We start from the raw sequence: 57671 nt of genomic DNA on the forward strand, positions 1-57671 counted from the left end.
TACCTAGCCTTCTATGAGATTCGTGTTCCTCGGACCGGTGTTTTGCCTCCAGCTTCCTTCAGATTCCGCGTCGCCACGGACACCCTTGCTCTTGGTTAACCTCTACTTCTGTCTTCGGGGTTCGGGACTTACACCCTATAGTTCATACGCATGCCGGGCGCACACACAAAAAAGAGAAATTGCGCTGTGCAATTTCTCTTTTTGCTTGAACTTAAATTAATTATAACTCATCCACGGTGACTTCAAATTATTTTTATTACCATTGCCATTTCCATTACCGTTTCCGTTGCCATTTCCATTTCCATTACCGTTTCCGTTGCCGTTACCATTGCCATTTCCATTGCCGTTGCCGTTGCCATTTCCATTGCCATTGCCATTGCCATTTCCATTACCGTTTCCGTTGCCATTTCCATTGCCATTTCCGTTTCCGTTGCCATTTCCGTTGCCATTTCCATTTCCATTGCCATTTCCGTTGCCATTGCCATTTCCATTGCCATTTCCATTTCCATTGCCATTTCCATTTCCATTGCCATTACCGTTTCCGTTTCCGTTGCCATTTCCATTGCCATTTCCGTTTCCGTTGCCATTTCCGTTTCCGTTGCCATTGCCGTTTCCGTTTCCATTTCCATTACCGTTGTCATTTCCTGGCTTTACAACCAACACATCAAACGTTAGTGTGTTCTCACCATACGTTACCGTAATCGTTGTATTACCTAGACCTTTTCCTTTTACAGCCCCATCTTTTACAGTAGCTATTTGATCATTCGCTACTTCGTAGGTTGCAAGCTTTGTAACATCTTTTTCTGTTGTTTTACCATCAAAAGTAGTTACTTCAGTAATCTTAACTGGAACTTCTTTACCTATTCTAGTTTCAACCTGAGCTTGATCAATTTCTAGTGTTACTATTGGTGTTTCTATAACAGGTTCTTTAACTGTAACATTTAAAGTAACTTCATTATCACCGTATGAAATAGTAATTGTAGTCGTGCCCTCACCTACTGCAGTTACTAATCCATTTACTATTGTTGCAACATTTTTATCTGCAACAACATAAGTAGCTTTTGAAGTTACGTCTTCCTCTGTTGCGTCACCTTCTGCAGGCGTTGACGTTTCTGTTACCGTAAGTTGTGCAGTTTCTCCAGCTGTTAGGTCTAGCTTAGTTGGATTTACAGAAAGTGTTACTACTGGTTCTACTACTTCTTTTTCATATATCTTCGCTTCACCAACATTCCCGGCAGCGTCTTTAATTATTACTGATACAGCATTAGTTTCTGCTGTTACTGGGAATGTGAAGCTACCTTCTTGATTTAATTCAAAAGCAACTGGAGCTTGTACTTCGCCATTTACCGTCGAAACATAGGAAGCTTTTAATTTATCATTTAAATTGTAATCTAAACCGTATAAATATAACTCTTCATTGTAGTCGATATACTTATCTGTTACTTGTCCTGTAGCGACACCTTTAGCTACTGAACCAGTAATTTCTGGTTTAGTCGTTTTCACGATAATTGGTCCAACATAATTGGAAACTGCTCCTGATGCTGCAAGACCGGTGAAGTCAATTGTATACAGACCATCTGGAATCTTTGTGGCAGGTGCTGTTCCCCATGGTTTGTATTGCCCACCAATATTCAGCGTATAAGAGCCTTTTCCTAGCGCAGTACCTGCATGTAGATAACCAATGTAGCCGTCTCCGTATTCTCCACCTTCAGGATTCATAATATCCCAAAGCTCGATATAGTTAGTTGTTACATCTCCAGTTAATGTGAATGAAAGAACAGCTGAGTCTTTCACTCCATCTCCGTTAAAGGATAGGTCTGTTTCTGTAATCTTAAAATCTTTAATTGCAGTTGCTTCCGCACCGCCAAGGTCAGCTGCGAATGGCAATGAAATTTCTGTATCTCCACCGCTGATGTAAATATACCCTAGTATTTCAGAGCCGTTTGGCGCCGTAGCTTGTGAAGCAGTTAATGTAATATTTAAAACTTGCTCACCATCTAGATTAAATGTCGGCTGATCTACTGTAACAGTTGCATCACCAAATGTTTTTGTTACATCAATTGATACGTTATAATTGCCGCCGTTCCCTTTAATATCTTTTACTAAAACTTGTTTCGTTACAGAAATATCTCGGTCTTTAAGTGATTGTGGACCGAAAGTAACTGTACCTTTCAAGTTTTCTGTAACTACACCAGTTCCATCTAAAATTGCGCTATCAAGTGCATAGGCAAGAATTTCCGGATGAGTTGCTGCATAAGGATCTACACGCCCTGCACCTTGTGAAAACACATCGTATTTTGTTTTATCTATAACCTTTGCTGTATTAGAAAGCGCCACTTTTACATCGAACGCGTTCCAATCCGGATTTGCTTGTTTAACTAATGCAGCAATACCTGCAATATGCGGTGTTGCCATAGAAGTCCCTGTTTTACGACCATATGCTTCCCCATAATCTGCATCAGGGAAATCTTTTTTATACATTGGAATCGTTGACATAATGTTTGTTCCAGGTGCACTTACATCTGGTTTAATGTCAAAGTTTGGTGTAGATGGTCCACGTGAACTTGAATCGTTTACATCATCTCCCAGTGTCTTTGTGGAAGCAAATTTACTAAAGCTTACTTTTCCGGCTCCGCCTGCTAATGCAGCGCGAATTGCAGCGCCATCCGTTTGGGACATATCAAATGTTGGCAGGAACTCAAATGAATCACCCAGGAATGTGCCTGAAATATTCGGTGCATTCGTTCCACCAGCAAAGTTATGAATAATTGTTGCGACTGCTCCTTTTGCCTTTGCATTCGCAATTTTATCAACGAATGCGATACTGCCACGAGAAATCAATGCCACTTTACCTTTTACATCAATTCCTTCAAAGTCTTTTACTTCCCCGTTTCCAGGAACTGCAACTAGGTCAAATTCTCCTTGAAGCTGCGTTGCTAAATTTTTCCCGAAAGTCGTTCCCATTAATGGAAGCTGTTTTGTTAAGTTGTAGTTGCCAACTTTAACATTCACTTCCCCGTTGTACATTGTTTCAGGATTTGTTGTGTTACCAACAGCAATTCCTAAACGAGCAGTTGCAGGCGTGCCCATTGTTCCGCGATTTGGACCTTCGTTTCCTGTTGCAACTACTCCGATTGTTCCAGCCATCATTGCATTATTAATAGCAAATGAACCAGCATCCGTTTCAGAGTTAGCTCCCCCGCCAAGTGAAAGGTTGATAACGTCCATTTTTTCTTTTACAGCAGTTTCAATTGCTTTAACAATACCAGATGTAGCTCCACTTCCGTATGCCCCTAGAACTCGGTAAGCATAAAGGTCTACTTTTGGAGCAATTCCTTTAATACCGAATTTGTTAGCTCCGATTGCTGCAATTGTTCCAGCAACATGTGTACCGTGAGAAGTATAGAACGCGCTTCCCTTTTCATTAAATTCAGGTGTCCCGGCTGGACGCTCCGAAGGCGATGTTTCCGATGCATCGTCATCTGCCCTAGGCTTCGTGTATGTTGCTGAATTCGGAATGAAGTTTTTTCCACCTTTATAAACTCCAGCAAACTCAGGGTGATCTACATCAATACCAGTATCTAATACTGCTACTTTTATCCCTTGTCCTTCAAGTCCTTCCTTCCAAAGCTGTTCGATGCCAAGGAAAGAATTACTTGTATTCATTTGAGCTTCTAATTGATCTTCCTTAATAAGTTCCGATGATTTCGTATTATCTTCTGATGCGGAAACAATTGCATCAGGTTCGATTAATGTAATTCCTTCTACTGTAAGCAATTTCGGGAGATCATTTGCTTTCACAGTTGCCGCAAAACCGTTTAAAACAGTATCAAATGTGTACCCTTGAGTCATCTGAACATTTTTAGCAGCTAACTCTTCTTTAACTTCTGCTTGTTGTTCTTTTACATTTGAACGAACTTCATTTGCTTGGGCTTTAGAGAATTCTTCACCTTTGACTTCGCTCATTCCTTGCTCTAGTGCCACAGGCTTTTCAGATAAATGAACGATGACTGCAACTTTTTGATTACCTGATACATTTTGTAAGCTTTCGTGAAGAGTTGGACCATCTTTAGACAAGCTTAGCTGTTCAGCAATAGCCGCCTTTTGTTGAATTATACTTTCACTTTGACCATCCTGCTTGAATGGCTTCGATTCTTCAGCACTAGCACTCGACAATGGAACCAATAGATAAAGCACCATAACGAAAGCTAGAATACTACTTAAGTACTTCGTAAACTTAAACTCTTTCAAATCTCATTTCCCCCTTTTGTTTTAATTGTCACACTTTTCAGTTTAGTGTGATATTTCCAATTTATCACAAAAGTTCCAATGCGAATATCTGAATATTTAAGCATTTTAAAATATCGGTAATTAGTACTAGTTTACCAAAGATAGATTAAGTCTATCTTCTTGGTAATTTAATAAAAAAAGCAGAACTTTGAAACGAGAAACGTTCAGTAATTCATTAATTTTTTCAATTAATCCTATCAAGGCAGCAGTTGTAGGTATAGTCGGTGGTGTAGTTGCTTATAGAAAATTAGGAGAGCAGTAAGAGGAGTGATTGGAGGGGAATCGGAATATGCAGCTCTTTTTTTCTTATGTATAATAGACGGTTACTGGGAGCTTCCGTTATTTAATTTTGAAGCTGAAAAACGCATAACACCGTCCACATTTGCGGACGGTGTAAAATAAAGTCGTTTAATTTTTTGTACAATTGCCGAATAAGTACTCGTAGATGTGACAATAAAGTCATATAAACCAACAAATGCGCCCTTTATTGAATAAGAATTTTCTTCAAATATTTCAGTGAAGGCTTTTTATAAAACGCCATTTACTTATTTGTTTCCGAGTTGCTCCGCCAAACCGATTAGAAGTCCTTCGATTCCACGAATGTAGCAGAGCCGATACGAGTCCTCGTACTGAACCACTTCGCCAACGAGCTGAGCACCATACTTTGTGAGTCTGGATACCATCTCGTCAATGTCTTCAACGGCGAACATGACACGTAAATAGCCGAGGGCGTTTACAGGCGCAGTCCGGTGATCTGATATAGTAGGTGGGCTGAGAAATTGCGAAAGTTCAAGTCGACTGTGGCCATCCGGAGTAACCATCATAGCAATCTCTACACACTGGGAACCCAATCCAGTTACGCGACCAGCCCATTCCCCTTCGACAGTGGCTCGCCCTTCAAGGTTCAAGCCAATCTCCTCGAAAAAAGCGATTGCATTATCAAGAGATTCTACAACGATGCCGACATTGTCCATTCTTAGTAATTTGTTTTCTGCCATAGTCTTATCTCCTTATGTGTAAAAATTTATTATCTGATCTTCTATTAAAAAGTTACAAATTCCTTCCAAACAAAAAACACCTTGTCACAGTATATTTGATCAATCTTTTTTCGAAATGGAGTGTTTTTGCGTTTGCTGATAAATAAAGGTTGAAGGAAAAAGTCTTTATTCTAAAGCTACACGTATATGATTAGCTAACAACTTTTCCACCTGGGATTTAAGAGCTTGATTCGCATAACGAAGTACTACATCATTACCTGCAGTGGCAATTTGCACGTCACTAAAGTATTCATCTACTGGTTGCCAACCTACTACTCGTATACGTTGCTGTGCAAGTTCTCGTTTTAGGCTAAAATATTCTTGTCTTAGATCCTTTAGCAATGAATCCATCATTGGAAGAAATACCGTTTTCATTTTAAACTGCTCTAATTTACAATAGTCAACCTGCAATGATTTAACGGCTAGCTCTAACAAAAGATACTTATGAAGTAACTGTCTTTCGTCGGCTTTAATCATAATAATCAGCATCCAGTTGGGCTGATTGAATACTTTGGATTGGAATACTTTTCGTTTTAAATAGTGTTTCAAGTATGAGTTCATTAGTATTCATCGATTTAATTTTTCCCGTCCATTGTGTGATTTTGTAGTCCTTCCACACTTCTAATTTTATGTCCAATTGCTGATTAAAAGCTTGATCAATTGTTTTCTGTAGCTCTTCCAGCTTCCATTCAGTCAATTCTCTTGGCTGTTCTGTGCACTCTTGTTTGTACTCTCTAAGAAGCTCCAAATGCTCCGGCAACATCATCGATGCCCATTTAATATTACCTCTGTCTTGTATCATTAATAAATCACTCCTATGCCAAATGACCACCAACTAGGCGATCTCGATTAATAGCTGTACCAGCTTTTGTGAAAGAAACTGCTCTTAATATGGATGTTGCTCCAAACCGATTGCGTATGGCATCCATAGTAGGTCCTATAATTTGACGCTGTGGTTTGCGTTCGTCAAATAAATCTAATTGGATACTATGCTCTCTTTCGAGGTTCGTTATTCGGACAGATAATTGACGAGCTGGCTCCCCTGCAAAGTATTCATCCAGTAATTCAAGACAAGTTTTATACATCACAAGAGTTTCACTTGTTGGCACTGCAATTGTTTTAGACCGATGGAATCCTTTGGTCATGGCGTTTCGACTATAAGAAAGACCAATACTAATTGTACGACCCACATACCCTGCATCCCGCGTTCGCTTCATTACGTCCTCACACATTTCAAGGAGCACTACAGAGATTTCTTTTCGTGTATGGTAATCCCTCATCAGCATTTGTCCCTTCCCAAAACTTAAAGCTCCGTTTGTTATTAACGGCTCCCCTAATTTGGATAAATCTATTCCCCATGCATGGTGATAGAGTTGATTGCCCATTACACCAAATCGCTTTTCTAATTCTTTTAGATCTGTATTAGCCAAACCACCAACTGTTTGTATTCCCATAGCATTTAGATTTGCTTCCATTCGTTTTCCTATGCCCCACATTTCCGATAGAGGTCGTACAGGCCATAATTTCTTTGGAATATCCTCATAAGTCCATCTAACAAAGCCTGTTTTCTTTGCTTCAAGGTCTAAAGCTAATTTGGCTATTAACATATTTGGTCCCATACCTACTGCACTAGGTATATTAAATTGGTCAAGAATAGCCTTTTGTATTTCCTTAGCCGTTTCTTCTGGTGAACCCCAAAGCTTTTCAGTGCCGGTTAAATCAACAAAACTTTCGTCTACACTATACACATGTATAGCATCAACCGGGACGTAATTAGAGATTAGCTTTGTAATCGTCATCGACATTTGAATAAAGAAACTCATTTTAGGCTCAAACAATCTAATGTCAGGATGTTTAGGTATTTCATAACGACGACTACCAGTTTTGATACTAAATTTTTCTTTCATTAAGGGGGATGCAGCAAGCACTACGCTACCTGGCTGGTCAAAATTTGCTACTACTGCAACTGGAGTTTTTAAAATATCTAGCCCATGTAACATCGCTACGATACTGGCGTAAAAGCATTTCATATCGATACACATAATAGGTCTATTGGGCATACTCTCATAATTCATACAACTTCACGTCCCCTACTAACAAAAGGAATAACGGCTAGAACGTTACTAATCAAAAAAGTACGTTTTGCATGTCTTGTAAAACAAAATGCTTGAAATGAATCACCAACAATTTTAATGACTTTTACACGCCTTTTTGTTATGGAACCATCTTTTGCTACATACATCATGTTCACTAATTGTTTGCGCTGCATAGCTTTAATCAGTTGTTCTCTCAACGTAGTTTCCTCCCATTACCTCTCGCAATTTTTTAATTGGCTAATCACTATATCTTGACTTTCAATTTCTACCGATATGCCTACTAGTAAAGGATTAACTTCCATAAATTGAATCGCACCTGGACTTTTAAACCTTTTATATCCAATTTGAACTAAAATATCTCCTACTACAGTTATTTATTATTGGCCAATGATTTTCCCCTTTACTTATCATACGTAAGAACACTTGTTTGTATACATATTAGAACAAACGTTTGCTTTTTGGCAAGGTTAAATTTTTGGAAATAAAAAATCACAATGTAACTTTTGATAAAAGAGGTGAGTGGATTGAAAGTAAAAAGGTTATTCAATGGTTTGATAGTGATGCCGAAGAAGTTTTAACATTAAATACTAATGCTGATATTTTTCAGTATGATGGAATTATCTACAAAACGGCTACCTTCAGACGCGAAATCCCATTTTATTCACTGCACAAATCTTTCATATGTATAGGAAATATAGATAGGCTGAGAGAAAAAAGAAATAGTCAATCTTCCTGTTTGCCAAGGTTATTGTCCTAGCACCCTTCTTTAAATATCTGAATTTTCAAAACACCAATCAATTGATTTAAAATATAATTTAGGCGTAGGATAAATATAAAGAAAGTCTGAAAAGTAGATGCTATTCCATCCCCCTCACAGACTTTCTATTATCAATTGTAAAAATTCAATTTTTCATTGCCTGAAACAGTTTTTGCGCATAGCTATCCGTGAATGTAAAGCCATCTTTCCCTTTACAACACTCATCAACAATCTCGCCAGATTTCATCACATAAACGCGTTGACATAAATATGAAACAGCCTTTAAATCATGTGAGATAAATAAAATAGCCATGCTGTGCTCTTTATTCAATGAAATTAATAAATCAATAATCTCACGTTGAATCAAACGGTCTAAGCTTGAAACGATTTCATCACATATTAACAATTTGGGCTGAATTAGAATGGCTCTTAATAAATTTACCCTTTGCCTTTCACCACCACTTAGCTCATGTGGAAAGGAATTTAATATATTTGTTGATAGCTTGACCTTTTCGAGCATTGTTTGCCAATAACAATCTGACTTTTGTTGCTGTAATGGCTCCGTTAAAATTTCTCTGACCGTCCAAACTGGATTGAAAGCGGCAGTCGCGTTTTGAAAGATGATTTGGCAGTTTTCATATAAAGATAGACGATTTTTCTTTGTAATATAGGTTTCATTAAAGCGAATTTGGGCTTGCTCTGCCTGCTCTAGCTGCATGATGATTTTAGCCAACGTACTTTTTCCACTGCCACTTTCACCAACAAGCCCAACGATTTCTCCATGTCCAACGTTTATATTTATATGATGTAGTACTTGCTGCCCTGTGTAGCTTTTACTAATATTTTCAACGTGAAGCAACAAAACCACTCCTTCTAAAAATGATTCGCGACAAGTCGCTTTGTATACGAATGTTTTGGCGCCTCAAAAATTTCCGACGCTTGTCCAGTTTCAACAACCTCGCCGCTTTTCATTACCACAATGGAATGAGCAGTCGAAACGGCCATTTCTAAATCGTGCGTAACCAATAATATCGTCGTTCCAAGTCGGTTATTGAGGTTTTTCAATAGTTTAATAAACTCTTGTTGATGAAGCATATCTAGCGCCGAGGTTGGTTCATCAGCTATTAGTAATGCAGGCTCATTGTAAAATGCACAAGCTAGCATACACCTTTGAAGCATGCCTCCTGAAAGCTCAAAGGGATAGCGTTGTAAAATATCTTCGCTTAAATCTAGGTCCTTAAAGATCAAAGACATTTTTGAAAGAAACAGCTCTTCCTTATGACCTAAGCGTTGTCCGCTAAACATATATAATTGCTTCCTCATTTTTGTCGTTGGTGAAAAGCTGTTTGCTGCGTCCTGAAAAATTGTGAAGAAATTCGTTTTCCCTACCGTCGACCTTTCCTTTGACGACATTGCTAGGACATTGCTGTCATGCCAGAATATCTCTCCTTGAATGTCCGCCTGAGCAGGTAATATACCTAGAATTGCGGATATTGTAGTACTTTTACCGCTACCACTTTCACCAATAACAGCTGTAATTTTATGTTCTGGGACAGTGAAGGAAATATGTTGGATTAAATTCTTATTATTAATGCTAACAGAAACGTTTTTTAGTTTAAGCATGTGAACGCTCTCCTCCTTGCTTGAAAGCCCCACCAATCATTTGTACGCATAAAATCGTCACAAATATTAAAATGCCTGGGAAAAGCCCTATCCACCATGCACCAATCAGTAAATCATTTTGAGCAGAATTCAACATGGTTCCCCAAGAAGGTGTTGTGGGTGGTACGCCAATTCCTAAAAAGCTCAATGAAACTTCTGTAAAAATAGCCCCAGCAAAATTAAACAATGTCACGATAAAAATTGCTGGGTAGATAGTACGCAATAAATGCCCAACAAAAATCTTCCATATAGGTGTGCGGAACATGATTGCCATCTGTACAAACTCTGCTTCCTTCAGACGGATAAATTCAGAGCGCACAATACGTGCCGTAACAAACCACCCTGTTGCCCCCATTATGAGCGCCATACTCCAGACATTGCCTTGCAATATCGCTTGGAAGGCAAGAACGATAACTAACGAAGGAATTGTTAACAAGGCTTCAAGAATTCGCATCATGACTGCATCTATAGCGCCGCCAAAATAACCGCTTATACCACCATATAGTATGCCAATTAAGCTGGAAATCACTACTGAAACAACCGCAATTAAAAGTGTTACCTGTCCACCAACAAGTAAACGTGAAAGTACATCCCTGCCCAGCTGATCTGTTCCAAGTATATGTGTCGGAGTAGGAGCTTCATAAGTATGATTCATATCCATTGCATTTGGCTCATAGGGTGCAAGGAATGAAGAAAAAATAGTGACAGTGAAAATAATGCACAGTATCACAAGCCAAAAAATTGATATTTTCCGTTGTTTTCTCATTGCCAAGCTCCTCTTTTCAGCTTAGGATTTAAAACAATCATGATGATATCGATTACAAATAGGCACAAAATAACGACCACCCCAATAATAAGGATGCCTCCCATTAAAAGTGGAAAGTCTTTAACCATGACCGATTTCACTAGAAGCTGCCCTAAGCCTGACCAACCAAATAATGATTCTACAACAATGGAGCCACCAAAGAATGATGGAATCGTAACCCCTACGTAATTGAGATATGGGATAATGGAATTCCGTAAAATAGCACTACGTATTTCTCGATGTGCCACACCATTTGCACGAGCAACCTGTACATAGTAACTTGAGTTTTCAACCTTCACACAATCCTGTAAAAAGCGTGCGAATATCCCTACATGTGAAACAACAAGTACAATAACTGGCAGGACGAGATGGCGCATTCTATCTATTAATCCTCCATCACCACGTATATCGTTCATTCCTGATGACGGGAGCCAGCCAAGCTGTACGGAAAATACAATGATTAATACAATACCTATCCAAAATGGTGGCACAGCTGAGCTAGCCACACTAAAAACGGATAATCCACGATCTAGTAGCGTACCCTCATTTAAGCCTGCATGAAGTCCTAACCAAATAGAGGTAAGCGCTACAATAAACAAGGTGATACCCATTAGCTGTAAGGTGTTAGGTAATCGCTCTAGTAAAATCGTCAAAACCGGTCTTCCTTCTTTTGCGGAATATCCTAAATTGCCTTGAGCAGCTTCATGAAGCCATGTTCCGTATTGATAGAAGATGGGTTTATCTAAGCCAAAAGCTTTTTCAATGCGCTCTTGCTCGGCTGCAGTTAATGTTTGTGCATTGCCTCCATAATAAGCTACTGCTGGATTGCCAGGAGCGGCTTGTAGTATAAAAAAAGAGAGGAAGCTCACGATAATGAGGACAAGTGTCCCCATTATCAATCGCTTCCCAAGCCACTTAGCGATCATTCCATTTCCACTCCTCAACATTCCATAAGAAGCCCGCTCCGTGGTGACCCAAAATACGTTCTTTTACACCACTAATATTTTTATTAATGCCATAAACCGCATCTACATAGGCAAAATAAGCAAACGGTGGATCCTCTGCTAGCACTTTTTGTAATGCCATATAAACTTCCTTACGTTTGTTAGGATTAACCGTTGAACGCCCTTCCCCTAACAACTTATCGACATTTGCGTTAGCATAGCTTCCGTAATTGTAGCCAGCACTCGTTAAGCTAGACTCACCTGAATGGAATAGGCTATAGGTATGGTGGTCTGCATCATAAGGACTTCCCCAGCCAACCATAAACGCTTCTGTATCTTCAATGACAATATTACTCCAATCTAAGGCGGCCACTTCCACATCTGCGCCAATCACTTTATAACCCTCGGCTACATAGTTTGCCATATTTACACGTACTGTATCTGTAGCAGGGGCAGTAATGGTAAAACTAAGTTTTTTGCCATCTTTATAGCGGAAGCCGTCATCCTTTAGCATCCAGTCGGATTGCTCAAGTAACTGCTTAGCTTTATCTAAATCGTATTCATAGTGCTCAATGCTGTCGTTGACATAAGCGTGTTTCTGTAGTGGCGAATATGCTTCTGTACCAAAGCCATGTAAGATACCTTTTACAATTCCTTCACGATCTACCGCAAAGCTCATTGCTTTACGTACATTCACATCCTGCCAAAGATTAAATTTCATATTAAATAAAATGCCACGGTAATCCGCTGATTCAACCTCGTACATTTTTAAATGCTCTACTTTAGAAAGTTCATCCACTTGATTAGGGTCAAGTAACGCAATATCAACCTCCCCAGACTTTAACTGTAATGCACGAACATTGCTGTCTGGAATAAACTTAAAGATGACCTTTTCAATAGAAGCTTTTGTACCAAAAAATGTTGGGAATGCTTTCAGTGTTAAACTCGTGCCACGATCCCATTTAGCAAACATATATGGACCAGCACCAATAGGCTCTTGGTTAAACGTAGTTGTTCGCATGTCCTGCCCCTCAAACGCATGCTTCGGCAAAATCGGTACTGTCAGCTTATCGAGCATTGGCGTAAAAGGTTCATCTAAAATGAGTTTCATAGTCGAGTTATTCACTTTTTTCATTGCTTTTACATGAATAAAATCAGACTTTAAAAACGAGGCATTTTGATCGTCTAAAATACTATCGATTGTAAAAATGACATCATCAACTGTTAAAACCTGCCCATCGTGGAATTTGACATCATTTTTTATAGTAATCGTATATGTCAACAGGTCATCCGATATTTGAACATTTTCTGCAATGTCATTCACCGGATTATTGTGCTCATCAAAACGCATTAATCCACGAAATAATAAAGCATCTAAATTTGTTTCCTCTAAAATAGGGTTTAAGTTTGCAAATTCAGATTCTGAAGCATATATAAGTTCATTCGCATGTGATGTCGCTTCAGCAGATTGTTGCTGTTTTGCACCTTCACTAGACAATTTGCTACAACCCATAAGACCTAGTAACAGTGCCGTTCCTAGCAAACTTACTAAAAACTTTTTCAATTCAATTCACTTTCTCCTTTAAACAAACAAGCGCTTTAAATTAGCGAGGCAACATGTATAAACATTCGATTGATTTCTTTATGTAGAATGCGTTGCTCTTTAGAAAGCCATCTACAATGAATCGCATGATCCGTAAGCCGCGTTACGCTTGCTTCTAGTGAGCTCTCCTGTAGTATCATATCCTGTAAGTCTCTTATGTTAAGGTTTTTAACCTGTGGTGAAACAATCCATAATGATCCGATGTATAGCGCTTTTTCAAGCAAGCCCATGGATGATAAATCCATTTCTTGTGGCTTGAATAGTAATGTATCAAATGCTATTAATGCATCCTCCACATATAGCTGATAGATTGAGCGAAACGCCTGATAATCAAAGATTTCTCCGCGCATTTCCCTTCCTGGTGCAATGATTTCTCCCCAAATTAGTGTCGCGCTTTCCTTCATGCGAATCGTTGTATCCACCTGAAATTTCGCCCTCTCAAATGGAATGGTTACCTCAGGCATCCATTCTAAGCGAGCCTGCTCCTCCAATTCAACCGAAATTGACTGTGTGCATCGTTCGCCTGTATGAGACGGATATATCTTTAATGCTGATTGTTGCTTCAAGCGCACTTGACTATCAGCAGCAAGTTTAACGTTGATTTCATTTCGGTCACCTGCCACCATACCACCTGAGGATTCCATAATAAAAACAGTAGCTGTTGGATTATTTCCTTCATATAATTCTCGACTTGCCTTCAATGGGGGCTGCTGGTACACATGAACAAGTCTTGTGTATCCTCTTCTAAACTCAAATGCCATCTCTAGCTTGCCAAAGTGATTTACTTTTCCCTGACTAGACATTGCCGTCAACTGCTTCTGCCCCTTCTAGTAACATATGATGCTGAATCCATGCGACAACCTGATCCACATTCGTTTGAGAGCGAACATCAGCAAAAATATATGGACGCCCACCTCTCATTTTTTTCACATCTTGATCCATCAGCTCTAAATCAACATCAACATGTGGAGCAAGCGATGTTTTATTTATTAACAACAAATCTGAACGTGTTAAAGCTGGGCCACCTTTTCGTGGAATATCCTGGCCTTCTGCTACGTCAATAACATAAATATAGCCATGAACAAGCTCAGGACTAAATGTAGCCGATAAGTTATCTCCACCACTTTCAATGAAAATAATATCTAAATCTGGAAAGCGTCTATTCAAGTCATCAATGGCCGCAAAGTTCATCGACGCATCTTCACGAATAGCTGTATGTGGGCATCCACCCGTTTCTACACCAACGATACGCTCCTCAGTTAAAACACCATTCGTAATCAGGTATTGGGCATCTTCTCGTGTATAAATATCATTAGTAATAACCGCCACATTGTATTGCTCATGCATAGCGCGTGTTAATTGGTCTACCAGCGATGTTTTTCCTGAACCAACTGGCCCACCGACTCCAATTTTTATTGGTTTCATTAATCTTCACTCTCTTTCTACGAAATAAATAATCTTGAAAATAAAAATTCATGCTTCATGGATGCAAGCTCAATTCCTAATGCGTTATTGGCCAAATCATCAATGGTTAAATCTATCACCTTTTTGGCTGCTTGCTCTACATAAGCAAGTAGTTCGTGTAATGCTTGTACCCCTGTGTTTTGTCCAAATGGAACAGAACGTACCGCATTTTGCACTAAGCCACTTATGGATGCATACATAAAAGTCATGATAGCATGATAGACATTGATACCAAATTCTTCACAATAAATACCATAAAGAACTGCATAATGTCCCTTCACTTCTTCACGCTCTATTTTTTCCTTCCATTGCTCTATAAAAGGGTTTTCTACAAGAGGTGCTACTGTTCGAACAAATTGCTTTCCGACATTGACACTAGCATCTCTCGATTCCTTCGCAAGTTTCATAGCCCCGCAAAGCTCATCAAGCTTCTTTAAACGAGCTTCGTCTTTGCTTACCGCTGCATGAAACGACTCCTGAATGATAATGGCATCACCATATACTAAGTTTTGCATTAAGTACGCTTTGCAAAACTGAATTAACTGTTCCTTTGTGCGAATTAAATCTCTTTGAATATAGGTTTCCATTCCGTATGAATGCGTATAGGACCCTATCGGAAATGCGGAATCATGAATTTGTAATAAATGCAATATGGATAAATCAGTGAGAGTGTCCACGGTATTTGAACGGTTGTTTAAAACGTCGCTCTGTCGTTTCATAGTTTACTCCTATTTCATCTAATAATGGATTGATCGTATGATCTGCACGTACGATGATTTCATTATTTTCAATCAAGCAAGGTGTATGACGATTCCCTAATTCAAATGCAGATTTCCCCATTTCAACCATATCTTTCGGCGTAATAACAATCACAGGCTCTAATTTTGTGCGAATAGCGATACGACGGTTGTCATCTTCAAATAATAAATCTCCATATAGTAAAGGTTCTTCTCCATCAATACGTAAAGCAATGTCTGTTCCCTTATCCGTTTCTGTGCGAAGAATACGTTTGCTTAATTCTTCCCATTCAAGCTCAATCCATTCCGTGGATTTGTGAGTAAGTTCTTCCTCGTTGGCAATATTACCGATAATTTTTTCTATTAACATAGTATAGGCACCTCATATTTTAATGGATTTAAATGGCTGCTCCTCTGTAAATCTCATATAGAAACTTCATTTTCCTTGCAATTCAATCTTTTCATTATAATTAGAATAAGAAATACCGTTGGGCCATTGGTAGTACATCTACTGGCTCACAAGTTGCTAGCTCACCATCAATTTTCACTTCGTACGTTTCTGGATTAACATCAATTTTTGGGGTAGCGTTGTTAAGCTTCATATCAGCTTTACCAATATTCCGACAATTTTTCACCGTACCAATCATTCGATTTAACCCTAATACTTCTGGTAATCCTTCTTCCACAGCAATCTTTGGTAAAAACGTCATTCCGCAATTTTGTGGCCCTTGTCCATAGTAGCCAAACATACGTCGCCCTTGCATAGGCTGTGGTGTAGGGATCGATGCATTGGGATCACCTGTAATACCATAAACGGCAATACCTGCTTTAATGACCAACTCTGCCTTTACGCCAAAGAAGGCTGGGTCCCAGAGGACAATATCTGCTAACTTTCCTTCTTCCAGTGATCCTACCTCATGACTAATTCCATGAGCAATCGCTGGATTAATATTAAGCTTCGCCATATAGCGCTTCACGCGATAATTATCATGATCCTTACCTTCATCCTGTGGCAGGGAACCACGTTGTTTTTTCATTTTGTCTGCCGTTTGGAACGTTCTTATTGTCACTTCACCGACACGCCCCATTGCTTGGGAATCGGATGACATAATACTTAAAATCCCTAAATCCTGCATAATATCCTCTGCAGCAATTGTTTCTGGACGAATACGTGAATCAGCAAATGCCACATCCTCTGGGACATCGTGTTTAAGATGATGACACACCATTAGCATATCTAAATGCTCATCAATCGTATTGGTTGTAAATGGTTTCGTGGGATTCGTAGATGCTGGTAAAATATTAGGTAAGGACGCCATGACTAATTGGTCAGGAGCATGTCCTCCACCCGCACCTTCCGTATGGAAAATATGAATAACACGTCCATCAATAGCATTGATCGTATCTTCCACAAACCCAGCCTCATTCAATGTATCAGAGTGAAGTGCCACTTGAATATCATACTCGTCTGCAACGGATAAGCTTTGATTTAGCGCTGTAGGGGTTGCGCCCCAGTCCTCATGAATTTTCATGCCGATTGCACCAGCTCGAACCTGCTCAATAATCGGTTCTGGATCAGATGCACTACCCTTTCCTAGTAATCCAACATTGATTGGGAATCCTTCAACTGCTTGAAGCATTCTATGTAAATGCCATTCACCGGGAGTTAAACTTGTCGCTTTTGAGCCAGCAGCTGGACCTGTACCACCCCCGATAAAGGTAGTCGTACCTGCTAGTAATGCTGTTTCTACCTGATCTGGGCTGATAAAGTGAATATGTGTGTCGATCGCCCCAGCCGTTGCAATTAAACCTTCCCCAGCATATACCTCTGTTCCAACACCGATGATCATATCCTGACCGACACCGTCCATACTGTTCGGATTTCCGGCTTTTCCAATACCAATAATTCGGCCATCTTTAATACCAATATCAGCCTTTACAATACCTGTATAATCAATAATGACTACATTGGTAATAACCGTGTCGAGCACACCCTCATTTCGTGTATTCTTACCATTTTGTCCCATAGAGACACGTAGCGATTTTCCGCCACCAAATACACCCTCATCCCCATAGCTTGTATAATCCTTCTCTATTTCAACCCATAGATCGGTATCCGCTAATCGAACTTTATCTCCAACTGTCGGTCCAAACATTTTTGCATACGCATCATGTGTCACCCTCATTTTTCCTCAGCTCCTTTAAAACCACCTTCAATTGCCTTGTCTAAAATTTCGTCCTTATGATGTGTAGAGCCTTCTGTTAGTTTGTCCAAACCAAACACATAACTTTTACCACCAAACTCGACAAGCTCAACTTCTTTCTCTTCACCTGGTTCAAAGCGAACTGCTGTACCTGAAGGAATATTTAGATGCATTCCGATTGCCTCTTGCCGATTAAACTCTAAAAATCTATTCACTTCAATAAAATGAAAATGCGAACCAACTTGTATCGGACGATCACCAGTATTAGCAACGACTATCGTCTTAGTAGCTCGTCCTACATTCATTTCGATTTCGCCTTTAGCTGGGCGAATTTCTCCAGGAATCATAGACAAATCCTCCTTTATTGAATTGGGCGGTGTACAGTTACAAGCTTCGTTCCATCTGGGAATGTACATTCAACTTGTACATCTGAAATCATGTCACCGACGCCCTCCATAACATCATCTACTTTGAGCACTTGCTTCGCTTCACTCATTAATTGTGCAACTGTTTTACCATCTCTGGCACCTTCCATAATAAAACTACTAATGAGTGCTACAGCTTCTGGATAATTCAGCTTTAGTCCACGAGCTTTTCTTTTCTGCGCAAGTTCTCCTGCCACATGAAGGAATAATTTTTCTTGTTCAACAGATGATAGCTTCATTCCAATCTCTCCTTTCCCTACATTCGGAATTACCTTTAAAAACTTAACTATTTTAGAAAGAAATGGGTTACGAAAGTTAAATGAGATCATTGAGGTAACAGCTAATCTATTATAAGAAAATAGTTTTAAAAAAACAAATATTTTCATTTATCTGTCACTTGCTAATTTAGCGAACAAGAGACAAAGAATGAGTTAATTCGCAATAAAACACTATCACCATCTATAGTTGCCCTTAATTGTTTAATAAAGTTCTGCTAATGCCAGTTTAATGAAATTTAATCCTAAAACTGATCCACTAAATACTAACGTTGTTACTACAACTAACGTTTTTCCACTACTCATATTATAAAGATAAATTAATTTCACCTTGGCGTAATTGAGTTCGAAGGCTTTTGGCCAACAGTGTTTTTTTGTTTGAAAGCAGATAGTGGGCGTTCGCGTAAGCCTAAAATAGCTTTGTACATATTCTGTGCTTAAGACATGTATTGAAAATTAACTAGAGAAAGGATGTAAGTATTAGCTCAAATATTGACTATACTTCACCGTCAACACAGTTCACCTCTGATGTCAATGACAACACACTTTTTAAAAGAGATGATCGTAATTTTATAAACATTCTAGGTATAGAACAATTAAATACGTTAGAAAATATATCTTTGCTTGATATTTTTCTAAGTAAGAATAAAATGATAGAGCCTCACTATCATCAAAATGCAGCAGAACTTGTTTATTGTATTTCCGGTGCTGCCATTGTTTCTATATTTAATCCCTTTACAAAAGAGATTAAAAACTATCCGATCGAGCCTGGCCAAGTCGCCAATGTACCGCAAGGATGGTGGCATTATGAAATAGCAACTGAGAATGACACGCATTTACTGGCCATTTTTGATGCTCCAACTCCTGATGTGATTTTAGGTTCAGATATATTGAAATTTACACCTTCCAATGTAATGGCTCATGCGTATTGTTTAGATGAAACTCAGTGGAAGAAAACAATTGCGCCTGTTGTACCATCAACATATATCGGTCCACCTAAAGATTGTAACCGCGTAAAATCAACTGCTGAAAATCAAAAAGATCAAAAGCAGCAAAAAGATCCTCATCATAAACATAAAAATAAATATATGCCTTTGAACCCATATCCGCCATATCGCTATCCAAATATGAATCCGTATATGAATCCTTATGGCTCAAATCCTTATGGTTCATATTATTAATTAATAGTAAAAAAACGAAAAATCATAAATCGTTCATACGAATGTATGACTCGACATCATAAGCTCTACACCTTTCATTGCATAAAAATAAATAAAAAGGAAAATCTATATTTTAAGTCATAGCTTCGTTATTATCTAAAAGAGGTGTAGAAAATGGAATTATTTCCAGTGATCCATACAAATTTTTGGGATGCTGTAATAGCCGTTCCAGCAGTGTTACTTATTACACAGCTAATTAAGGTATTTATGCGTGTTCAGCCTAAATATGTTCCTGCGATTGCCCTTGTTATTGGCTTGATTATTTCTGTCTTCATTAGCCATAGACATAATCTTATTGCTGGAATATTTATGGGCTTTTTTTATGGTTACGCAGCTATCGGAAACTTTGCAGCATTAAAAACAACTATAAATAGCTATAAAAGCAAGAAATTAAAGGAATAAAACCTTAGCTCATAACGGGAAGCAACTGATCCACAGACAAACGTTTTTACAAAATGACTTCTAACTTTTTAGTTTTATCGGAACACTTTCAGAAATCATCGCCCAACTTTCACATTTTATCACCCAACTTTTAATTTTTATCGACACCCCACCTTCCAAAGAGCAAAAAAAGGATTCATACACAAAACTGTCTATGAATCCTTTTAATTTGTCATCTTTAGCAATAAGCCCTTTTATTGTAAAAGATGATTAGAATTTCATTTAATAACACATCCTAATCTCAAATAAATGAACGAGAACATGAGTTAGGATGTGTAATAATGGAATTGGCAAATGGAAATCTAACATCATTACGCTATAAGGAGATTTTTAAGATTTGGACGCAGATTGGCGCTAATAATGGCTATATAGCTTCAAATCATGCATTTTTCAAGCACGCTGTTGATAAAAAATTGAAGGCTATTATTGTGGATTTTGTGCAATGTTTAAAAGAGGAAAATAAACAACTAACAGCGTTATTAAAGGAAAATGGGGTACTTGCCCCTACTACATCGATCGACTATGGAAAATTGAAAATGAAAAATATACGAGGAAAAAAAGCTATTAACGATCCAGAAATCAGCACCATTTTATCGATGAATATAGCTTCTTCAGTTATTTCAGTCAGTCAGGCTTTAGAAATGTCTGTGAAGAAGAAGCATACAGCAAAATACGGAGAGCTTCATATGAGGTATGCGATACTTGGCGCAAAGCTAATACGGCTCAGTAACGACAAAGGCTGGCTACTAGCTCCTACAACAATTTAATGTTTCTTAAACGAGGGAGATTCCAGTTAAAAGCGTCCTGGAACGTAAATCAACCCCTCATTTTGCCCAAGACTATACCTTATTAAAGTAAGATATCTTCATTTCATTACACAATAGCTTTTTAAGCGCCTCATTCAAAAAAAATTCTGGTTTTCAACACTAAAAAGCTCTCGTTTCAAAAAACGAGAGCTTCAATATTTATTACTCATTATCGACTTCTCACGAACAACAGCTTGTACCATTGATTCACGATGAACGGTAATACAGACAAGCTATAAATAAAGCCTAATTGTGCGGTGCTTAATGTGGCAACTTCAAACACACCTGTAAGCATTGGAATAAACAATACTGCATGTAAACTTAAAAAACCGATTAAGAATGCTAGCCAAGTATATTTATTCGAAAATAGTCCAATGGCGAAGATAGATTCTTTAGCTCTGGAATTGAAGCCATGCACTAATCGTGACAAGCATAATGTTGTAAATGCCATCGTACTCGCCGTTAAAGTATCTCCCGTTGACAAACCGATTTCAAAGGCAACCGTTGTCGAAATGGCAATTAATATTCCTTCGAGCACCACTTGAGTAGTAAATGCTTTATTTAATAATGGTGCATGAATATTTCGAGGTTTGTCCTTCATTGTTTTTTTATTATTCGGCTCTAAACCAATTGCAATCGCCGGTAAACTATCCGTTAGTAAGTTAATAAATAATAGATGCACAGGTGCAAAAGGAACTGGCAAACCTAATATTGTTGCATATAAAACAACAAAAATGGCACCCGCATTCCCAGATAATAAGAACAAAATAGCGTTTTTGATATTCGTATAAATACTTCTACCGTTTGCAATAGCCTTTACAATCGTTGAAAAATTATCATCCGTTAGTATCATAGAGGAGGCATCCTTCGCGACCTCTGTACCGGTAACTCCCATTGCCACACCAATGTCGGATTGTTTTAGCGCAGGACCATCATTAACACCATCTCCTGTCATGGCGACGACATGCCCTTTTTCTTGCCATGCTTTCACGATACGAATTTTTTGAGCAGGTGTTACTCGGGCATAAACAGAAAAATCGTTAACCTTTTCTTGAAGCTGCTGATCTGATAAGCCTTCTATTTCATGCCCTTCGATCGCTTCAGAGGGATCATTTAAAATCCCGATTTGATTGGCAATAGCCGTTGCCGTAATTTTATGATCACCTGTAATCATCACCGGCTTGATACCAGCTTTTATACATTTTTCAACCGCACCTTCTGATTCTTTTCTTGGAGGATCCATCATCGCGATTAAACCAACAAAGATTAAATCTTTTTCGGCTCTTACATCGATTGCTCGATGTCCCTTTACCTCTTTGTAGGCAACTGCTAGTACCCTTAACCCCTTCATAGAAAAATCACGATTTACTGCTTCGATTTTTTGGCGTTGTTGTTTTGTAATATTCAATATGCCTTTTGAAGTTTCAATCTTTACAATTTTAGGAAGAAGGACATCTAATGCTCCTTTTGTAATCATAATAGATTGCTGATTGATAGTATTCACAGTACTCATGAGCTTTCTATCTGAATCAAAAGGGATTTCGGCCACTCTTGGATAATAATCTCTTACTAATAATTCGTCAAAATCATATTGTTTCCCTAATTTTACGAGTGCAACCTCAGTAGGATCACCGATTTCCTTACCGTCCCTTTCCACTGCATCACTACATAATATTGCCTTTAACATAAGATCTTTCTCAACTGCATTTTCAGTGTATAGCTGATCATGTGGAATCACTTTTTCATTCACATAAACCTCTTGAACAACCATTTTATTTTCAGTTAAAGTTCCCGTTTTATCTGAACAAATGACAGATACACTTCCAAGACTTTCAACAGCATAAAGCTTTCGAATAATGGCATTTTCCTTGGCCATTTTCTGTGTCCCAAAAGCTAGCACAATAGTAACAATCGAGCTTAACGCTTCTGGAATTGCTGCCACGGCAAGTGAAACAGCAAACATAAACGATTCTACAAGCGCACGTCCTCTAACAAGGTCAATCACGAAAATAGCTAGACAGATTAACGTAATCCCTAAAGCTAATTTTTCTCCGAAATGATCTAAACTTACTTGTAAAGGTGTTTTCTTCTCTTTGGCAGTATCTAGTAAATTTGCAATTTTGCCGATTTCAGTTTGCATACCGATAGCTGTAACCATGACAATACCACGACCAGTTGTCACATAACTCCCAGAATATACCATGTTCTTTTTATCAGCAACTGTTACATTGCTTTCCTTAATGGCATCAACACTTTTCCCTACAGCGATTGATTCACCTGTCAGCGAACTTTCATTGATATGCAAATTATGACTTTCTAATAATCTCCCATCTGCATTGATATAATCGCCAGCCTCCAAATAAAGAAGATCTCCAACGACTAGATCTTCTGAAGCAATCTCTATTAGCTGATTATTTCGCATTACTTTGGCAATTGGGGAGGTTAAGGCTTTTAAATTATCCAAAGACTGTTCTGCCTTGACATGCTGAACAGTACCTAGGATAGCGTTTAATATAACGACAACCATAATGACAACGGTGCTTCCTACTTCTCCTAATAGAAATGAAACGAAAGCAGCAATGATTAAAATAATGACTAATAAATCTTTAAACTGTCCAAAGAAAACGGCGAATGCACTTGTTTTTTTTCCTTCCGCTAATACATTATAGCCGTATACTTCCTGCCTCTTTTGAACGTCATAATCACTCAATCCTTGATCTGTCACGTTCAAAGTTTTCATCACTTCAGCTGATGATTGTTGATGATATTCTGACATTCGATTCCCCCTCCATGTGAAATTATTAGACAATCATGCCAATTAAGTAACTCACAGCATCCTCCCTTTCCTGAGAAAATGCTGTTATTAGTTAACAAGTTAGATTCCCATTAGTAGACCCCTTTGAATTATCTATCTTAGGCAGAGAGCACATAATATATCCTAAAAATAGTATTGAATCATCAGACTCCCGATCTATTGAGCCCCTAAAATACTTTAACTACAACAATCTATTCCTTGTCCTATTCCAGTATGATAATAATCGATATAGAAATTAAATATTTGTTTAATATTGAACATATAAAATAAAGTGAAACTTGAATCAGTAGGATTTTACGGGTAGTTCATGCGAGATAAATCGCGATGAAAATGAAGCGATATCGAACATAATAACCTCCGCTTACTAGCTATGTGAGCAAAAAAAGACATTTGGAATATAACTATTCCAAATGTCCTTCACCACATGCATAGACTCCCGATAGGCCAGTCTTGCAAATAGTATATTATTTTAGTTATCTTTCTTTATTTGCGGATAATAAATAATCGAGTGCATTACGAGTTGTTATGTGCCGATTTCATCCCTAACTCAGCCCCATCTGAAACTGGCGCTCTTTTTATAGAAAAAATTGCACAGCCTAGAGCACATAAAACTAAAATGGCACCGAAGCCAGCTAAATGCTTAGCAGATCCTGTAACAGCAAACATAGCCCCACCAACAGCTGAACCGATAGATATACCGATTTGTAATGCAGCAGTATTTAAGCTTTGTTGAATATCAGACGTTTTTGGATCAGTTTCTATTAAATAATTTTGTAATGGAGGGGTAAGTGCCCAGCTAAGTGCACCCCATAAAACTGTCACGACTAAAAAGAGTGGAAAAGCAACAATTGTGTAAGGAATGCTAAACAATACAACGGCAAATGTAGAGACAACAATTAGAATGGCTTTACCAGTACCAATTTTGTCACTCAGCCAACCACCAAGAGCATTCCCACTGACGGACGCTATTCCGAAGATTAGATAACAGATACTAATCCAAGAGGCACTCATATCAAATGCTTCTACTAAAAATGGTGTTAAATATGCATAAAGCATATAATGACCGGCAAGCATAAACAATGTTGTTAATTGTGCACTTAAGATTTTTAAATTCGCTAATGATTTAATTTGAGCCTTTAATGGGACAATTTCTACAACTGGCATTTTTTCAAGCAATAACGCAATAAGCATTATAGATATAGTTGAAAGAAGCGCTATCCCTAAAAATATAGCTCTCCATCCAAATGCTTCCGAAACAAATATCCCAATTGGTACACCGATGACAAGTGCCGAACTGACACCTATGAAAACAAGCCCTAACGCTTTGGCACGATGTCTTGGTTCAACAATTTTTGTCGCAATCGTTAAGGATAAGACGATGACCAATGCAGTACTCATCGCCGTGAAAATTCTAGCAATCATGACGATCAAGAATGTCGTACTAAAATACGTCATAAGATTACCTAAAGTAAAAATAAATAAAGAAATAAGATAAAGGCGCTTCCGTTCCACTTTTGCGGTTAATGATAAAAGGACAGGCGCAGATATCGCATAGACGAGAGCAAATATTGTAATTAATTGTCCCGCTGTTGATAAGGACACATTTAAATCTTTTGCAATTGTTGGTAATATACCACCTACAATTAATTCCACCAATCCTACTGCAAAGGTAGTAACGGCCAGAATGTAAACTCTCCAATTCATAATTATCACCCTTCTGTTCCACTTTCATTTTTGTAGGGAGATAAAAGAAAAAAATCCTGACTACAAAAATGAAGCACGATTTTTGTAGTCAGGATTTTATGGTTCCTGGTAGAGACCCTCAATCCATATTATTGAGGTTATACATATCAAATATTTACGTTAGCTATATTAGCATATTGAATTTTGCATGACAACATTTTTTTATTATTTCTTTCTTGTCATCCATAAACTTAGTTCACTATAGCACTCTCATTCATTGAAGTACAACCGCTTACCTACTAAAAAATCATATTAAAAGAAAGAAATTTCAGATTTTACTTATATTTTTTCAAGTTTGACCATACATACTAATATAACAGAACATTGTGAGGTGATTGTTTGCGTATAGTAGGTTTAGTATGCTATTTTTTATTGTTGTTTTATGGTGTAGAACCAGTAACAGAAGAGCTCTCAATCAATCAACAAGCAATCAATTCTCCTAGTCTGAGCGAACAGCAAATCCCGATAAAAGAAACGGTTGAAAATTCAACAGTTTGTACCTATTATTCCACTTATAAAGTATGCAAAGATTTATCAGCGAAATAAAAAAAAGAGGCTACTCAACGGAGGGCACTGAAAAACTTATGTTTTCATAAAAGCGAACCTTTTTCAGATAAAAATAAGGCACTTCTTGTTCAATTTTGAACAGGAAGTGCCTTATTTCTGTCTCTATTCCTTATTCACTTTCGTTTAATTCACTATTCTTCGCTTCTACTTTGTAGCGATTTGCGGCTAATTGCTTAAATGCTTCCGTATTTTGAAATGCCTCTTGTTCGGCATGTGTATCCGACTTAATTGTGACAGAATATGTTTTACTTTTTGCGCCTTCTTTATAACAGCCCTCTCTCATTGGACATACTTTGCATTTTACTCGTTCCTTTTTTACCCGTACGTGCTTTTCTTGTCGCGAGATGACCAGCCTTACAATCAAACATTCCAACGTCTTTATTAAACTCAAACTTGTCTTCTTCTTTTCGTGGTCCTTGTGTAAGAATTGGATTCAACTTTGCCACGAGCGCGATTTTCTCTTCTGTTGTATATTCGATATTTGCCTTTTCAGAGTAAGCTGCGTCTCCAATAACTGTATTAATTTTCATACCTGCTTGTGTGCTTTTTTCAATTAACTCTTGAAGATATTTTCCATCGCTTTCTTCACCTGTTGTAATGACAGCCGCTGTAATAATACGGTCATCACTCAACGCGATATGTGTCTTATACCCGAAGAAAGAAGACTCCGACATCTTATGCCCTTTTCGTGCATCCGCATCAGAAGACTAAAATGAATGAAAAATCAACAAGTTCATTGATTTGGCGAAGTATATTATCTTTTGGCACAAAAATATCGTAGATCGCCATATATGGACTTAAATTAAGGGTTTCTTGATTTGAAATCATCGAGGGCACCACCTACACATTAATTCTTTTATTATAAAGGAAAGCGTGACTAAAATAATAGTGTGATACATTGCGTTGTTTGGAGAAGCATCGCTCGACTCCTGCGGGAAAGCGAGACAGACGAGACCCCGCACGAAGCGAAGCCTTGAAGGAGGATCGGCGCTCGCCCGCGGAAAGCGAGCGGAATGCTTCGGGGAAAACAACAGTAGAGTCACAGTGCCAAATGAAAAAAGCGAGGAATTCAACGATTTAATCGTTGAATACTTCGCAATGTGAGAAGATATAGACTTTTTCAGTGCCCTCTACTCAACGTAGCCTCTTTTTCACGCAAGTCCAGATTTAATTTACTTTGAACCAATATGGAAACGGTTAAACGGATATATTGTTAATTTAGCTTCTCCATAGACGGCATCTTTAGAAATTAAGCCATAATGGCGGCTATCAGAACTTCTTAAACGGTTGTCCCCGAGTACAAGATACTTACCCTCAGGTACCTTTTTCTCATTTACTAATTGCTCTAACGTGAAATTTTCTGTAATTCGTAATTGCTTCGGATCATCTGTTTGACGATTCACATAATCCTCTTTATAAGCTTTTCCATTTACATACAAAACATCGTCTTTCATTTCAACTGTATCACCTGGTAGGCCAACTACTCGTTTAATATATAGCTCATCCTCTGTTGGTGATTGAAAGACAATTTGATCAAAGCGTTCAATTTTACTCATTTTACTTACAATAATAATATCCTTATCATGATAAGTTGGGTACATAGAAGCCCCTTGTACTTTAATCGGTGCGAATAAAAATTGCTTACAGCCTAAAACAACTATAGCGGTAATTACAATAATTTTAAGATAGGATATTATATCCTGTTTGAAACTACTTGTTTTCTCTTCTTGCATGCTCATTCCCCGATACTGTTTTTTTATAGTATAACATTTTCTACAGTATATGGACGAATTTTCACATAAATTGTTTCATGTTCATAAAAAATAGACAAAGCTATTTTATAACTTTGCCTAGATGCATTTTCAATTATAAGTGGTTACTTTACGTAGTAGTAGAGTGTTGCTGATTAGTTAATAAGTCAACGGTTAAAACAATACCTACATGTAATGCAACTGCTAAAAAAAATGTACCTATAATCATCACAATCACTCCTTCAACCATTTCTAACACAATTATACATCAATTTTCTGATATTTCAAATAAATAAATCAATAAATTAATTATATCTCGGCATAATTGCGTCCGGTATCGGCTTTGTGCTTAGGCCTGCGTGAGGAAGGGCACGATGTCGGTCATTTTGGAATGCCACAGGACATGGCGTTCTTAGACTGAATCCCTCTATTTCAGCGAATCTCTTTTGTACCGAAAGCGTAGCTGCAGGTACAGGTGTTTGGACACCCACCGAAAGTAGTTGAAATAAAAAAAACCATTCAACTAGGCATGCACCCTACCTGAATGATTTTTTATGTTTCACATGAAAATTTTTAAGCACAATAGTTGTAGATGCCGCATAGCTGAACTGAATGAATTTTTTTGAACTTTACGCTTAGGCACATAGCTTTGCATGCAATTGTTTACAGCTGTATACCTAAGCACCTGGGTCCTTCCATTCATGTATCTCCCTCCCCTCATTGTCAAAAGGTTTACAACTATCGTACTCAAATTGTTACTCTTTTATTGCAAATGCGCTTTTAATTCCGATTTTATTTTTTCTAGTTCGGACTCTTTAGGGATGAAATACCATATGTTATCAATTCTTTTGCCATCTCCCTCTTTAAATGACAATTGCTCAAGATTACCATCCATATTTTTATAAATACTTTGTAATTGAATTAAATCCTTCATCGTAAAATTCATACGAACATTATCTCCTACTACATCAAGCATATCTGAAGCCTTTAATAATATAGAAGATTTCGATGAGGCTTTTTTCAAAACCGCTTCAATAATTTGTCGTTGGCGAATTTGACGACCGAAATCACCACGAGGATCTTCATAACGAATACGTGAGAAGATTAGTGCATTATCACCATCTAAAGTTATCTCACCCTTCGGATAATGATAGGAATCAAAGGTTAAGTCCATGTCATTCTCAATGGTCACCCCACCAATCGTGTCAATAATTTGCAGGAAGCCATCCATATTAACAAACACATAATAATCAATAGGTATATCTAAAAAATGCTCCACCGTATCGACTGCCATTGGGACGCCTCCAAATGCATAGGCATGGTTGATTTTGTCGACGGAATTATGTCCAATAATTTCAGTACGAGTGTCTCGAGGTATACTGAGCATCTTCATCGTTTGTTTTTCAGGGTTCACTGTAATGACAATCATCGTGTCAGAACGTCCACTGTCATCTTTTCGTTCATCCACTCCAAGCATTAATACGGAAAACGGGTCTTTTTTCGTAACTATTTTTTGTTCTTTACTTTCATCTGTTGTTTCAATTAATGGTGTATTTATTTTATTCATTGTTTTTTGGATAGTGTAATAAGCAGTACCTATAAAAATTAAAAAAATCGTTAATAAGCCACCTACTATCCAAAGCAAAATTTTCTTCTTGCTCTTTTTTTCTTTAGTGCGTTTTGTGTTTTTTTCCATACATAAGTCCTCTCTTGCAAAAATTTACCCTACTTTTTGACGTATTAAGTTGGAAAAAAGTTAATATAGTCTAATTATATGCATATCGGACGAAAAAAAGACGTACACTAATATTTACTAATAACACATAATATTACTTTATTTGTAAAATAAAGTAATATTATTTAATGTCTGCTAACAAGAAACTTATATAATGCCACTATGTTTTATACAAACCAGCACTCTATGTCCGCTTCAGCTCATGACCTATTGAAGTTGCAGACTGGCCTTCGCTTTCTACTACAAAAAGGTAAAATACAATAGAAAAAGGGGCAAGACACCTTTACATTTTATTAAAAGTCAAAAGTTAAAGTAATGCACTTTGTATTTCAGGATCCTTTATACAATGTGCAACATGATAATATGCTATTTTAAAGCTTAACTAATTTTGATATTAGTTAAGCTTTATTTGAAAATATAGTTTGGGTATATTTAACAAAAGTAAGTTTCGGGAATTTTTTCTTTCCGTTATTCAACTAAACCATATAAAAAATGGTCAACCAGTAATATCTGGCTGATCTTATAATATGAACGGTGCAGGTTCGTTGAATAGCAATTAAGTGTGACTGGAAGAATTGTAGATGATGTACCAAAGTGTCTTATGTATTTTCAAATTAAGCTTATGGAAAACTTGGAATTTGTAGGGTTAATCATAATAGTGAAATTCAAAACCGCCTTCTGGTTCGCCAACTTCATATCCCAATAATTTTGTAGCTCTATTCTTAAATAATGTAATCCATTCATTCCATTCTTCTGATGGTAATTTAGCATAGAATTGTAATCCACTTGATTCAATACTAACCTCTATCAACTTACCATCTGAACCATACCACTGTGGACAGCCGTTTACAAAGTTGTTCCAGTTAGGCATTTCTCTATATAAACGCTCCAACTTATCCCAAACTTCTTGCGGGGCAGAATAATGAATATTCAAATTAATATTGTATATTTCCATATGTTCTCCTTTTAATATTTAGATTTATAAGTTGTTAATTCTTGATTTTATTCGCTAATTCAACCAAAAGTCGAACTTCTGAGTCTTTGATAAGCTCGTACACTGAATTTGAATAGCCCATATCTACAAATAACCTTGCAGAAAGATGAGTCATACTATTTTTATCTGTGTATTTAGAAAATAATATCTAAGGCTTTTTTAACACTTTCAAAAAATTCATCGGCATTTGTATTGCTGTCAATACCACTCTGATTTTGGTATCTGCTGTGTAGATATATTCAAACGACTAATTGTATTCCGACTTTTATTGGTTAGATTTATTTCATGCATTAAATAATCTTCAACAACAACTCGTATCTTTTCTTCTTTATCATCCATTGCACTCGTTCCCCTTGAAAATTACTTTCTTCCTCTAACCCTTTGAAAAAGGGAAGTAAACAATTTAAATAGGATGTTGCAGAGCTCTTATCAATTCGTCCTAAATAGTCATTTAAATAATCTGTTAATGGTAAAAATGGTTGGTTTTCTTTAAATACTAAAAACTTATACTTGCTTTCTATATGCTTTGGCAGTATTCATACAAACATGCACCTCCACTAATTAAAAACAACTAATATTACTTTAACTTTTCACTTCTTAACAAATTAAAAAAATGCACACCACTAAATTTATTTTAGTAATGTACATTTTCATAATTTGTGCAACATTATAAACAAGTTATAATAGAATCAATCACCATGTACAATTACTTGTTTTTAATCTTACAGATTAGTGCTTTGACCCTTTTACACCTGCAGCTGACGCTTTCCTTTCGCTACAAAAACATCTGCTGAAAGAAATTAAACTATATTGTTTAACATTTTTACATTTCATTTGCAATCTGTTTGACAATTTCATCAATAGTTGGGATAGCTGAAGTTTTATTGGCCTGTGTCAAAATACTAAAGATATACCACTTGCCACTCTTTCCTTTTACATAGCCACACAAAGCATATGTTCCAGAAATATAGCCTGTTTTAGCAGATACACTATAGCCCTTCATACGATTTTCTAAAGTCGCACCAACAAGGTTGCCCTTTCTTCCTGCTTGCGGTAATGCATCTAAATATGAGGAATACCAGGATTTATTGCGAACGTTATATAATAATAGACTTACTTGCATACTGCTTACTCGATTTTGATGACTTAAACCTGAACCATCTTCAATATACCAATGCTCCATATTAAGCCCAATATCATTACCATACGACCGAATCGCTTTAATGCCAGCCGACCAGCTTCCTTCCCCAAGTAACTTTCGCCCGAGTTGTTTAGTAAACATATCACCCATCCCATTAATGCTTAGCTTTAAATACATAAAGTTAATATCCTGTAATGGTTTTGAATATGAAATACCTACTTGTTGTGCATTCTCAGGTACCTTTCCAGTTTCAAGAGGCATTGTTTGGATACCTTTCGCTATTAATTTTTCTCGGAATACGTCAAGTGTATATAGCGTTGGATGATAGACAGCTACATTTGTACTTTCCTGTGAATCTGCTGGTAAGTTACCTGTTACAATGATTTGATCTGTACCGTATTCTCTTGTAATTTTCACCGTACTTTTCTCGTCCTTGTTCACAACTTTTGTTTTGTTGACAACCGAAATAGTACTAGCAAACGGAACAAGCTGGACATTACCCGTAGTACCAACCTTTGAGCCTGTCACTTTCACTTGCACAGTTGCAATATCATATTGATCATTTGGCGAAATCGTTAATGCCGAAATGCGCGAAGCATAAGATTGATCCTCTTCTTCAGGGACAATTCCCTTCGGTAAACGATCTGCATCAAACCAAGTATCATCCCCGATTAAGGAACCTGTAATTTTCGAGATACCCATCTTTTTCAATTCATTCGAAAACGATTCTAAATGAACAGGTAAAAGTGTTGGATCTCCCCCGCCTTGTATATAAATATTACCGTGAAGAACACCATCTTCAATTGTACCATCGACATATGTCTTCGTAGCAAAGCGATAGTCAGGCCCTAATAAATCCAAAGCAGCGGCGCTAACTAAAAGCTTGAGGGAAGAAGCAGGACGTATCATTTCATCTCCGTTTCTATTGTAAAGTACTTCCCCAGTTTCTATATCTCGCACAGTTATACTATACTCATTGTTCTTCCAATTTCCAGCAATGACGCTATTCACTTTTGTTGTCATCGTTTGCTTTCGAGCTCTTTCCTTCACAAAAAAGGTGATTGGCAAACAACAAACCATTAAAATAATCATAAAAAAAATAATTTTCTTTTTCATAGACCCTCCAATTGGCAATTTTCACTTCAACACTTTATCCCGCAGGAAAAATCAGCATTTTTCACAAAAAAATAATATGTCAACTTTTTTATTCGACAAGAATAAACTGTAATAGCTAGCTAAATCATTTCGGGAAAGGAGTTGTTTATAAATGGGTGCTAAATGGATAAAGATTTCAGTCTTATATTTAGTGATTGTTTTGGCCTTTGGACTGTTTATGCATTATACAATTCAACTCGAATGGACGGCGACACACGCCCACATCGGTGTAGTAGGTTGGCTTACAACTGGTTTAATCGGTTTAATTTATTCAATATATAAAGATGCAGCCGAGACAGGACTGGCCAAAGCACAATTTTGGTTCTACAATCTCGGATTGCCGTTCCTCTTGGTCGGTATGATGATGGTTCATATAGATGTACCAAGCTGGTTATTTGAGCTCTTTGTATCTGGTGGCGGTATCGCAGTAGCAATTTCCGTACTGTTCTTTTTTGTCAATGTCTTTAAAAATGTAAAATCTTAAATAGCAAGCCTCACTTTTTCTCAAAGTGAGGCTTTCAGCTTGTCGGAGTTTAAATATTATTGCAATGAATTCGCCTGCATTTGATACATTTTTTCATAAATGCCACCCTGTGCTAATAGCTCATCATGTGTGCCACGCTCCACAATCTTGCCTCGATCTAATACAAGAATACGATCGGCATTTTTAATAGTAGAAAGTCGGTGAGCGATAATAAATGTTGTACGTCCTTTTTTCAGTACATCCATCGCATGCTGAATAATCTCCTCTGTTTCCGTATCTATATTAGAAGTAGCCTCATCTAAAATTAAAATTGCCGGGTCAAAGGCAAGGGCACGCGCAAAGGAAATTAACTGGCGTTGCCCAGATGACAATGTGCTTCCCTTCTCAATAACAGGCTCATCATAGCCATCTGGCAAGTTCGCTAAAACACGTTCTCCACCTACAGCCTTTAATGAAGCTTCTATTTTTTCTCGTGAAATTTTAGGATTATTTAGGCTAACGTTCGAAGCAATAGTACCTGTAAATAAGTATGGGTCCTGTAAAACAATACCCATATGTTCACGCATTGTTTGACGAGGAACCGAAGTGATGTCGATTCCATCAATCGTAATTTTCCCTATAGATGGGTCATAGAAACGGAACAATAAGTTCATAATAGAGCTTTTCCCAGATCCTGTATGGCCTACTAAGGCAATTGTTTCACCTTGGTGTGCTTCAAATGATAAATTTTTCAATACGTAATCATCATTTTTATAGGCAAAGGAAACATCTTCGAACACCACATTTCCTTTATATCGAGGCATACTTTTTTCAGCTACTGGCTCCCCGTTCGTATCTAACACTTCAAAGACACGCTTTCCTGCAACGAGTGAGCGCTCAAGCTGAGAAAATTGATTGACGATATTCGTGATTGGATTAAATAATCTCGTTAAATAATCGACAAAGGCATATAGTGTCCCCGCAGAAATAACTTCCGTGGCCGTAAATGACTGTGTACTAAAGTAGAAAATAAAGACCGTAAACATAATTAGTCTTAATGTATTAACAAGGTTGAAGGACGTTGCAGAATCAAGGAAAAGTAGCTTGCGTTCATATGCATAATGCTCATTATTCATATCATCAAATTCCTTCGTCATTTGCTGCTCACGACGGAATGCTTGAATAATTGTCATTCCTTGAATCGATTCATTAATCATTGCGTTAATATCGGCAATTTTCGTTCTGATGACATCATTATATTTCGAGGCCACTTTACGGTATAAAATCATCCAAAAATAAACGACTGGTATCATAGTCAATGCTAACAATGCCATTTTCCAATTTAAAATGAAGAGTGCGATATAAACACCCACAATAGAAATAAAACTCGTAACGAAGTTTGACAGTACTTGAACGTATAAATTACGAACAGCCTCGGTATCATTCGTTACACGGGCTACAATTTTCCCTGCTGGTAAATTATCGAAGTATTGAATTGGCAATGTTTGAATATGCTCAAATACATCCTTACGTAATTTTTGTACAACACGGTTGGCACCCATTTGTAAATAAATATACATAAAATAGCGTAAAACAGCTGTAGCTATTGCTAAAAGTAAGTAGACAAGTAATAACCAAGTAATTGGTTTTAATTCAATGTGACCAATTGTCATGTAATTATCTATAATATGCTTTGCAATAAACGGCCCAACAAGCTCCGTAAAGACGGCGATTGTTAAGAAAAATAATCCTAATAGAATCGTCTTTTTAAAATACATTGCATAGCGTGTTAAACGTTGACTCGTACTCATGAGGCACCTCCTTCAAGCTGCTGACGGTCAAATTGCTCTTTATACCATCCTTGTTGTGAAAGAAGCTGCTCATGCGTTCCCTGCTCTACAATTTGGCCTTCATCTAGCACGATAATTAAATCGGCATGCTGAATTCCTGATAAACGATGCGTAGTAATAATCGTCGTTTTATCTTGTCGTTCTCGCTGTATATTTTCAATAATTCTTGCCTCCGTCTTGGCGTCTACAGCAGAAAGCGAGTCATCAAGCATTAAAATTTCAGGGTCTTTAATAAGAGCACGCGCAATGGAAACACGTTGCTTTTGACCACCTGAAAGAGATACACCCTTTTCACCAACAAGTGTCTCAAGGCCCATTGGTAAATTTTTTAAATCTTTTTCAAAGTATGCAGAACGAATCGCCTGATGCAATTCAGACTGTGTAGCATCTTCTTTCCCAAATAAAATATTTTCACGAATAGTACGTGAGAATAGAACATGATCTTGTGGAACATAACCAATCCAATCGAGTAACTGCTCCTTCGTTTGTGCAGCAATATCTACTCCATCAATCGATAGCTGTCCCTCGCCGATTGGATACTCACGTAATAACTGTCGCAGGAAGGTCGTTTTTCCCGCTCCCGTTTTACCAACAATCCCAAGTGTTTGCCCCTTTTTCAACGACAAAGAAATTCGCTGAAGGTTTTTCACCTGACTCAGTGGATATTGAAAAGTTAAATCATCAAAGCCAATCGCATTCGGTGTCGCAATTGTTTGTGGATTTGCAATATTTCGAACATCCGCCTCGTAGTTTAGTGTTTCCTGTACGCGATCAAGAGAGGCGTTACCTTGCTGCATCACGTTTATAAGTTCCCCAATTGCAAATATTGGCCAAACTGCTAGCCCTAAGTAAACATTGAACGTTACAAGTTGCCCAACTGTCATAGCCTCAATTGCTACTAAATGAGCACCGTAGCCAAGCGCTACAACATAACTAATCCCAGTACCGACCTTTGTAATCGGTCCAAATAAGGCATTAATTTTTGCGGTATGCATATTTTTTTCATACACGATCTCGCTCATCTCTGCAAAATTTGCTTCGTCCTTTTTTTCTTGTACGTATGCCCGTACAACTCGCACACCTGCAACCGACTCTAGAACACTATCATTCAGTTCACCAAAAGCATCCTGTGCCTTCATATAGCGTTCATGCACTATCTTCCCTAAATATTGAATAAGGATGGCCATGATCGGTACTGGCAGCATTGCAAAAAAAGTAAGTTTCCACGAAATCATATAACCCATGGCAAAAATAATAAAGCCCATGTAGATCGTAGAATCGATCAATGTCATAATCCCAAACCCAGCAGTCATCGACACTGCGTTTAAATCATTCGTCGCACGGGCCATTAAATCTCCGGTACGATTTTTTTCATAAAACGTTGGTGTCATGCGCAAAAAATGCTGCATAAGGTTTCGACGCAAAATTTTCTCTAGGTTAATAGCCCCTTCAAATAGTCTGAATTGCCACACAAAATTAAGGGTATAACCCCCAATAATGATACATACGAAAATCAAAATATACTTCGTTAAAAGAGCTGGCGTCATTTCACCAGCAGTCAATAAATCGATAATTGACCCTAGCAAATACGGTGGAACAACTTCTAAGCCACTCGCGATCATTAATAACACAACAGCTATTGTATATTGCTTCCAATACTCCTTAAAAAACCAGCTTAATTTACTTAAAACATCAAACATACGTTATAACCTTCTTTCTCTAGTGCTGTTAAAGCTTTGCTACCCACTATCCAGAAATACCTTGATGAAAATCATTCTTTGTACTTCGTTTCGCATACACATACACTCCTTCTTCATGTTCACTACAACCCTTTTTTGCAACAAAAAAGACACATACCCAAAAAAGAGCATGTGTCTCTTAATAAAAGGCAAGGAGTAACCCATGCCTTTTATTGCAATGTAAAATAGAATGTTAGAAGACATGGACAATGTATGCAGTTGTGATTTGAAATGATACTGATAAAATTAACATCGTCATGCCCTCCTTTACTTAAGTTTGTTATAGTGTTCTTGAAGATTATCACACCTTAGAAATATTTGTCAACCAACTTGCTGTTATTTTTTACGTTTTTCAGGAAATAATTAGCGCTTTAAAGCAATGAATTCCTATCTATCAATTATGGCGAGGCCTCATTGCGTCCGAAGGCTTTTGGCCAACAGATTTCGCGTGAAAGCGAGGCGGCAGCAACAGCACGATGCCTTTTGTGCGAAAGCGTAGCGGCAGCAAAGTGTTTTGTCTGTGCGAAAGCGAAGCGACAGCACGATGTCGGTCACTCAGGCGTTTTCACAGGATGTGAAGTTCTTAGCCTGAGTTCCTCTATTTCAGCGAATGTTTGACACCTACTGAAAAATGCAGGAAGACTTTATCGAACAAAGCTAGTACTATGGGGTCCAAATCAATTTATCGGAACATTTTTTCGAATTATCGGAACAAATTTTTGATTTATCGGAACAAATTCAATATTTATCGCCTAAATTTAATTTATCCCTCAACTTTTTTATTTATCAACCAACTTTTAAACTTTATCACCTAACTTTGTTTATTTATCACCTAACTTTTAAACTTTATCGCTTCAAGAGGTCAAAATCATGTGGTTTTAACTCTTTTTAGTATATTTGATTCCATATAACTATAGAAATATATCTAAATTGATTCTCTCATGATACACTTTTCAATATAGACATTTTAGTAAGGAGTCTTTACTTTGAAATCATTTTTAGCTGTTGGGATCGGCGGGTTTTTGGGTGCCATCTGTCGATATAACCTTGGTCAAGCATTTCAAAATACAGGTGGTTTTCCAATTGCAACACTTTGTATGAACTTAATTGGCTGCTTTTGTTTAGCGTGGCTATTTACTATGTTTACAAAGCGTACGCCTATTATTTTAGGAATTGGCACTGGTTTTTTAGGTGCCTTTACGACCTTTTCGACCTTTTCTTTAGAAACGCTATTACTTTTGCAAGATAGTAAGTGGCTACTAGCTATTCTTTATATTTTAGTAAGTGTTTTTGGCGGTTTAGCATGTGCATGGCTAGGATTTAGACTTGCGAAGGGGCGCAGCGTATGATAGTTATTGGTATCGGGGGATTTTTGGGTGCATTAACGAGATTTTATCTTGGAAAATTGATTGCTCATCCATACCCATGGGCAACATTTTTTATTAATATAACAGGTTCTTTTGCACTTGGCTTTCTATTTGCATTACAGCCAAGTGATTGGATTTGGCAGTTTATAGGGCTTGGTTTTTTAGGGGCCTATACGACATTTTCAACATTTGGTTTTGAATGTTTGCAGCTCTTGGAACAGAAAAAATGGAAGCAAGTGATTATTTATATATGCACTACCGTTTTATTCGGTTTACTTTTCGCTACACTTGGCTTTTTCCTTGTGTAGCAGCATTTATGACATACTAGAGGTGATTTTTTGACACAGCCATCTATTGAACAATTACAAGCGCTCGAAGCTGAAATTGAACAAACATTATATACATTAATCGACTTAGAACTAGAAGAAAACTTTCCAGAAATGAATACCCGCTTTGCACAATTACTTGCAAAGGTCCAGGATGCTCAGTTAATTGATTATAAACTTGACGTCCTCGTTGATCCTCAAACATTAGCAACTGAAACATGCACTCTTCTACAAAGTTTAATAGAGGCAAAGGCTAGACCACAAAAAAGACAACGACTACTAACACACCGTATGATTTTAAAAATATGGCTACGTAAAAATCAACGCTTTATGACCGAATTTTTACCACAAATGTTTTAGGCGCCTCTTGATGTCTAAAGGGCGCCTCCTTTTAAAGTGGCAATTGCTGCAACACTTCTTTTACTTTTCCTTCAATTGTTAAATCAAATTGTACTGCATGACGCGCAATATCTAAATTAATATAAGCAGTTTTTCCTTTTGTCATCATTGGAAGTTGATTGACAGGATACACTTCAAGGCTCGTGCCGATAACAAGAACAAGCTCCGCTGCTCTGATTGCTTCCATTGCATTGTTCCAGCTCACTTGTGGTAAGTTTTCTCCAAAAAGCACTACATTAGGGCGTAGTTTACCACCACAATGTACACAACTCTCTTTGTGTAAGAAACTTTCAATTGGAGCAGCTTTCTCGCAGCGATGACAACGAATGGAGCGTATCGAACCATGTAACTCCTCTACCCTTTGACTTCCTGCTAGATGATGAAAACCATCAACATTTTGCGTAGCAACTAACGATACAATCCCTCGCTTTTCCCAATCAGCTAAAATTTGATGGCCTTCATGCGGTGCTACCTTTTCCAAATTTTCTATGCGCATTTTATAAAACTCATGAAACAATGAATAATTTTGTGCCAATGCTTCTGTAGTAGCTACTGTTCGAGGATCAATATTATTCCACCAGCCAGATGTCGATCGAAAATCTGGAACTCCACTTTCGGTTGACATTCCTGCACCCGTTAAAATGACCGTGCTGTTTGATGATTGTAACCACTCACTTAAAAGTTCAATTGTCATATTTTCCTCCCCCCATCCATGGCATCACCATAAGATGTATTGGTCATTGTATGGACTTTCATTTTCACAAAAACGCGATAACTTAATACTTCGACAACAGATCAGTTTTTCCTGTAGTTCAGTATAGCTATTTCTCCCCTGCTTTCCGTCGACTCTAATTCTATCCGTCCCTTGAGATTTCTATCTGTCGGTATCGCTGTTCTTTCCGTCGCTTCGAGACTTCTTTCCTTCGTTGAGACCTTACTTTCCGTCGACGCTATTTCTATCCGTCACCTTGAGGTTTCTTTCCGTCGGTGCCCAAGTTCTTTCCGTCGCTCCGAGACTTCTTTCCTTCGTTGAGACCTTGCTTTCCGTCGCTCTGAGATTCCTATACGGCGGCCATAAAAAAACAGCTGATAAGCATCAGCTGTTCTTACTTTATATATGCTTTGATTTTAATCGTAGGTTTTTCCACATATGATAGTAAACTCCACCAGAGGTCATGAGCGCTGGGACAGTAAATATAATGGAATATGTAAATCCTTGCTCTGCAATGTGTTGAATTGTCCCAGAGGCAAATATCAAAAAATCCACAAGACCATAGTGATAGCAAGAGCAATTGATGCTACTAGATTTACAGACTTTGCAAGACGAGCTAATTTATCAATAGAAGACTCTGCATCACTATAAATAGGCGTCGTTTCTGGAGCTGCTTTAAAAATATGCATGTTAGCGCTTGAGTATACATGCGTCCAGCCACCGTAAGCAAATAGTGTAAAATACTCCTCTTCTTCATCTTTCCGTAATTTACGATAATCAATACTAAAAATAGCTTCTTCTGGCTCACCCTTTTCTAGCCCGTAGCCAGCAAATCGAAATCTTTTTAAATGCCAGCCCTTCGCCGCTTTTTCGCTTAATTTTTTCATATCGCGTGCCTCAGAAAAAGCTAAACCAATTGATGGCATATATCTCTTATTTCGCACTATTTTTCCCCCTTTGTAATCCCTGCTCTGCCAAATGAATCATAGTCTTTCTTCGTTCAATATCTTCGAGCAATATTTCACGACCTTTATCCGTTAAGACATAGACCTTTCTACGAGAATCTGAATCATCGTGTAGCTGAATAAGCTGTTCAGCTACTAGTTTTTTTATAATTGTATAAAGGGATGCTGGACCAACTACGAAAGTACCCTTTGTCGTTTCCTCAATTAAACTCATGACCGCATAGCCATGTCTCGGCTCAGTTAAGGCAGCCATAATATAAAAAACAGAATCTGTTAACTGCTCTAATGATTTCATTATTACACCTCCAATATATCAAAAAGTGATATATCGTTAAATAATATATCATTTTATGATATATTGAGCAACCTTGATCCAAAATAAAAAAATCCCCGCAAGCCATTACTTGGAGGGGATAGATAATACATGCTTTTTAATTTTTACCAAACGGGGCGATTCCACCGTAGCTGATATCTGAACATTACTTTTTTCGTGTTCTTATCTAACAATAGAAACTCATCTCCTGCTTGAATCGCATAATAGTTCTCTAATGTACGAACACCCGGATTTTTTTGCTCAGTATTCACAACACCTATATTTTGTTCCCACAAAATGCGATGGTTTTTCATATCATAAAGGAATACGATACGGTCTGCACTTTCCCGCTTCGTTTGTCGATAAGATACAATGGCTGTTTGTTGTTGCAGATCCACATCTAATACAGCCGGCTCTAGATTCTTGTATGTTTGAATAACAGGTTCAGTCAATACATGACTACTAAATTCTCGAACTTCTTCGTAATCCTTTAACGGTTGATTATGCGAAGCAAAATAACCTGGAATATCGGATTCTATGAAAAACTTTGTAGAAAGATATTTTTCCGCTTTATTATCTTCCATTAATTTGTTGCCATCAAAGCAATAAAATTTCCCATCGACACCCTCTAAATAAAGATTATTTTGCAACAAGACTATGGTATGCGAACCATTATTTAAAACATCTATTAATTGTTTGTGTTTTTTCGCAAATTCCTTTTTAGAGAGTTTTTCTTTTCCCATGTGTATATCTAATAATGAAAGATTCCCGTACTCACCGTCACGATGATGAATAAGAAGTCCTCCCATGAAATGGCCAATTAGTGTCTCTTTACTTGAAGAATATTTGGACCACTGTTTTTCACCTGTTTGCAAATTAATTGCTACTAGTTGATGATGTGAAATAATTTGAGTAATCCCATTAGTTGTACCGTTATTTTCAGATCCTTCAACCATTTGGACAGCAATTTTTTGTGCATCATCTGTATAAATAGGAGACTCGGAATTGATTGGGAAGCTTCGACCAGCTAAGCCAAAAACAATCATCAAAAGATTACCTAAAAAAGCATAAAGGATAAAAGTTATGACAAACGCAGCTTTTAGTCGGCGTTTAAACAAAACATACAATACTAATAAAAGTCCAACGCCAATGACAATGCCAAAAAAGATATCGTGGACTAGCCAACCATTAAAACGCCACGAATCAATATATCGTTGAAAAAAATTGTCCAATTCTCCTCCGCCTCAATTAATTCCTTCTATACTTGAAATAATAGTATTGACGTTCCCCGCTTTAATTACATTATAAAAGAATAATCTTTTATGACCTTACAAATTTCCACATTATATTGCTTGTACCATTTTTCTTTTCCAAATTGCTGTGCAACTAGATGTTTTGAATTTTCTTTCCATGCCTGAATAGCCTCTAGTGATTCCCAATACGATACAGTAATACCCTTCCCTTCGGTATTTCTAGCACTTTCTATACGAAGAAAACCTGGCTGTTTTTGTGCTAATTCATCCATAACTTCTGCCATCTTCGCATAGCCTTCTCCATCCTCGTCTGTTCGTTGGGATGTAAAAATCACAGCATAATATGTTTTCATAACTATTTACTCCTTCCTAAATATGTATTATTGTAAACGATAAATACTTATATGAATATCGAAATGTGGAATGCAGAAAGGATCGTGACGAATGAGTATTAATCCAAACATGGCTGAAATTGGTTCTCTTCTTGGAGAAACTTCAAGAGCTACGATGCTTGCTAGTATGATGGATGGTCGTTTTCATACTGCCAGTGAATTAGCCTATATGGCTGCTATTAAACCTCAGACTGCTAGTTTTCATCTCGCTAAGTTAGTAGAAGGTAAACTTGTTAGAGTAGAGAAACAAGGTCGTCATCGATATTTTCAATTAGCAGGCGAAGAAATTGCACAATTACTAGAATCCTTCCTAGCGATTTCTCCACCACCTGAAGTACGCTCTTTAAAACAATCAAGTCAAATGAAATTACTACAGGATGCAAGAACTTGCTATGACCATCTAGCTGGTAAACTAGGCGTTCAATTAACAGAATCATTGCTTAACGCTGGTTTTCTAAAACTAGAAGAAAAACAGTTTCTCATAACAGCTGAAGGCGCACAATTTTTTACGGATTTTGGTCTTGATTTAGATGATTTAAAAAGAAAGCGTCGATCATTTTCCCATGTATGTTTAGATTGGAGTGAACGACGTTATCATCTAGCTGGTGCACTTGGTGAAGGAATGCTGACACATTTTTTAAGCTTGGGATGGGTGACTCGTGTCCCAGCTATTCGTGCCATTAAAGTGACTGAAAAGGGACGAGCAGGCTTTAAAGAAGTTTTTAAATTTGAAATTTAAAATGGTCTATCTTCTTTCGCGGGAAGGCTAACATTCAAAGTCTCTCCGCGAATATTTTTATTAGATTTAGCTGCAAAATTACGGTTCACTAAATAGATACCAGCAATAATAAACAGCCCTCCGACAACTAACGATAGTTTTAAAGGTTCATCTAATAGTACCCAACCTGTTAACACACCGAAAAAAGGAGCTAAAAACAAAAAGGCACTCGTTTTTCCAGGGTCACTGTTTTGCAAAAGATAATACCAGCCCGCAAATTGAACAATAGACGAGAAAATACTGAGCCAAAATAAAATAAATAAAGAATGAACATTCACAGTAAAAAATGGTTGTTCTAAAACGAAGCTCGCAACTAAAAGTAATATACCACCAAAAAGCATTTGATAGGCTGATAGCACCCATGTATCAAATAACACGCCCCATTTTTTTGCTAGCAGTGTCGCAATGGCCCAAAAAACGGCCGAAAGAATGCCGAAAATAATTCCAATTTTAATTTCAACTTGTGCACCCATTGTAATCATAACACCAATAACCCCCAACAAAACACCACACCATTGATACAATCGGTATCGCACATTCGTAAATATAGTAGCAAATATGACTACAAGCAAAGGATTCGTAAATGTTAAAATAGAGGATTCACTCGCCGTAATTGTACGTAAGCTAAAAAAATACAGCCCATTACACCAGCAGTTTGAAATGCCCCTATTGTTAGAATTTTAAACCAGCCTTCTTTCGAGGTCGGATGAGGCCTTTTTAAAGCGATTACGATGACACCCATTATCATCCCTGCTAGTATAAAGCGGAGTGCAGCCAATAACAGTGGAGATGCGTACGGCAACCCCAATTTGACAACGGCAAATGAAGACCCCATTAGAAATGTTGTCAAAACTAATAATGCTATGAATTTATAAATATTCATTGTTGTCCTCCTATTTCTATGATTATTGATCATCACTAAAAGTCTGGGATGACATTTATTAAAACGGAAATCAAACCCACGTTATTGTGATAATCTTTGTTTAAGGACATTATAGACAGGAAAAAATTCAACTCTTATCGAAGTATGGAATACATAAGTTTTAATAAAGTAAAAGCGAAAGGATCATTTTCAGTTTCATTTCATTTTTTATGCGTATACTTAGCAGAATATAATCATTAGGAGGAAGCTGCCTTGAAAATATTACTAGCAGAAGATGATGCACGATTAAGAAAAAATATCGTTCATATATTAAAGAAAAAATTTCACAATGTGACGGAAGCGGAGAATGGGCAGGAAGCGCTAGACCATACGCTTACTGAGAAATATGATCTCGTTATTTTAGATTGGATGATGCCTTACATAAGTGGCATTCAAGTATGCCAACAGCTACGAAGCACTGGATTCAATGGTAGTATTTTAATGATAACTGCGAAGGACGACACAGAGGACATTATTAAAGGACTTGATAGTGGCGCAGATGATTACATAATAAAACCATTTAAAATAGAGGAACTTTTAGCAAGAGTTCGTGCATTACTACGAAGAAAAGATAAAGTAATAGAACAGGTCATTCAGATCGATCAATTACAGCTGAATGTAGATTCCCGAGTAATTTTGTACAATAATGAAGTAGTGGATCTTACTAAAAATGAATTTTTACTGTTAGAATATTTATTTATCAATAAAGGACGTGTATTAACTAGAGAACAAATTTGTATTTATATATGGGGCTACGATTACGATGTTTCGAATAATTCCTTAGATGCTTTAGTCAAGCTCGTGCGGAAAAAAATTGATGGTAGTCGATCCAAATCACCTATTCAAAATATCAGAGGCATTGGCTATAAACTGAGGGAAGACTAATGTTTCATAAAACAAAAAAATATTTATCCTATTTGTATGCAACGCTTTACTTTTTGTTATTTTCACTTTTCATTATTGTTCTATACTTTTCACTCGTGAAATTAATGGAAAATCAACAAATAAACGAACTGGAAGACTTTTATGGTAGGCAAGAGCACGATTTCTTTGAACATGTTCATGCAAACACTAAAACTTTAAGTTATGACCCCAATCGCAATTTTTTTTACTATATTTACACAAAGGATCATAAGTTTGTCCATGGTGACGAATCTTACAAAGGACTGAAGAATCAGATTGAAAAAGCATTTGGCAATAAGAAACCAAGTGAGGAACTCGTACAGCACTATGAATGGCAGGAAGAGCACTTCCTACTTCTAAAGAAGCCCATTTTCAACGACGATACTGTAGTAGGCTATATTATCGTTGGTAAATCTGTGACGTCACAGCATCACTTTTTCCAAATGACAAAGTATTTACTAATAGTATTAACCTGTATTTCTACGGTCTTAATCGGTCTACTGGCCTATTATCTAGCTGGTAAAGCGATGGTTCCTATTCAATGGTCGTTCGATAAACAAAAAAAGTTCGTATCCGATGCCTCTCATGAATTACGAACTCCACTAAGTATTTTTTATAGTTCGCTAGAAATTTTAGAAATTGAGGAAGCACATCAATTAAGACCTTTTGGAAAAGAATTGATTGCGGATTTAAAAGATGAGGCTGAAACAATGAAGGAACTCATAGATAAACTATTGTTCTTGGCAAGACATGATCAGCAGCAGGTTCCCATTCAAAAAGAAATCATACCACTATCTACTCTACTCGAAAAAGTAAGCTCGAAATTTCAAAGGATTACGCCTCCTGAAATACAGTTTTCTTCTGAAATTCAGGAAAACATCGAGCTGCTAGGCGATGCTTCAAAAATACAAGAGCTGCTTTATATTCTACTAGACAATGCGATAAGATATACAAATAGCGGAACAATAACGCTTTCGCTTTTAAAAAATAAAGACTATGTAAAAATTACTGTTGCAGATAGTGGAATCGGTATGACTGAACGAGAATTACCTTTAGTATTCGAGCGGTTCTACCGAAGTGATGCTGCTCGCCAACGAAATGGCACTGGTTTAGGTCTTGCCATAGCAAAAGCAATAGTAGAGCAACATGATGGAAACATTTACGGGACAAGCACAGTAAACAAAGGCACTACAATTCATATTGAATTCCCTATTTAATAAGGAATCGGGGCTTTTTAAACAGCCCCGATTTTAGTTAATTATTGTGTAACATTGGAAAATTCACTTTTTTCATGAACCCACTTAATGTTCTTACAACCAGTACTAACAGGGTCATCCCTCCGGAAATTACATAAAACATTATAATCAACGTAATTTCTGTATCCGTTCCTATAAGCACTCCGTGAACAAGTGATAATGCCCATGCTGGTAACACAAGAAAGTGAAGTTTTTTCCATAAGGAGCGATTCATAGTTCGAATCCATAAATCTGATGTCATGATGACCATTAAAAACAAATAAAATGCGATTGTTCCAAGGGCCGACGGTAGAGACCGATAGTTAGCTGAGAAAGGAATTAAAACCCCAACTATACTATAAGGCTCATAACGATCGATTAAAAGCACTACCATATGAGCGATTACGGTAATCAACCCTAGCCACCCCGCATTTTGATGGATATGATAAATTAAGTTTTTATGTGATTTAATAAATGAGGATTTTCTCAACAAACCAAATATAATGGAAATTGTGAAGTAAAAATACGCTAACAACCCTAATAACCGAATCCATTCCCACGTACTTATGATCATTTATTTCACCCCTGTCATTTTCCAATTTGCTGCTTGCCCATCTTTAACAATGAAACGGGCACTTTGTTGACAACAATTATTTTCAAACCATTGCTGCAATTCACGCTCATCCATAAGAAAGCAAAGTTTCGCCCCAACCTCTGCATCACATAAAGAGGACGTTACGACTGAAGCTTGTAATACTTCTGTATTAGCGATTTCACCTGTTTGTCCATTTAATACATGATGTTTCTTCATTGTTCCTTGCATCCAGCTTCGATATACCCGATTAGATGTAGCAATGGCGCCTGTTTTCATTTTAATCGAGCTAATTTCCTTGTCTATATTCAAGACATCTGCAACACCGATTGTCCATGTCTTTTCCCCAGAAGACCACATTTTCATATCCCCTCCCCCGTCTATTAATCCGAAATCAGGCGATACCTCTTGCTCAAGCCAATTCGCCAATTTTTCAATCGCATACCCTTTAGCAAATCCACCTAAATCAATTTCCTGCTGTGCCACCCTCATTATTTGCTCATCGCCTAGAAATTCAAATGGTTGCTCTGCCATTAGGAGTTTGTTTTGAAATGCCTTACCTTTAGCTGAATCAAATGGGAAAGAATGATGGTAGCCATGATGTTCTAATTGACGTTTAAGATATGGAGAAAATAAACCATTAGAAAGTTTATAATAGCGATTCGCTTGCACTAAACAATCATATAGGAACGAACTAGTGCGGAGCGTTTTTCCAATTTCTAAACTATTAAGTTGTGATAATTCATTATTTGATTGAAATCTTGACCATTCTTTTGCTACGTATTGAAGCCAATTCTCTGCTTTTTCTTTCCATACGAAATGAGCCACTTTTGGCATAGCAATATAAAATTCAGTATTCATTATTTGTAAAGTTAGTGTATCCACACGCCCCACTCCATTACGTTCTTTTCGTTTTGCGCTCGCTTTTGACAGAAGATTGCCTTGTCACTTCAAAGTTTGTCCAATCTAGTTGTACTAGTTCTTTTTCTTTTTTTGTAATATTTCCCTGATCTACTCCATGAATATTATTTGTGCGTGTAGAATCGGCTTCTGCTGGGCTATTGATTTGGGATAGTATTGCTGCTGATAAAAGTAGCCCCGATGCCCCTAATATCCATTTAGCTTTTTTAGGATCTTTCATAGTGCTTTCCCCCTAATTCATAATTGGCTGGCAGACAAACGTTTGGTTACTTTCTTGCCATTCAGCTATATAACCTAAGCCATTCGTTATTGTACTAATAGGTACATATAATTCTTCATTCACATAAAACGCTTGTGCAGGTGATGGTGTTTTCACATTGTTATCATATACAACGTTAGTTCCTGCACGGTAAATCAATTCATTTTTTTGATGTTGGATATTTAAAATCTTACTTGCTTTGTAAAAGGTTGCTTTTGCTCCTAAAACTTGAGCTACTGCTTTTCCTGGCACAAAAAATTCCCCGTCTTTTGGTATTACAAAAAAGCTCAGCTCCTTATTCGTACCTTCTACCTTGAACGTAACCTTTTGGGAGCTTGTAAAAGGTAATACTTCTTTATCAGCTGCAACTGTTCGTGTCCAAATATTCCATGTCCCTTTTACACTTACAGCATCTTGAAAATAGTAAGTTTCACCTTCTTCTTCATCGTCATAGTAAAAGTTCTCATCGTCATCGTCATCATCGTCGTCTTTATAGTCCTTATATTCTTTATACTTTTCATGTTTATGATCGTCTGCATGTACGACTACATCATTTGTAAAAAAACCCGCTAATATAAGAACTACAACAAGGCTAATTTTTTTCATCCTCATCTATAACACTCCTTTCCTTTATCTTCATTCTAGGTTTTAAAAATGATACGAGACTGAATTTTTTAAACAAATTTTTACAGACAAAAAGCCATTTCTATGGACAGATTCCTCTGCACTTAAAAATGGCTTTGTTCATAAGGCGATTATTACAAGATTCCAATCAGAATACTTAAAATCTTTTAGTCAATGAAAATAGAAATACATTCACCCTTTGATAATCTTGAACTAGGTTTAATGATTTGATCATTTAATTGAATCATACCTTTTTCAATTTTTTTGATGATCTTTGATCGGCTCCAATCCTCAATTTGATTTGCAAGCACTTTATCAATTCGATGTTTTCCTGTCACATCATCTAGTACAATGTGTATTATCTTTATTCCTTGTTCTGCTAAGCTAGATATCGCAATCGTTGGCAAAATTGAAAATTCCTCTTTCTGGTCTTCCGTTTCAACAACATGCTCTGAGAACGTTTTATAAATAGTTAACTTTTTATTCCAATTATGATTGTTTTCGCATTTTAAAATTGCATATTGATAAATATTTTTTCCATTTGCGTTATGCCTTCGTACAGTTGTATCCGTAAAAACAGATAATGTTCCACACATTTTACAGTGCTTCTTGACAGTTCGTTCTGGTAATTGAGAAAGTTTCCAGCGAAATGTAATATTTAACATGTATCCTTCACCTCTTAAGATAAAGGTACGCAAGCATCTATTTGGATATTTCGCAGTACAATGTGAAATTTCGTAAATAAATAAAAAAGGAGATCCTGCACAAGGACCTCCTGACACATTGAGACTACAGGGTTGCTCTGTTCCTTTGTAATCATACTACCCCCTTGAAAAAAACATTGTTTTTTGAGGGGTATGCTATCCAATTTATTGATCATTACAAAGTAAAGTTTGGCATACGTGTTCTCCTGTATCCTTTCCATCCAAATAGAATTATCCTTATTTTACCACATAATTACATTTATATACAATTAGAAGGGTATTCAATATTTTCACCTTCACAGAGCAAATCTTATTACACCTAGCCTATTGTCTAGCCCTAATTCTAAAAAAAATTTAAGTAGGATAATTACCCCCTTACTTTCTACAACCATACATATTATAGAAATAGAAAGGAGGAATATTTCATGGGATACAATTGCGGTGGCTCTTCAGGCGGCTATGGCGGTTCATCATTCGTTCTAATTGTCGTTCTATTTATTCTTTTAATTATTGTCGGCGCTAGTTTCATGTATTAATCTTCGGAACCTTTTTGTTCACAGCATAGAAAAATAGGATTAAGCTAATTAACCTTACAACTCCTTCTTTTAGGGTCACTTTTACCAAAGTGATCCTTTTTCATGTTAACCTGCCTGTGGAATTCAAAAAAATCTATCCCTCTGTCTTCTTTAATTTCATGTAATAGCATTCAATTCGTTTAGATTTATTATATTGTTAAAATGAACTGATCACCAATTACCTTTTAATTTCAAGTGTTATCACGCCCTTTTCAATAAATATTTAAGCACTGTATAGTTAATAATCAATATCCCTTTTGATTACGATGCATAGTATAAATTAAAGAAGGGGGGGAATTATTATGTCTCAAAATTGTGGTAGTGGAAGTGGAAGTGGTGGCGGTTATGGTACAGGTTCAGCATTCGCGCTAATTGTTGTTCTATTCATTCTTTTAATTATTGTCGGCGCTAGTTTCATGAAATATTAATATCCAATACCGCCACTAATGCTCATAACTTGTGTAAGGTAATACTAATATAACCTTACAACTTCAAATTTGTACTAAGGGTCACTATCCTCCAGTGACCCTTTTATACTTCCTCTGCCAATGTTCAGCGCCTATAGTTACGTTCTTAATCATCTAAATCTATTTTTTTCAACATTTTACTAATGCATCCTAAGATAAATATCGCAACACTTTTTGACAACTATACATAGTATAAAGTATAAGAAAGGAGGGATTTACTATGTCTGAAAACTATGGTAATGGCTATGGCAATGGCTCAGCATTTGCGCTAATTGTTGTTCTATTCATCCTTCTAATTATTGTCGGAGCTAGTTTCATGAGATATTAATACCTAATACCGCCGCCTAAACTGCTCATAACTTGTGTAAGGTAATACTAATTTAAACTTTTATATCTTTACTAAGGGTCACTATCCTCCGGTGACCCTTTAAACATTTCCCCTTTCGATGACAAATTTAACCTTTAAAAGCAAATTAATAAGCCACACCTTGTTATATGTGACTTTATCATATTTAGCTATCCTTCTAATCTTTTCCTTTTAAATACAGGAACTGAGGCAAGATTCTGGACATACAAAAGTAAAATTTTTGTTTTGTGGTAACGACCATTTATGGAGTGTTCCACGTCTCGTGCAGCCAGTAAAAGCGAAAAGAACCTATGATGCTGTAAAGCCTGATGCGCCAAAAATATTTCCGAATTTTCAGCGCTGTAGCTTGGCACATACTTTTGCAGTCGTTGGGCGCTAGAAGCCTATAGTCCTTTTGATTGTACCAACCTTCAATGTATGTAAATAGCGCCAATCTAGGTGTTTCAGAATTTTCATATCGTGTTCAGTATACTTCTACTTATTTCAATATCGCAGTCATAAGTATTTCTCACATACTAACTTTTTAATCTGTTTCTACTTCGTCTTTATGTTTTTTTCAAATCTCATGATAATAAACTACGAAACATAACTTCCTAATCATATTATAGAAATGTAAAGCAAATATGCTTTGCACTCCGAATTCCTTCTTAGGGTCACTCCATCCCAAGTGACCCTTTTAAAATTTCTAAGAGGAGTGAATTATCATATCCCTCCATAGTATCCATGTTTGAAAATGTTCAAAGTAAAGAGGATCAATTACTAAACGTTTCTGGTGAATAAATAGTACTTCTTGTCCTTTTAAACCATTGGTAAAATAGTAAATAAACAAGTCCGATTTCAATTGCATCCCCGCCGTAATACATAATCATACCTCCAAGTTCTGCCTGTTCAATAGGTACATGATTAGGAGGATACGCATAAATATGTTTGGACAATATTGAATGAGCCGTTATAGCTACTAATAAAACGATTGAGCGAAAGACATAAGATACTTGGTGTGGGGTTGGATCGATATAGATAAAGGCAATGGTAAACAAATAACCTGCTAGAAAAATATGAATGTGAATCAAAATAAATATAAGCGAGCTTTCATGCATCATGGTAAAGAGTGGTGTAGTATAAAGCAACCATAAACCACCTACATTAAGAATAGACGCTACGATAGGATTGCGTACAAAACTAAAGGTAGAATTTTTTAATATGGAGGAAATAAAACGAGCCCTTTTCACGGGGATTGATCTCAACAGTAGAGTTATCGGAGCCGCTAGAGCAATAAGGAGCGGAGCTAGCATTCCAAGCAATAGATGACCAATCATATGTGCTGAAAAATTAACGTGAGTGAGCTCTACAAATGGACCGATTAATGTAATGATTGCGCATAAATGCCCTAGAATCCAACTTAATGTGCGAAAACGTGACCATCTTTTTTTATGCTGATTAGAATAAATAACCGCAACAATATATGAGATAAGGGAAATAAGAAACGGCAAAACTAATATTAGCTGTACAATTATGGAGAAATTTTGGGTGTAAGTTTCATGTGAATGCAAAGTTGAATCCTCCTAATACTTTTGTTGATTAGTTTGTATTAGTAAAACAATACCTATCACTATTAAAATTGCTGCTAATACATTCCAAACTAAATCATAAGGAAGAATATCGACGTTGTAGCGGATTTGATGTAACTTCATGAACTTGTGCTGAATGATTCCATCGTATAGTTGAAACGCTCCTGCTCCTAGAAAAATCCCTCCAAGCCATCTTTTTAACCAAAATCCATGTTTTCGATGAAGATCGGCGAGTAAAAAGGCTGACCCAATCGTGGCAAAAAAGCTAAAGGCATGAAATAGTCCGTCTGAGACTAATCCAATATCAGCTGTAGATTTATCATAGAAATGATGCCAATGTAATAATTGATGAAAAAGTACTTCATCTATAAATGCCACGACACCGAGACCAAATAATAAGCCCGTCCACATATTTTGTTGCCTATAATGAAAACGATTTTCGTGTTTATAATTATTTCTTTCATTCTTATTTAATATGGTCAACCTAATCACCTCAGTTTTTTTATTAGTTTATCCATGAAGTTAAGAAATTCAAACAATTTACAGAAGTGTTTTCTATCCCCTTCTATTTTACATCCATTTCTTCTTAGATTCCCCAAAAATAGAAATCACCAACACTTACCGTAACCACATTTGTGGATTTTCTTTAAAATCCAAAGTCATTGTTTGTATTTTTTTCAAAATTCTCTAAGTATACTTAATTGCTAATTAGGAAATTCTATAATTATCGATACATTATATTTAAAAGGCTGGGGATATTTTTAATGGAGTCAATATGGTTAGAGTATGCCTGGGCATTGCTAATTCTAATAGGTTTAGAAGGATTATTATCGGCGGACAACGCTCTAGTACTGGCGGTTATTGCCAAACATTTACCCGAAGAACAGAAAAAAAGAGCTATTAATTACGGAATCCTTTTGGCTTTCATTTTCAGATTTGCTGCACTTTTTGCGATTTCCTTCATTGCGAACGTCTGGCAAATCCAAGCAGTAGGAGCAGCCTATCTGCTTTATCTGGGATTAAATCATGTCATTAAGTCACTGTTTGGGAAAGATAATAAGAATGCTCATAACGACAATGCAAAGGAAGTCGCTGGAAAAGGTTTTGGTCCAACTGTTGGGAAGATTGCATTAGCTGACCTTGCTTTTGCAATCGATTCAATACTAGCTGCAGTTGCTCTAGCTCTCGGTCTTCCCGATTCTCCCCTAGATGATTTTGGAGGTATGGATGGAGGGCAATTTATTGTTGTTGTTCTTGGAGGGATTGCTGGACTTGTCCTAATCAAATTCGCTGCAACATGGTTTGTGCAACTACTTGAAAAACGTCCAGCATTGGAAATAACAGCATATGCAATAGTTGCATGGGTTGGTGTCAAACTAGCTATAATAACTCTCTCCCATGAGGATATAGGTATTTTAGATCCCCACTTCCCTCATAGTACTGCCTGGACTACGATTTTCTATGGAGTATTAGTAGGTATTGCCCTAATCGGATGGTTTGCACCTAGGAATAAGTCAAAACCAAATGGGTAGAAGATCTAAATTGAAGCCCTTTTCCAGAGCAGTTTTTCTATATTGAGTTAACGGGAGATTAGTTTGAAAAGTATTTGCATTTAGGATTATGAGCATATTTTCACATGTGGATAATCCTGAAAATTGAGACTCCCACCACTCAAGGGACAGGCTGACTCATGTCAGTGAGATTGCTGAGTAACTAAGCGTTCGCAGTCCATTTCTGTTTTGAACAGCTCTCAAGACTGGGGTATCCCATTATTCCCCCTCCCTATCCAATGCAAATAGCAGCTAGGGCTACGCTACTGTTACCATAGCGTAAAGTTGGTCTCGTTCGATATGTTTAGCGCCCTTTCCTTGACGACACATATTGTTTTACCGTTAACATGAATTAGGCTATCGAACCTTACACAAAATCCAATTATCAAAGAACGAGTTCGTTTTAAACGACTTTGGCTTTCTCGTTCGGAAAATCTGTAAAAGGTTCTTGATGTTCATGCTTTATGAGTACCACAGTCGGGATAAAACTGGTTCAATGCTATAAAAACGCGAGAAATCAATTTTAGAAACATTGATCTCTCGCGCTTTTCTGATGTGACATTTTTAATTTTTATTTAAAAATAAAACCCTTTAATATCAAACTCATCTTCTTGAAGTGCTTGCAAATGGCAATAATTAATTAGATTCTACATCCTCATCTTTGGAATAATTATACTTAGAACGATCAACTGGCGTATAATCTGTTGGCTTATGGAATCTTAATAAATCACCATTCACGACTTTATCTGATAGATGCAATTTAAGATTTACTTGATCTTTGATAGTTTTCGCAAACTCTAATTGACTATCATCTAGTAGTAAACCTGTTTTATTATCATAAAATTTTTCATTAATTGAATAAATCGTAGGACTGACAAAATTGCCATTTCTAAATGGTACAATTTCCTCGTGCTCTTCTGATAATAAGTCTGAACCAAATTGAACAAATTTTTGCGTATCAATTCCCAGTAAATGTAATAACGTTGGAAGAAGGTCTATTTGACCACCATAAGTATGGTTAGCTCCACCTTGCATTCCTGGAACATGTATAAATAATGGTACGCGTTGTAAATTAGCATTTTCATAAGGTGTAATTTCTTTACCAATGACTTGCTCCATCGCCTCATTATGATTATCTGAAATACCGTAATGGTCACCATAAAGAACAATCATCGTATTATCATATAAGCCTGATTCTTTTAATTGGTTGAAGACTTGTTCGATTGCTTCATCTGCATAACGTGCTGTTTGGAAATAATTATCTACACTTGCATCTCCAGTATTAGCTTTATCAATTGTTACTAAGTCTTGATTCATTTTATACGGATAGTGGTTCCCTACCGTAATTAATTTCGTATAAAAAGGTTGTGGTAACGAACTTAAAAAACTTTCAGATTGATTAAAGAATGGTTTATCTAGCAAACCATATTCAGCCATGTTATCTGTAGAACCAGTGTCATAATAACTTGCATCAAAGAATTTGTCATACCCAAATGATTTATAAATCTCATTTCGATTCCAGAAGCTTCCGTTGTTACCATGGAATACAGCAGATGTATAACCATAATCTTTTAAAATACTAGGAGCTGCTTGGTACGTATTTTGTGCTTTTGTAATAAAGGCAGATCCTTGTGGTAACCCAAATAAAGAATTTTCAAGCATAAATTCTGCATCAGAAGTTTTACCTTGACCTGTCTGATGGAAGAAATTATCAAAATACATTGTATTCTTATCTTTTGCTAATGAATTTAAGAACGGTGTAACTTCTTCACCGTTTAACTTATAATCGATCAAAAAGTTTTGGAATGATTCTAAATGTAAATAGACGACGTTCATTCCTTCTGCTGCACCAAAATATTCTGCATTAGGTTTGGCGTAGTTAGATTTTGTATAGTTCATTACTTCTGTAATATCATTACTATCCGCCAAAGCTCTCTGTGAAGATGCTTTCATCGTTTCTACTGAATCATAAATCGTATAGTTATACATTCCTAGATATTTAACAATATAGTTTCTATCGAAACCTCGAGATAATAATTGCGGACGGTCAGCTTCAGCTAGTCCTAAATTTAGGACGGATATTGCCAATGCAAATGCAATGATTGCCGTTGCTTTTTTATATCCTAAACGATTAGACTCTTTTTGTATTTTTCTTGAGAATCGTAGGTAAAACATTACAAAAACATCTACAAAGAACAAGATATCATAAGGTTTTAGTAAAGAAAGAACACTACCACCTAAATCTCCGAAGTTCTGCGTTTGGGTAACAGTAGGTAATGTTATGAAATCACTAAAAAATCGGTAATAAACAATATTAGCATATAAAACAATAGACATTAGAGTGTATACTACAACTAGTGAGGTATATTTTCTCTTACCTGTAAATAAAAAGGCAATTCCTAGAAATAGCATTGCGGAACCTAGTGGATTTATTAGTAAAAGGAATTGTTGAAGTACTCCTTCTACTCCTAGTTTAAATTGTGCTGTTTGAGCGATGTATGTTTTCATCCATAACATTAAAACAGCTAATAAATATATCCCTAAAAATTTATTTAAAAGGCCATCTTTTTTACTTAATAAATTTTTCATTTTTACACCTACCTTAAACTTACTTACTTAAATCTAGATATATATTAATTTAGATTATAAGTATTTCATTAAAAAAATGTTACTTCACAATAGCTTTTTTCGCAGCTAATGTAGCTTACTCCCCATTTAGATTTCTGTCAAGTTATTAAATATCAAAAAAAATCATGTTTTCTTGATCTCCGACAATAGTAATTTTAAAACACAATTTTAATTTTAACAATTTAATTTTGGTGACATGAAACTTATAATTTTGTAAGGTTTAGTTTCAATATATATAAACAAGTATTACTGGACACTTTGAAGAAAGAAACTATAAAAAGGGTCACTTGGGATAGGAGTGACCCTCAGTAACAAAATTCGGAGGTGTAAGGCTAAATTAGCTTTACATTACTATTAATATGTCGCGATAGCGTTTTTGAATAGTTCATAGCCTGAGAAAATAGAATTAAAAATAAAAAAAGCAGCAATATGAACGCCTAATAATAATTGACTTTTATAGAACCATTTTTAAACAAGTAGCTTAATTGTTAGCTGTTCTTTTTATTGCACATTAGAAACGTTCATATCAAATATCAGCTCTCTACTATAAACGGTCATTTTTTTAATAAGATTTTTTAAGGTATGTATAAAAAGGGTGTAGCTTTAGAATGAAGATTCATTAAAAAATTCTCTTCAACCTTTATTTATCATCAAATGCAAAAACACTCCATTTTGAAAAAGATTGATAGAAATGACGTTAATTATGAGTCTTATTCAACGAAAGCAGCCGTTAGTGAAGAAGAATTTTTTAGTCAGAAATAACGATTACATTTTCTGCAACTTGCTTTTGTCAGTAAAATTTGGGTTTTCAACTAAATCAAAGGACACTTTTTGACCTTGTTTAAGGAATCTGAATCCATTCAGAAATCTTTCTTTATCAGGTAAAATCGAACTGAAATGAACATAAACATGGTTTCCATCCTCACCGTCAAGCATGATACGACCATAACCCTTTTCTTCTTACCATTTAACAATTCCCTCTCGTTTCATATCTGTTCGGCCTCCAATTCATTTTTTTAACTAAACTACTTCGTTACCTGTTCTCCCCCTTATTATTACTTTCTTATAGCACTAAACCTCATCTTTATTTGAATAAGAAAAAAGAGATATATGTGCAACTCAATGTAACTTC

Annotated in this window: 58 protein-coding genes, 3 pseudogenes and 1 riboswitch; of the genes and pseudogenes, 16 read left to right on the forward strand and 45 right to left on the reverse strand. The window is 36.8% G+C overall.

Going from position 1 to position 57671, the window contains the following annotated elements:
* Window positions 1-216: 216 nt before the first annotated feature.
* The 6 genes from ACFTQ7_RS18215 to ACFTQ7_RS18240 all read right to left on the reverse strand — a co-directional run bounded on the left by ACFTQ7_RS18215 (window position 217) and on the right by ACFTQ7_RS18240 (window position 7620).
* Window positions 217-4251, reverse strand: a complete 4035-nt coding sequence (locus tag ACFTQ7_RS18215) for a S8 family serine peptidase (RefSeq protein WP_386830272.1) — start codon at window positions 4249-4251, stop codon at window positions 217-219.
* Between the two features lie 584 nt (window positions 4252-4835).
* Window positions 4836-5288: a VOC family protein gene (locus tag ACFTQ7_RS18220; RefSeq protein WP_349658224.1), complete on the reverse strand. Its 453-nt coding sequence runs from the start codon at window positions 5286-5288 to the stop codon at window positions 4836-4838.
* Between the two features lie 165 nt (window positions 5289-5453).
* On the reverse strand, window positions 5454-5804 hold the full coding sequence (locus ACFTQ7_RS18225) for a YhjD family protein (RefSeq protein ID WP_386830273.1): 351 nt from the start codon (window positions 5802-5804) through the stop codon (window positions 5454-5456).
* Window positions 5797-6129, reverse strand: coding sequence for a YolD-like family protein (locus tag ACFTQ7_RS18230; RefSeq protein WP_386830274.1), 333 nt, complete (start codon window positions 6127-6129; stop codon window positions 5797-5799). The genes ACFTQ7_RS18225 and ACFTQ7_RS18230 overlap by 8 nt, the downstream gene beginning before the upstream one ends.
* Window positions 6130-6142: 13 nt before the next feature.
* A complete protein-coding gene (locus tag ACFTQ7_RS18235; RefSeq protein ID WP_386830275.1) occupies window positions 6143-7402 on the reverse strand; it encodes a Y-family DNA polymerase in 1260 nt (419 codons plus the stop codon).
* Window positions 7399-7620 (reverse strand): transcriptional regulator, encoded by a 222-nt coding sequence (locus ACFTQ7_RS18240; RefSeq protein ID WP_079561311.1) that lies wholly within the window; start codon window positions 7618-7620, stop codon window positions 7399-7401. The genes ACFTQ7_RS18235 and ACFTQ7_RS18240 overlap by 4 nt, the downstream gene beginning before the upstream one ends.
* Before the next feature lie 278 nt (window positions 7621-7898).
* On the opposite strand from ACFTQ7_RS18240, the gene ACFTQ7_RS18245 reads away from it, so the two are divergent.
* Window positions 7899-8180 carry a carbohydrate kinase family protein gene (locus tag ACFTQ7_RS18245; RefSeq protein WP_386830276.1) on the forward strand — a complete coding sequence of 94 codons (282 nt, stop codon included), beginning with the start codon at window positions 7899-7901 and terminating at the stop codon, window positions 8178-8180.
* 145 nt (window positions 8181-8325) lie between these two features.
* Here the strand turns inward: ACFTQ7_RS18245 and ACFTQ7_RS18250 are convergent, their stop codons facing one another.
* From ACFTQ7_RS18250 to ureA, 12 genes are all read right to left on the reverse strand, one after another.
* Window positions 8326-9048 carry an ABC transporter ATP-binding protein gene (locus ACFTQ7_RS18250; protein WP_349658232.1) on the reverse strand — a complete coding sequence of 241 codons (723 nt, stop codon included), beginning with the start codon at window positions 9046-9048 and terminating at the stop codon, window positions 8326-8328.
* Window positions 9049-9053: 5 nt separating this feature from the next.
* Window positions 9054-9803: an ATP-binding cassette domain-containing protein gene (locus tag ACFTQ7_RS18255; protein WP_386830277.1), complete on the reverse strand. Its 750-nt coding sequence runs from the start codon at window positions 9801-9803 to the stop codon at window positions 9054-9056.
* A complete protein-coding gene (locus ACFTQ7_RS18260; RefSeq protein WP_386830278.1) occupies window positions 9796-10608 on the reverse strand; it encodes an ABC transporter permease in 813 nt (270 codons plus the stop codon). Before ACFTQ7_RS18260 ends, ACFTQ7_RS18255 begins: the two co-directional genes overlap by 8 nt.
* Window positions 10605-11573: an ABC transporter permease gene (locus ACFTQ7_RS18265; RefSeq protein WP_386830279.1), complete on the reverse strand. Its 969-nt coding sequence runs from the start codon at window positions 11571-11573 to the stop codon at window positions 10605-10607. Before ACFTQ7_RS18265 ends, ACFTQ7_RS18260 begins: the two co-directional genes overlap by 4 nt.
* Window positions 11563-13155 (reverse strand): ABC transporter substrate-binding protein, encoded by a 1593-nt coding sequence (locus ACFTQ7_RS18270; protein ID WP_386830280.1) that lies wholly within the window; start codon window positions 13153-13155, stop codon window positions 11563-11565. The genes ACFTQ7_RS18265 and ACFTQ7_RS18270 overlap by 11 nt, the downstream gene beginning before the upstream one ends.
* Window positions 13156-13190: 35 nt before the next feature.
* Complete coding sequence (locus ACFTQ7_RS18275) at window positions 13191-13997, reverse strand: urease accessory protein UreD (RefSeq protein ID WP_386830339.1); 807 nt, start codon at window positions 13995-13997, stop codon at window positions 13191-13193.
* Window positions 13990-14619: an urease accessory protein UreG gene (gene ureG / locus ACFTQ7_RS18280; RefSeq protein WP_386830281.1), complete on the reverse strand. Its 630-nt coding sequence runs from the start codon at window positions 14617-14619 to the stop codon at window positions 13990-13992. The genes ACFTQ7_RS18275 and ureG overlap by 8 nt, the downstream gene beginning before the upstream one ends.
* 17 nt (window positions 14620-14636) lie before the next feature.
* The gene (locus ACFTQ7_RS18285) at window positions 14637-15377 is read right to left on the reverse strand and encodes an urease accessory protein UreF (protein ID WP_386830282.1); all 741 of its coding nucleotides are present in this window, start codon (window positions 15375-15377) and stop codon (window positions 14637-14639) included.
* Window positions 15319-15765, reverse strand: coding sequence for an urease accessory protein UreE (locus ACFTQ7_RS18290; protein WP_349658239.1), 447 nt, complete (start codon window positions 15763-15765; stop codon window positions 15319-15321). The genes ACFTQ7_RS18285 and ACFTQ7_RS18290 overlap by 59 nt, the downstream gene beginning before the upstream one ends.
* A gap of 100 nt (window positions 15766-15865) precedes the next feature.
* Entirely contained in the window at window positions 15866-17581 is a 1716-nt protein-coding gene (gene ureC / locus ACFTQ7_RS18295; protein ID WP_386830283.1) for an urease subunit alpha, read from the reverse strand.
* Window positions 17578-17946, reverse strand: coding sequence for an urease subunit beta (locus ACFTQ7_RS18300; protein WP_349658241.1), 369 nt, complete (start codon window positions 17944-17946; stop codon window positions 17578-17580). The genes ureC and ACFTQ7_RS18300 overlap by 4 nt, the downstream gene beginning before the upstream one ends.
* A 14-nt stretch (window positions 17947-17960) precedes the next feature.
* Complete coding sequence (ureA, locus tag ACFTQ7_RS18305) at window positions 17961-18263, reverse strand: urease subunit gamma (RefSeq protein ID WP_349658242.1); 303 nt, start codon at window positions 18261-18263, stop codon at window positions 17961-17963.
* A 515-nt stretch (window positions 18264-18778) separates the two neighbouring features.
* Between ureA and ACFTQ7_RS18310 the strand changes: the two genes are divergently transcribed.
* The 3 genes from ACFTQ7_RS18310 (at window position 18779) to ACFTQ7_RS18320 (ending at window position 20727) form a co-directional block, all read left to right on the forward strand.
* Complete coding sequence (locus ACFTQ7_RS18310) at window positions 18779-19480, forward strand: cupin domain-containing protein (RefSeq protein WP_386830340.1); 702 nt, start codon at window positions 18779-18781, stop codon at window positions 19478-19480.
* 153 nt (window positions 19481-19633) lie between these two features.
* The gene (locus tag ACFTQ7_RS18315) at window positions 19634-19921 is read left to right on the forward strand and encodes a hypothetical protein (protein ID WP_386830284.1); all 288 of its coding nucleotides are present in this window, start codon (window positions 19634-19636) and stop codon (window positions 19919-19921) included.
* 320 nt (window positions 19922-20241) lie between these two features.
* A complete protein-coding gene (locus tag ACFTQ7_RS18320; protein WP_386830285.1) occupies window positions 20242-20727 on the forward strand; it encodes a DUF3231 family protein in 486 nt (161 codons plus the stop codon).
* A 208-nt stretch (window positions 20728-20935) separates the two neighbouring features.
* Here ACFTQ7_RS18320 and ACFTQ7_RS18325 read toward each other — a convergent pair whose 3' ends face one another.
* A complete protein-coding gene (locus tag ACFTQ7_RS18325) occupies window positions 20936-23542 on the reverse strand; it encodes a cation-translocating P-type ATPase (protein WP_386830286.1) in 2607 nt (868 codons plus the stop codon).
* 552 nt (window positions 23543-24094) lie between these two features.
* Entirely contained in the window at window positions 24095-25285 is a 1191-nt protein-coding gene (locus ACFTQ7_RS18330) for an MFS transporter (protein ID WP_386830287.1), read from the reverse strand.
* 65 nt (window positions 25286-25350) lie between these two features.
* Window positions 25351-25450, reverse strand: a riboswitch (purine riboswitch).
* Window positions 25451-25663: 213 nt separating this feature from the next.
* Here ACFTQ7_RS18330 and ACFTQ7_RS18335 point away from each other — a divergent pair.
* Window positions 25664-25870 (forward strand): hypothetical protein, encoded by a 207-nt coding sequence (locus tag ACFTQ7_RS18335; RefSeq protein WP_386830288.1) that lies wholly within the window; start codon window positions 25664-25666, stop codon window positions 25868-25870.
* Window positions 25871-26015: 145 nt separating this feature from the next.
* Here ACFTQ7_RS18335 and ACFTQ7_RS18340 read toward each other — a convergent pair.
* The 8 genes and pseudogenes from ACFTQ7_RS18340 to dacB form a co-directional block, all read right to left on the reverse strand.
* A pseudogene (locus ACFTQ7_RS18340) lies at window positions 26016-26598 on the reverse strand (transposase); the annotation flags it as partial.
* Window positions 26591-26719: a hypothetical protein gene (locus tag ACFTQ7_RS18345; protein WP_386830289.1), complete on the reverse strand. Its 129-nt coding sequence runs from the start codon at window positions 26717-26719 to the stop codon at window positions 26591-26593. The pseudogene ACFTQ7_RS18340 and the gene ACFTQ7_RS18345, both read right to left, overlap by 8 nt.
* 344 nt (window positions 26720-27063) lie before the next feature.
* On the reverse strand, window positions 27064-27624 hold the full coding sequence (lepB, locus tag ACFTQ7_RS18350; RefSeq protein WP_197143477.1) for a signal peptidase I: 561 nt from the start codon (window positions 27622-27624) through the stop codon (window positions 27064-27066).
* Window positions 27625-27772: 148 nt separating this feature from the next.
* Window positions 27773-27871, reverse strand: a complete 99-nt coding sequence (locus ACFTQ7_RS18355) for a transcriptional regulator (RefSeq protein ID WP_386830290.1) — start codon at window positions 27869-27871, stop codon at window positions 27773-27775.
* Between the two features lie 534 nt (window positions 27872-28405).
* Window positions 28406-29338: an LCP family glycopolymer transferase gene (locus tag ACFTQ7_RS18360; RefSeq protein ID WP_386830291.1), complete on the reverse strand. Its 933-nt coding sequence runs from the start codon at window positions 29336-29338 to the stop codon at window positions 28406-28408.
* Between the two features lie 685 nt (window positions 29339-30023).
* Window positions 30024-30332: a hypothetical protein gene (locus ACFTQ7_RS18365; protein WP_386830292.1), complete on the reverse strand. Its 309-nt coding sequence runs from the start codon at window positions 30330-30332 to the stop codon at window positions 30024-30026.
* Window positions 30333-30569: 237 nt separating this feature from the next.
* Window positions 30570-30710, reverse strand: coding sequence for a hypothetical protein (locus tag ACFTQ7_RS18370; RefSeq protein WP_386830293.1), 141 nt, complete (start codon window positions 30708-30710; stop codon window positions 30570-30572).
* 484 nt (window positions 30711-31194) lie between these two features.
* Window positions 31195-32628 carry a D-alanyl-D-alanine carboxypeptidase/D-alanyl-D-alanine endopeptidase gene (dacB, locus tag ACFTQ7_RS18375; RefSeq protein ID WP_386830294.1) on the reverse strand — a complete coding sequence of 478 codons (1434 nt, stop codon included), beginning with the start codon at window positions 32626-32628 and terminating at the stop codon, window positions 31195-31197.
* Between the two features lie 151 nt (window positions 32629-32779).
* On the opposite strand from dacB, the gene ACFTQ7_RS18380 reads away from it, so the two are divergent.
* Window positions 32780-33151, forward strand: coding sequence for a hypothetical protein (locus tag ACFTQ7_RS18380; protein ID WP_349658265.1), 372 nt, complete (start codon window positions 32780-32782; stop codon window positions 33149-33151).
* 56 nt (window positions 33152-33207) lie between these two features.
* Here ACFTQ7_RS18380 and ACFTQ7_RS18385 read toward each other — a convergent pair whose 3' ends face one another.
* Together ACFTQ7_RS18385 and ACFTQ7_RS18390 are read right to left on the reverse strand one after the other, a co-directional pair.
* The gene (locus ACFTQ7_RS18385) at window positions 33208-34941 is read right to left on the reverse strand and encodes an ABC transporter ATP-binding protein (protein WP_349658266.1); all 1734 of its coding nucleotides are present in this window, start codon (window positions 34939-34941) and stop codon (window positions 33208-33210) included.
* Complete coding sequence (locus ACFTQ7_RS18390) at window positions 34938-36680, reverse strand: ABC transporter ATP-binding protein (protein ID WP_386830295.1); 1743 nt, start codon at window positions 36678-36680, stop codon at window positions 34938-34940. The genes ACFTQ7_RS18385 and ACFTQ7_RS18390 overlap by 4 nt, the downstream gene beginning before the upstream one ends.
* 1025 nt (window positions 36681-37705) lie before the next feature.
* On the opposite strand from ACFTQ7_RS18390, the gene crcB (ACFTQ7_RS18395) reads away from it, so the two are divergent.
* From crcB (ACFTQ7_RS18395) to ACFTQ7_RS18405, 3 genes are read left to right on the forward strand one after another with little or no spacing between them, the layout of a single operon-like run.
* A complete protein-coding gene (crcB, locus tag ACFTQ7_RS18395; RefSeq protein ID WP_386830296.1) occupies window positions 37706-38068 on the forward strand; it encodes a fluoride efflux transporter CrcB in 363 nt (120 codons plus the stop codon).
* Complete coding sequence (gene crcB, locus ACFTQ7_RS18400; RefSeq protein WP_349658269.1) at window positions 38065-38394, forward strand: fluoride efflux transporter CrcB; 330 nt, start codon at window positions 38065-38067, stop codon at window positions 38392-38394. Before crcB (ACFTQ7_RS18395) ends, crcB (ACFTQ7_RS18400) begins: the two co-directional genes overlap by 4 nt.
* A 30-nt stretch (window positions 38395-38424) precedes the next feature.
* Complete coding sequence (locus ACFTQ7_RS18405) at window positions 38425-38772, forward strand: hypothetical protein (protein ID WP_386830297.1); 348 nt, start codon at window positions 38425-38427, stop codon at window positions 38770-38772.
* A 31-nt stretch (window positions 38773-38803) separates the two neighbouring features.
* Here ACFTQ7_RS18405 and ACFTQ7_RS18410 read toward each other — a convergent pair whose 3' ends face one another.
* The 5 genes from ACFTQ7_RS18410 to ACFTQ7_RS18430 all read right to left on the reverse strand — a co-directional run bounded on the left by ACFTQ7_RS18410 (window position 38804) and on the right by ACFTQ7_RS18430 (window position 42407).
* A complete protein-coding gene (locus ACFTQ7_RS18410; RefSeq protein ID WP_386830298.1) occupies window positions 38804-39505 on the reverse strand; it encodes an SIR2 family NAD-dependent protein deacylase in 702 nt (233 codons plus the stop codon).
* Window positions 39506-40065: 560 nt separating this feature from the next.
* Entirely contained in the window at window positions 40066-40467 is a 402-nt protein-coding gene (locus tag ACFTQ7_RS18415; protein ID WP_386830299.1) for a DUF2812 domain-containing protein, read from the reverse strand.
* Window positions 40457-40783 carry a PadR family transcriptional regulator gene (locus ACFTQ7_RS18420; protein ID WP_386830300.1) on the reverse strand — a complete coding sequence of 109 codons (327 nt, stop codon included), beginning with the start codon at window positions 40781-40783 and terminating at the stop codon, window positions 40457-40459. Before ACFTQ7_RS18420 ends, ACFTQ7_RS18415 begins: the two co-directional genes overlap by 11 nt.
* 143 nt (window positions 40784-40926) lie before the next feature.
* Window positions 40927-42033, reverse strand: a complete 1107-nt coding sequence (locus ACFTQ7_RS18425; RefSeq protein ID WP_386830301.1) for a PA2928 family protein — start codon at window positions 42031-42033, stop codon at window positions 40927-40929.
* Between the two features lie 65 nt (window positions 42034-42098).
* Window positions 42099-42407: an antibiotic biosynthesis monooxygenase family protein gene (locus ACFTQ7_RS18430; RefSeq protein ID WP_386830302.1), complete on the reverse strand. Its 309-nt coding sequence runs from the start codon at window positions 42405-42407 to the stop codon at window positions 42099-42101.
* A gap of 91 nt (window positions 42408-42498) precedes the next feature.
* Between ACFTQ7_RS18430 and ACFTQ7_RS18435 the strand changes: the two genes are divergently transcribed.
* Window positions 42499-43185: an ArsR/SmtB family transcription factor gene (locus ACFTQ7_RS18435; RefSeq protein ID WP_386830303.1), complete on the forward strand. Its 687-nt coding sequence runs from the start codon at window positions 42499-42501 to the stop codon at window positions 43183-43185.
* Here ACFTQ7_RS18435 and ACFTQ7_RS18440 read toward each other — a convergent pair.
* A pseudogene (locus tag ACFTQ7_RS18440) lies at window positions 43182-44107 on the reverse strand (DMT family transporter). The gene ACFTQ7_RS18435 and the pseudogene ACFTQ7_RS18440 overlap by 4 nt on opposite strands.
* A gap of 252 nt (window positions 44108-44359) precedes the next feature.
* On the opposite strand from ACFTQ7_RS18440, the gene ACFTQ7_RS18445 reads away from it, so the two are divergent.
* Together ACFTQ7_RS18445 and ACFTQ7_RS18450 are read left to right on the forward strand one after the other, a co-directional pair.
* A complete protein-coding gene (locus ACFTQ7_RS18445) occupies window positions 44360-45031 on the forward strand; it encodes a response regulator transcription factor (RefSeq protein WP_386830304.1) in 672 nt (223 codons plus the stop codon).
* Window positions 45031-46266, forward strand: a complete 1236-nt coding sequence (locus ACFTQ7_RS18450; RefSeq protein WP_386830305.1) for a sensor histidine kinase — start codon at window positions 45031-45033, stop codon at window positions 46264-46266. Before ACFTQ7_RS18445 ends, ACFTQ7_RS18450 begins: the two co-directional genes overlap by 1 nt.
* Window positions 46267-46303: 37 nt before the next feature.
* On the opposite strand, the gene ACFTQ7_RS18455 is transcribed toward ACFTQ7_RS18450, so the two are convergent.
* The 5 genes from ACFTQ7_RS18455 to ACFTQ7_RS18475 all read right to left on the reverse strand — a co-directional run bounded on the left by ACFTQ7_RS18455 (window position 46304) and on the right by ACFTQ7_RS18475 (window position 49345).
* The gene (locus ACFTQ7_RS18455; protein WP_386830306.1) at window positions 46304-46858 is read right to left on the reverse strand and encodes a ferric reductase-like transmembrane domain-containing protein; all 555 of its coding nucleotides are present in this window, start codon (window positions 46856-46858) and stop codon (window positions 46304-46306) included.
* Window positions 46859-47761 carry an FAD:protein FMN transferase gene (locus tag ACFTQ7_RS18460; RefSeq protein WP_386830307.1) on the reverse strand — a complete coding sequence of 301 codons (903 nt, stop codon included), beginning with the start codon at window positions 47759-47761 and terminating at the stop codon, window positions 46859-46861.
* Between the two features lie 13 nt (window positions 47762-47774).
* Window positions 47775-48017: a hypothetical protein gene (locus tag ACFTQ7_RS18465; RefSeq protein WP_386830308.1), complete on the reverse strand. Its 243-nt coding sequence runs from the start codon at window positions 48015-48017 to the stop codon at window positions 47775-47777.
* A 12-nt stretch (window positions 48018-48029) separates the two neighbouring features.
* The gene (locus tag ACFTQ7_RS18470) at window positions 48030-48668 is read right to left on the reverse strand and encodes a copper amine oxidase N-terminal domain-containing protein (protein ID WP_386830309.1); all 639 of its coding nucleotides are present in this window, start codon (window positions 48666-48668) and stop codon (window positions 48030-48032) included.
* 179 nt (window positions 48669-48847) lie between these two features.
* Window positions 48848-49345, reverse strand: coding sequence for a DUF1062 domain-containing protein (locus ACFTQ7_RS18475; RefSeq protein WP_386830310.1), 498 nt, complete (start codon window positions 49343-49345; stop codon window positions 48848-48850).
* Between the two features lie 464 nt (window positions 49346-49809).
* On the opposite strand from ACFTQ7_RS18475, the gene ACFTQ7_RS18480 reads away from it, so the two are divergent.
* From ACFTQ7_RS18480 to ACFTQ7_RS18490, 3 genes are all read left to right on the forward strand, one after another.
* Entirely contained in the window at window positions 49810-49920 is a 111-nt protein-coding gene (locus ACFTQ7_RS18480; RefSeq protein WP_349658285.1) for a YjcZ family sporulation protein, read from the forward strand.
* Window positions 49921-50261: 341 nt separating this feature from the next.
* Complete coding sequence (locus ACFTQ7_RS18485; protein WP_386830311.1) at window positions 50262-50387, forward strand: YjcZ family sporulation protein; 126 nt, start codon at window positions 50262-50264, stop codon at window positions 50385-50387.
* 259 nt (window positions 50388-50646) lie between these two features.
* On the forward strand, window positions 50647-50754 hold the full coding sequence (locus ACFTQ7_RS18490) for a YjcZ family sporulation protein (RefSeq protein WP_349658286.1): 108 nt from the start codon (window positions 50647-50649) through the stop codon (window positions 50752-50754).
* Window positions 50755-51545: 791 nt separating this feature from the next.
* Here ACFTQ7_RS18490 and ACFTQ7_RS18495 read toward each other — a convergent pair.
* Window positions 51546-52343 carry a cytochrome c oxidase assembly protein gene (locus ACFTQ7_RS18495; protein ID WP_386830312.1) on the reverse strand — a complete coding sequence of 266 codons (798 nt, stop codon included), beginning with the start codon at window positions 52341-52343 and terminating at the stop codon, window positions 51546-51548.
* Between the two features lie 12 nt (window positions 52344-52355).
* Window positions 52356-52772 (reverse strand): DUF2243 domain-containing protein, encoded by a 417-nt coding sequence (locus ACFTQ7_RS18500; RefSeq protein ID WP_386830341.1) that lies wholly within the window; start codon window positions 52770-52772, stop codon window positions 52356-52358.
* 353 nt (window positions 52773-53125) lie between these two features.
* On the opposite strand from ACFTQ7_RS18500, the gene ACFTQ7_RS18505 reads away from it, so the two are divergent.
* Window positions 53126-53893 carry a TerC family protein gene (locus ACFTQ7_RS18505; RefSeq protein WP_386830313.1) on the forward strand — a complete coding sequence of 256 codons (768 nt, stop codon included), beginning with the start codon at window positions 53126-53128 and terminating at the stop codon, window positions 53891-53893.
* A 654-nt stretch (window positions 53894-54547) separates the two neighbouring features.
* Here the strand turns inward: ACFTQ7_RS18505 and ltaS are convergent.
* Both ltaS and ACFTQ7_RS18515 read right to left on the reverse strand, forming a co-directional pair.
* Window positions 54548-56500 carry a lipoteichoic acid synthase gene (ltaS, locus tag ACFTQ7_RS18510; RefSeq protein WP_386830314.1) on the reverse strand — a complete coding sequence of 651 codons (1953 nt, stop codon included), beginning with the start codon at window positions 56498-56500 and terminating at the stop codon, window positions 54548-54550.
* A gap of 804 nt (window positions 56501-57304) precedes the next feature.
* Window positions 57305-57484, reverse strand: a pseudogene (locus tag ACFTQ7_RS18515) (cold-shock protein); the annotation flags it as partial.
* Window positions 57485-57671: the final 187 nt, after the last annotated feature.

The organism is Lysinibacillus sp. NPDC056959 (genome assembly GCF_042674095.1).
Classification (GTDB): Bacteria; Bacillota; Bacilli; order Bacillales_A; family Planococcaceae; genus Lysinibacillus; species Lysinibacillus zambalensis.

What these genes read in the sequence shown, in the direction of transcription:
- ACFTQ7_RS18220 (WP_349658224.1), bottom strand. Translation starts at nt 5,288, where the DNA reads ATGGCAGAAAACAAATTACTAAGAATGGACAATGTCGGCATCGTTGTA.
- ACFTQ7_RS18225 (WP_386830273.1), bottom strand. Translation starts at nt 5,804, where the DNA reads ATGATTAAAGCCGACGAAAGACAGTTACTTCATAAGTATCTTTTGTTA.
- ACFTQ7_RS18230 (WP_386830274.1), bottom strand. Translation starts at nt 6,129, where the DNA reads ATGATACAAGACAGAGGTAATATTAAATGGGCATCGATGATGTTGCCG.
- ACFTQ7_RS18235 (WP_386830275.1), bottom strand. Translation starts at nt 7,402, where the DNA reads ATGAATTATGAGAGTATGCCCAATAGACCTATTATGTGTATCGATATG.
- ACFTQ7_RS18255 (WP_386830277.1), bottom strand. Translation starts at nt 9,803, where the DNA reads ATGCTTAAACTAAAAAACGTTTCTGTTAGCATTAATAATAAGAATTTA.
- ACFTQ7_RS18260 (WP_386830278.1), bottom strand. Translation starts at nt 10,608, where the DNA reads ATGAGAAAACAACGGAAAATATCAATTTTTTGGCTTGTGATACTGTGC.
- ACFTQ7_RS18265 (WP_386830279.1), bottom strand. Translation starts at nt 11,573, where the DNA reads ATGATCGCTAAGTGGCTTGGGAAGCGATTGATAATGGGGACACTTGTC.
- ACFTQ7_RS18275 (WP_386830339.1), bottom strand. Translation starts at nt 13,997, where the DNA reads ATGTCTAGTCAGGGAAAAGTAAATCACTTTGGCAAGCTAGAGATGGCA.
- ureG (WP_386830281.1), bottom strand. Translation starts at nt 14,619, where the DNA reads ATGAAACCAATAAAAATTGGAGTCGGTGGGCCAGTTGGTTCAGGAAAA.
- ACFTQ7_RS18285 (WP_386830282.1), bottom strand. Translation starts at nt 15,377, where the DNA reads ATGAAACGACAGAGCGACGTTTTAAACAACCGTTCAAATACCGTGGAC.
- ACFTQ7_RS18290 (WP_349658239.1), bottom strand. Translation starts at nt 15,765, where the DNA reads ATGTTAATAGAAAAAATTATCGGTAATATTGCCAACGAGGAAGAACTT.
- ureC (WP_386830283.1), bottom strand. Translation starts at nt 17,581, where the DNA reads ATGAGGGTGACACATGATGCGTATGCAAAAATGTTTGGACCGACAGTT.
- ACFTQ7_RS18300 (WP_349658241.1), bottom strand. Translation starts at nt 17,946, where the DNA reads ATGATTCCTGGAGAAATTCGCCCAGCTAAAGGCGAAATCGAAATGAAT.
- ureA (WP_349658242.1), bottom strand. Translation starts at nt 18,263, where the DNA reads ATGAAGCTATCATCTGTTGAACAAGAAAAATTATTCCTTCATGTGGCA.
- ACFTQ7_RS18315 (WP_386830284.1), top strand. Translation starts at nt 19,634, where the DNA reads ATGGAATTATTTCCAGTGATCCATACAAATTTTTGGGATGCTGTAATA.
- ACFTQ7_RS18320 (WP_386830285.1), top strand. Translation starts at nt 20,242, where the DNA reads ATGGAATTGGCAAATGGAAATCTAACATCATTACGCTATAAGGAGATT.
- ACFTQ7_RS18325 (WP_386830286.1), bottom strand. Translation starts at nt 23,542, where the DNA reads ATGTCAGAATATCATCAACAATCATCAGCTGAAGTGATGAAAACTTTG.
- ACFTQ7_RS18330 (WP_386830287.1), bottom strand. Translation starts at nt 25,285, where the DNA reads ATGAATTGGAGAGTTTACATTCTGGCCGTTACTACCTTTGCAGTAGGA.
- ACFTQ7_RS18345 (WP_386830289.1), bottom strand. Translation starts at nt 26,719, where the DNA reads ATGATTTCAAATCAAGAAACCCTTAATTTAAGTCCATATATGGCGATC.
- lepB (WP_197143477.1), bottom strand. Translation starts at nt 27,624, where the DNA reads ATGCAAGAAGAGAAAACAAGTAGTTTCAAACAGGATATAATATCCTAT.
- ACFTQ7_RS18355 (WP_386830290.1), bottom strand. Translation starts at nt 27,871, where the DNA reads ATGATTATAGGTACATTTTTTTTAGCAGTTGCATTACATGTAGGTATT.
- ACFTQ7_RS18360 (WP_386830291.1), bottom strand. Translation starts at nt 29,338, where the DNA reads ATGGAAAAAAACACAAAACGCACTAAAGAAAAAAAGAGCAAGAAGAAA.
- ACFTQ7_RS18365 (WP_386830292.1), bottom strand. Translation starts at nt 30,332, where the DNA reads ATGGAAATATACAATATTAATTTGAATATTCATTATTCTGCCCCGCAA.
- ACFTQ7_RS18370 (WP_386830293.1), bottom strand. Translation starts at nt 30,710, where the DNA reads ATGGATGATAAAGAAGAAAAGATACGAGTTGTTGTTGAAGATTATTTA.
- dacB (WP_386830294.1), bottom strand. Translation starts at nt 32,628, where the DNA reads ATGAAAAAGAAAATTATTTTTTTTATGATTATTTTAATGGTTTGTTGT.
- ACFTQ7_RS18380 (WP_349658265.1), top strand. Translation starts at nt 32,780, where the DNA reads ATGGGTGCTAAATGGATAAAGATTTCAGTCTTATATTTAGTGATTGTT.
- ACFTQ7_RS18385 (WP_349658266.1), bottom strand. Translation starts at nt 34,941, where the DNA reads ATGAGTACGAGTCAACGTTTAACACGCTATGCAATGTATTTTAAAAAG.
- ACFTQ7_RS18390 (WP_386830295.1), bottom strand. Translation starts at nt 36,680, where the DNA reads ATGTTTGATGTTTTAAGTAAATTAAGCTGGTTTTTTAAGGAGTATTGG.
- crcB (WP_349658269.1), top strand. Translation starts at nt 38,065, where the DNA reads ATGATAGTTATTGGTATCGGGGGATTTTTGGGTGCATTAACGAGATTT.
- ACFTQ7_RS18410 (WP_386830298.1), bottom strand. Translation starts at nt 39,505, where the DNA reads ATGACAATTGAACTTTTAAGTGAGTGGTTACAATCATCAAACAGCACG.
- ACFTQ7_RS18420 (WP_386830300.1), bottom strand. Translation starts at nt 40,783, where the DNA reads ATGAAATCATTAGAGCAGTTAACAGATTCTGTTTTTTATATTATGGCT.
- ACFTQ7_RS18430 (WP_386830302.1), bottom strand. Translation starts at nt 42,407, where the DNA reads ATGAAAACATATTATGCTGTGATTTTTACATCCCAACGAACAGACGAG.
- ACFTQ7_RS18435 (WP_386830303.1), top strand. Translation starts at nt 42,499, where the DNA reads ATGAGTATTAATCCAAACATGGCTGAAATTGGTTCTCTTCTTGGAGAA.
- ACFTQ7_RS18450 (WP_386830305.1), top strand. Translation starts at nt 45,031, where the DNA reads ATGTTTCATAAAACAAAAAAATATTTATCCTATTTGTATGCAACGCTT.
- ACFTQ7_RS18455 (WP_386830306.1), bottom strand. Translation starts at nt 46,858, where the DNA reads ATGATCATAAGTACGTGGGAATGGATTCGGTTATTAGGGTTGTTAGCG.
- ACFTQ7_RS18465 (WP_386830308.1), bottom strand. Translation starts at nt 48,017, where the DNA reads ATGAAAGATCCTAAAAAAGCTAAATGGATATTAGGGGCATCGGGGCTA.
- ACFTQ7_RS18470 (WP_386830309.1), bottom strand. Translation starts at nt 48,668, where the DNA reads ATGAGGATGAAAAAAATTAGCCTTGTTGTAGTTCTTATATTAGCGGGT.
- ACFTQ7_RS18475 (WP_386830310.1), bottom strand. Translation starts at nt 49,345, where the DNA reads ATGTTAAATATTACATTTCGCTGGAAACTTTCTCAATTACCAGAACGA.
- ACFTQ7_RS18480 (WP_349658285.1), top strand. Translation starts at nt 49,810, where the DNA reads ATGGGATACAATTGCGGTGGCTCTTCAGGCGGCTATGGCGGTTCATCA.
- ACFTQ7_RS18485 (WP_386830311.1), top strand. Translation starts at nt 50,262, where the DNA reads ATGTCTCAAAATTGTGGTAGTGGAAGTGGAAGTGGTGGCGGTTATGGT.
- ACFTQ7_RS18490 (WP_349658286.1), top strand. Translation starts at nt 50,647, where the DNA reads ATGTCTGAAAACTATGGTAATGGCTATGGCAATGGCTCAGCATTTGCG.
- ACFTQ7_RS18500 (WP_386830341.1), bottom strand. Translation starts at nt 52,772, where the DNA reads ATGTGGACGGGCTTATTATTTGGTCTCGGTGTCGTGGCATTTATAGAT.
- ACFTQ7_RS18505 (WP_386830313.1), top strand. Translation starts at nt 53,126, where the DNA reads ATGGAGTCAATATGGTTAGAGTATGCCTGGGCATTGCTAATTCTAATA.
- ltaS (WP_386830314.1), bottom strand. Translation starts at nt 56,500, where the DNA reads ATGAAAAATTTATTAAGTAAAAAAGATGGCCTTTTAAATAAATTTTTA.